This window comes from Kitasatospora sp. NPDC051984, assembly GCF_044593455.1.
In the GTDB taxonomy this organism is placed as follows: Bacteria; Actinomycetota; Actinomycetes; order Streptomycetales; family Streptomycetaceae; genus Kitasatospora.
This window is the reverse complement of record NZ_JBIUCB010000011.1, coordinates 2115-59785: the sequence shown is the minus strand read 5'-3', so window position 1 is coordinate 59785 and position 57671 is coordinate 2115. Positions and strand designations below refer to the sequence as shown.

The 57671-nt window shown below is 72.4% G+C and carries 44 protein-coding genes, 3 tRNA genes and 1 pseudogene (1 of these 48 only partly in view); 19 read left to right on the top strand and 29 right to left on the bottom strand.

Features of this window, described 5'->3' with window-relative positions; all coding sequences use genetic code 11:
• Positions 1-543: the beginning of a bifunctional acetaldehyde-CoA/alcohol dehydrogenase gene (gene adhE / locus ACIHEI_RS21980; RefSeq protein ID WP_396607778.1), read on the bottom strand. The gene continues 2157 nt to the left of window position 1, outside the view; 543 of the gene's 2700 nt are visible here — the first part of the coding sequence; the start codon lies at positions 541-543; its stop codon lies off the left edge, out of view.
• Between the two features lie 346 nt (positions 544-889).
• On the opposite strand from adhE, the gene ACIHEI_RS21975 reads away from it, so the two are divergent.
• Entirely contained in the window at positions 890-1108 is a 219-nt protein-coding gene (locus ACIHEI_RS21975; protein ID WP_392946928.1) for a hypothetical protein, read from the top strand.
• 64 nt (positions 1109-1172) lie between these two features.
• Here the strand turns inward: ACIHEI_RS21975 and ACIHEI_RS21970 are convergent, their stop codons facing one another.
• Complete coding sequence (locus ACIHEI_RS21970) at positions 1173-4496, bottom strand: S41 family peptidase (protein ID WP_396607777.1); 3324 nt, start codon at positions 4494-4496, stop codon at positions 1173-1175.
• A gap of 146 nt (positions 4497-4642) precedes the next feature.
• Between ACIHEI_RS21970 and ACIHEI_RS21965 the strand changes: the two genes are divergently transcribed.
• Positions 4643-6301, top strand: a complete 1659-nt coding sequence (locus ACIHEI_RS21965) for a chitinase (protein ID WP_396607776.1) — start codon at positions 4643-4645, stop codon at positions 6299-6301.
• Positions 6302-6860: 559 nt separating this feature from the next.
• Positions 6861-7241 (top strand): VOC family protein, encoded by a 381-nt coding sequence (locus ACIHEI_RS21960; protein WP_392946919.1) that lies wholly within the window; start codon positions 6861-6863, stop codon positions 7239-7241.
• Between the two features lie 62 nt (positions 7242-7303).
• Here the strand turns inward: ACIHEI_RS21960 and ACIHEI_RS21955 are convergent.
• Positions 7304-7377: transfer RNA gene (locus ACIHEI_RS21955), tRNA-Lys, on the bottom strand.
• A gap of 111 nt (positions 7378-7488) precedes the next feature.
• Here ACIHEI_RS21955 and ACIHEI_RS21950 point away from each other — a divergent pair.
• Complete coding sequence (locus tag ACIHEI_RS21950; protein WP_396607775.1) at positions 7489-9069, top strand: Na+/H+ antiporter; 1581 nt, start codon at positions 7489-7491, stop codon at positions 9067-9069.
• A gap of 171 nt (positions 9070-9240) precedes the next feature.
• Positions 9241-10905: a glucose-6-phosphate isomerase gene (gene pgi / locus ACIHEI_RS21945; protein WP_387647296.1), complete on the top strand. Its 1665-nt coding sequence runs from the start codon at positions 9241-9243 to the stop codon at positions 10903-10905.
• A gap of 49 nt (positions 10906-10954) precedes the next feature.
• Here pgi and ACIHEI_RS21940 read toward each other — a convergent pair whose 3' ends face one another.
• Positions 10955-11584 (bottom strand): GntR family transcriptional regulator, encoded by a 630-nt coding sequence (locus ACIHEI_RS21940; RefSeq protein ID WP_396607774.1) that lies wholly within the window; start codon positions 11582-11584, stop codon positions 10955-10957.
• Positions 11585-11642: 58 nt separating this feature from the next.
• Here ACIHEI_RS21940 and ACIHEI_RS21935 point away from each other — a divergent pair, with 58 nt between their 5' ends.
• Genes ACIHEI_RS21935 through ACIHEI_RS21925 form a run of 3 tightly spaced genes read left to right on the top strand, consistent with a single transcriptional unit; the run spans position 11643 to position 14475 of the window.
• A complete protein-coding gene (locus ACIHEI_RS21935) occupies positions 11643-12431 on the top strand; it encodes a (Fe-S)-binding protein (RefSeq protein ID WP_396607773.1) in 789 nt (262 codons plus the stop codon).
• Complete coding sequence (locus tag ACIHEI_RS21930; RefSeq protein ID WP_396607772.1) at positions 12428-13861, top strand: lactate utilization protein B; 1434 nt, start codon at positions 12428-12430, stop codon at positions 13859-13861. Before ACIHEI_RS21935 ends, ACIHEI_RS21930 begins: the two co-directional genes overlap by 4 nt.
• Complete coding sequence (locus tag ACIHEI_RS21925; protein WP_392946904.1) at positions 13858-14475, top strand: lactate utilization protein C; 618 nt, start codon at positions 13858-13860, stop codon at positions 14473-14475. The genes ACIHEI_RS21930 and ACIHEI_RS21925 overlap by 4 nt, the downstream gene beginning before the upstream one ends.
• 24 nt (positions 14476-14499) lie before the next feature.
• On the opposite strand, the gene ACIHEI_RS21920 is transcribed toward ACIHEI_RS21925, so the two are convergent.
• The 7 genes from ACIHEI_RS21920 to ACIHEI_RS21890 all read right to left on the bottom strand — a co-directional run bounded on the left by ACIHEI_RS21920 (position 14500) and on the right by ACIHEI_RS21890 (position 20445).
• Positions 14500-14751: a hypothetical protein gene (locus tag ACIHEI_RS21920; RefSeq protein ID WP_387647283.1), complete on the bottom strand. Its 252-nt coding sequence runs from the start codon at positions 14749-14751 to the stop codon at positions 14500-14502.
• Between the two features lie 111 nt (positions 14752-14862).
• Positions 14863-14936, bottom strand: a tRNA-Lys gene (locus ACIHEI_RS21915).
• Positions 14937-15023: 87 nt separating this feature from the next.
• A complete protein-coding gene (locus ACIHEI_RS21910) occupies positions 15024-15557 on the bottom strand; it encodes a bifunctional DNA primase/polymerase (RefSeq protein WP_392946901.1) in 534 nt (177 codons plus the stop codon).
• 115 nt (positions 15558-15672) lie between these two features.
• On the bottom strand, positions 15673-16080 hold the full coding sequence (locus tag ACIHEI_RS21905; RefSeq protein WP_387647278.1) for a hypothetical protein: 408 nt from the start codon (positions 16078-16080) through the stop codon (positions 15673-15675).
• 138 nt (positions 16081-16218) lie between these two features.
• On the bottom strand, positions 16219-17610 hold the full coding sequence (locus tag ACIHEI_RS21900; RefSeq protein ID WP_396607771.1) for an AAA domain-containing protein: 1392 nt from the start codon (positions 17608-17610) through the stop codon (positions 16219-16221).
• Between the two features lie 7 nt (positions 17611-17617).
• A complete protein-coding gene (locus ACIHEI_RS21895; protein ID WP_387647276.1) occupies positions 17618-19216 on the bottom strand; it encodes a hypothetical protein in 1599 nt (532 codons plus the stop codon).
• Complete coding sequence (locus tag ACIHEI_RS21890; protein ID WP_387647274.1) at positions 19213-20445, bottom strand: hypothetical protein; 1233 nt, start codon at positions 20443-20445, stop codon at positions 19213-19215. Before ACIHEI_RS21890 ends, ACIHEI_RS21895 begins: the two co-directional genes overlap by 4 nt.
• A 167-nt stretch (positions 20446-20612) precedes the next feature.
• On the opposite strand from ACIHEI_RS21890, the gene ACIHEI_RS21885 reads away from it, so the two are divergent.
• Positions 20613-21257 (top strand): histidine phosphatase family protein, encoded by a 645-nt coding sequence (locus ACIHEI_RS21885; RefSeq protein ID WP_387647272.1) that lies wholly within the window; start codon positions 20613-20615, stop codon positions 21255-21257.
• Between the two features lie 243 nt (positions 21258-21500).
• Here ACIHEI_RS21885 and ACIHEI_RS21880 read toward each other — a convergent pair whose 3' ends face one another.
• On the bottom strand, positions 21501-23000 hold the full coding sequence (locus ACIHEI_RS21880; RefSeq protein ID WP_396607770.1) for a tetratricopeptide repeat protein: 1500 nt from the start codon (positions 22998-23000) through the stop codon (positions 21501-21503).
• A gap of 334 nt (positions 23001-23334) precedes the next feature.
• On the opposite strand from ACIHEI_RS21880, the gene ACIHEI_RS21875 reads away from it, so the two are divergent.
• Together ACIHEI_RS21875 and ACIHEI_RS21870 are read left to right on the top strand one after the other, a co-directional pair.
• Entirely contained in the window at positions 23335-23799 is a 465-nt protein-coding gene (locus ACIHEI_RS21875) for a hypothetical protein (RefSeq protein WP_396607769.1), read from the top strand.
• 66 nt (positions 23800-23865) lie between these two features.
• Positions 23866-24750, top strand: a complete 885-nt coding sequence (locus ACIHEI_RS21870) for a spermidine synthase (RefSeq protein WP_396607768.1) — start codon at positions 23866-23868, stop codon at positions 24748-24750.
• 15 nt (positions 24751-24765) lie between these two features.
• Here the strand turns inward: ACIHEI_RS21870 and ACIHEI_RS21865 are convergent, their stop codons facing one another.
• The 6 genes from ACIHEI_RS21865 to ACIHEI_RS21840 form a co-directional block, all read right to left on the bottom strand.
• Complete coding sequence (locus tag ACIHEI_RS21865; RefSeq protein ID WP_396607767.1) at positions 24766-25326, bottom strand: Uma2 family endonuclease; 561 nt, start codon at positions 25324-25326, stop codon at positions 24766-24768.
• A 93-nt stretch (positions 25327-25419) separates the two neighbouring features.
• Positions 25420-26007: a hypothetical protein gene (locus tag ACIHEI_RS21860; protein ID WP_396607766.1), complete on the bottom strand. Its 588-nt coding sequence runs from the start codon at positions 26005-26007 to the stop codon at positions 25420-25422.
• A 168-nt stretch (positions 26008-26175) separates the two neighbouring features.
• Entirely contained in the window at positions 26176-27627 is a 1452-nt protein-coding gene (locus tag ACIHEI_RS21855; RefSeq protein WP_396607765.1) for a glycoside hydrolase family 1 protein, read from the bottom strand.
• A gap of 61 nt (positions 27628-27688) precedes the next feature.
• Complete coding sequence (locus tag ACIHEI_RS21850) at positions 27689-28573, bottom strand: carbohydrate ABC transporter permease (RefSeq protein ID WP_396607764.1); 885 nt, start codon at positions 28571-28573, stop codon at positions 27689-27691.
• 1 nt (position 28574) lies between these two features.
• Positions 28575-29612 carry a carbohydrate ABC transporter permease gene (locus tag ACIHEI_RS21845; protein WP_396607857.1) on the bottom strand — a complete coding sequence of 346 codons (1038 nt, stop codon included), beginning with the start codon at positions 29610-29612 and terminating at the stop codon, positions 28575-28577.
• A gap of 8 nt (positions 29613-29620) precedes the next feature.
• Positions 29621-30937, bottom strand: a complete 1317-nt coding sequence (locus tag ACIHEI_RS21840) for an ABC transporter substrate-binding protein (protein ID WP_396607763.1) — start codon at positions 30935-30937, stop codon at positions 29621-29623.
• Between the two features lie 454 nt (positions 30938-31391).
• On the opposite strand from ACIHEI_RS21840, the gene ACIHEI_RS21835 reads away from it, so the two are divergent.
• The gene (locus tag ACIHEI_RS21835; RefSeq protein WP_387867785.1) at positions 31392-32456 is read left to right on the top strand and encodes a LacI family DNA-binding transcriptional regulator; all 1065 of its coding nucleotides are present in this window, start codon (positions 31392-31394) and stop codon (positions 32454-32456) included.
• A 52-nt stretch (positions 32457-32508) separates the two neighbouring features.
• On the opposite strand, the gene ACIHEI_RS21830 is transcribed toward ACIHEI_RS21835, so the two are convergent.
• The 5 genes and pseudogenes from ACIHEI_RS21830 to ACIHEI_RS21810 form a co-directional block, all read right to left on the bottom strand.
• The gene (locus tag ACIHEI_RS21830) at positions 32509-32955 is read right to left on the bottom strand and encodes a DUF4442 domain-containing protein (protein ID WP_073815179.1); all 447 of its coding nucleotides are present in this window, start codon (positions 32953-32955) and stop codon (positions 32509-32511) included.
• Between the two features lie 215 nt (positions 32956-33170).
• A tRNA-His gene (locus tag ACIHEI_RS21825) sits at positions 33171-33246 on the bottom strand.
• A gap of 114 nt (positions 33247-33360) precedes the next feature.
• Complete coding sequence (gene orn, locus ACIHEI_RS21820; RefSeq protein ID WP_387647258.1) at positions 33361-33963, bottom strand: oligoribonuclease; 603 nt, start codon at positions 33961-33963, stop codon at positions 33361-33363.
• A 682-nt stretch (positions 33964-34645) separates the two neighbouring features.
• Positions 34646-35720 (bottom strand): annotated as a pseudogene (locus tag ACIHEI_RS21815) (helix-turn-helix domain-containing protein); the annotation flags it as partial.
• A 1119-nt stretch (positions 35721-36839) separates the two neighbouring features.
• Positions 36840-37811: an HAD family hydrolase gene (locus ACIHEI_RS21810; RefSeq protein ID WP_396607762.1), complete on the bottom strand. Its 972-nt coding sequence runs from the start codon at positions 37809-37811 to the stop codon at positions 36840-36842.
• Between the two features lie 1005 nt (positions 37812-38816).
• Here ACIHEI_RS21810 and ACIHEI_RS21805 point away from each other — a divergent pair.
• The 3 genes from ACIHEI_RS21805 (at position 38817) to ACIHEI_RS21795 (ending at position 42422) form a co-directional block, all read left to right on the top strand.
• Positions 38817-39326, top strand: coding sequence for a universal stress protein (locus tag ACIHEI_RS21805; RefSeq protein ID WP_380483760.1), 510 nt, complete (start codon positions 38817-38819; stop codon positions 39324-39326).
• A 1269-nt stretch (positions 39327-40595) separates the two neighbouring features.
• Positions 40596-40931, top strand: a complete 336-nt coding sequence (locus tag ACIHEI_RS21800) for a hypothetical protein (RefSeq protein ID WP_396607761.1) — start codon at positions 40596-40598, stop codon at positions 40929-40931.
• A 690-nt stretch (positions 40932-41621) separates the two neighbouring features.
• Entirely contained in the window at positions 41622-42422 is an 801-nt protein-coding gene (locus ACIHEI_RS21795; protein WP_396607760.1) for a hypothetical protein, read from the top strand.
• Between the two features lie 94 nt (positions 42423-42516).
• On the opposite strand, the gene ACIHEI_RS21790 is transcribed toward ACIHEI_RS21795, so the two are convergent.
• The 4 genes from ACIHEI_RS21790 to ACIHEI_RS21775 all read right to left on the bottom strand — a co-directional run bounded on the left by ACIHEI_RS21790 (position 42517) and on the right by ACIHEI_RS21775 (position 48820).
• Positions 42517-43707 carry an acyl-CoA dehydrogenase family protein gene (locus ACIHEI_RS21790; RefSeq protein WP_387647247.1) on the bottom strand — a complete coding sequence of 397 codons (1191 nt, stop codon included), beginning with the start codon at positions 43705-43707 and terminating at the stop codon, positions 42517-42519.
• A gap of 58 nt (positions 43708-43765) precedes the next feature.
• Entirely contained in the window at positions 43766-44761 is a 996-nt protein-coding gene (locus tag ACIHEI_RS21785) for a hydroxymethylglutaryl-CoA lyase (RefSeq protein ID WP_396607759.1), read from the bottom strand.
• Positions 44758-47010 (bottom strand): acetyl/propionyl/methylcrotonyl-CoA carboxylase subunit alpha, encoded by a 2253-nt coding sequence (locus ACIHEI_RS21780; protein WP_396607758.1) that lies wholly within the window; start codon positions 47008-47010, stop codon positions 44758-44760. The genes ACIHEI_RS21785 and ACIHEI_RS21780 overlap by 4 nt, the downstream gene beginning before the upstream one ends.
• A 94-nt stretch (positions 47011-47104) precedes the next feature.
• Complete coding sequence (locus ACIHEI_RS21775) at positions 47105-48820, bottom strand: carboxyl transferase domain-containing protein (RefSeq protein WP_392946846.1); 1716 nt, start codon at positions 48818-48820, stop codon at positions 47105-47107.
• A 130-nt stretch (positions 48821-48950) separates the two neighbouring features.
• Between ACIHEI_RS21775 and ACIHEI_RS21770 the strand changes: the two genes are divergently transcribed.
• Both ACIHEI_RS21770 and ACIHEI_RS21765 read left to right on the top strand, forming a co-directional pair.
• A complete protein-coding gene (locus ACIHEI_RS21770) occupies positions 48951-49613 on the top strand; it encodes a TetR/AcrR family transcriptional regulator (RefSeq protein WP_387647237.1) in 663 nt (220 codons plus the stop codon).
• A 222-nt stretch (positions 49614-49835) separates the two neighbouring features.
• Positions 49836-53546, top strand: coding sequence for an ABC transporter ATP-binding protein (locus ACIHEI_RS21765; RefSeq protein WP_396607757.1), 3711 nt, complete (start codon positions 49836-49838; stop codon positions 53544-53546).
• A 73-nt stretch (positions 53547-53619) separates the two neighbouring features.
• Here the strand turns inward: ACIHEI_RS21765 and ACIHEI_RS21760 are convergent, their stop codons facing one another.
• Positions 53620-54549: an ATP-grasp domain-containing protein gene (locus ACIHEI_RS21760; protein WP_396607756.1), complete on the bottom strand. Its 930-nt coding sequence runs from the start codon at positions 54547-54549 to the stop codon at positions 53620-53622.
• Between the two features lie 128 nt (positions 54550-54677).
• Between ACIHEI_RS21760 and ACIHEI_RS21755 the strand changes: the two genes are divergently transcribed.
• Positions 54678-55238 (top strand): NUDIX hydrolase, encoded by a 561-nt coding sequence (locus tag ACIHEI_RS21755; RefSeq protein WP_396607755.1) that lies wholly within the window; start codon positions 54678-54680, stop codon positions 55236-55238.
• Positions 55239-55349: 111 nt separating this feature from the next.
• Here ACIHEI_RS21755 and ACIHEI_RS21750 read toward each other — a convergent pair whose 3' ends face one another.
• Complete coding sequence (locus ACIHEI_RS21750; protein ID WP_396607754.1) at positions 55350-55748, bottom strand: hypothetical protein; 399 nt, start codon at positions 55746-55748, stop codon at positions 55350-55352.
• Positions 55749-56500: 752 nt separating this feature from the next.
• On the opposite strand from ACIHEI_RS21750, the gene trpS reads away from it, so the two are divergent.
• Positions 56501-57538 carry a tryptophan--tRNA ligase gene (gene trpS, locus ACIHEI_RS21745; protein ID WP_396607753.1) on the top strand — a complete coding sequence of 346 codons (1038 nt, stop codon included), beginning with the start codon at positions 56501-56503 and terminating at the stop codon, positions 57536-57538.
• Positions 57539-57671 lie beyond the last annotated feature (133 nt).

Below are 57671 nucleotides of genomic sequence, written 5' to 3'. Positions count from 1 at the left end.
CCGGGCCGCCTCCGCCGAGCAGCGCTGCGCCGACGGATGGAAGGCGAACACGATCGGGTTGCGGGTCTTCAACGCGATCAGCGCCTTGAAGATCGCGGTCGAGGTCGGGTTGGTCACCGGGGTGAGGGCGGCGACCACGCCCACCGGCTCGGCGATCTCCACGATCCCGTCGATGTCGTCCCGGGCGATCACCCCGACCGTCCGCATGCCGGCCATCGAGTGCGTGACGTGCTCGCAGGCGAAGACGTTCTTCACCGCCTTGTCCTCGAACACCCCGCGCCCGGTCTCCTCGACAGCCAGCGCCGCCAGCCGGGTGTGCGCGGCGAGCGCGGCCAGCGAGGCCTTCTTGACGATCCGGTCCACCCGCTCCTGGGTGAGACCCGCGTACTCCTGGAGTGCCTTGTGCCCATTGCGGACCAGTGTGTCGACTGCGGCCCCGGGATCGTCGGCGTCGACGGCGGGGACCTGAACGTGCTCGGCGCGGACCTGAACGTGCTCGGCGGGGATCGGGACGTGCTCGGTGGGGGACTGCTGACCGGACATGGCGCGCTCACCTCTCGGGGTGCGGCTGCGGGGCGCCCCGGCGGCACTGCCGGGACCGGTTGACCCCCTCAGGCTCGGGCGGCGGACCCTGCGGCGGCTACGGCCGTTGGGCACGAGCTGCCCGGGACTATCGACCTTCTCCCTTGCGGCGCACGGCAGTTCGGGCCCGGCCCCGGCGCGTCGGGGGTCTGCGCCGGGCGGGTGAGTCGCGGGCCGTCGGGGTGCGGCGTCGGGGGGCCGGTGCGAGGGTGGGCGGAGCCCGCACGGGTACGTGCGACCGCTCCCCGGCGGCGTACCGTGACAAGTGAGGCACCGAAGCAGGGGGGCGCCCACCCGAGGAGGAGACATGGGCATCTTCGACAGGTTCCGCCACCACCCCGCCCAGCCCACCGCCCCGCCCGAGGAGTCCGCCGAACGGGCCGCCCTCGCCCACGACGAGGCCGCCGACGCCTTCGGCTACAACGTGGAACGCGCCCGCGACGACGCCGAACGCCGCGTCCAGCAGGAACGCGAGGACCGCGAGGCCGCCGAGAACATGACCGCCGAGGGCGACCCCTGGGGCTGACACCCACCCGTGAACGCCGGTGCCGAGCGGCCGGTCCCCAGCCGGGGCCGGCCACTCGGCGTTCCTACGGCCGCGGCGGCAGCGGCGGCCGGCGGAGGTCGGGGCGGGGGACGCTAGGGGGCGGAGGTGCGGCGGCGGGGGTGGTGGTGAGGAGGTCGAGGGCGAGGGTGACGGCGGCGGCGAGGTCGGTGCGTTCGCCGCGGGCCCAGTCGCGGGGGGTGCGGATGACCTCGATGTCGGGGGCGACGCCCTGGTTCTCGACGGAGAAGCCGATGCCGCCGGAGAACCAGGAGGCGTTCTTCGGGACGGAGATCTGGGTGCCGTCGCCGAGGGCGTGCCGGCCGGTCATGCCGACCACGCCGCCCCAGGTGCGGCTGCCGACGACCGGGCCGAGCGCGAGTTCCTTGATGGCGGCGATGATGACGTCGCCGTCGGAGCTGGTGGCGTGGTCGGCGAGCGCCACCACGGGGCCGCGCGGCGCGTCCCGGGGCCAGCGGACGGGCTGGCGGCCGCGGGTGAAGTCCCAGGCGAGGACGCGGCGGCGGAGTTTCTCCAGGACCAGTTCGGAGACGTTGCCGCCGGCGTTCCCGCGGACGTCCAGCACCAGGGCGGGGTGGGCGAGTTCGGAGCGCAGGTCGCGGTTGAACTGGGCCCAGCCGGAGCCGCCGAGGTCCGGGATGTGCAGGTAGCCGCACACGCCGTTGCTGAACTCCCGTACCAGGTGGCGGCGTTTGGCCACCCAGTCCTGGTAGCGGATCGGCCGTTCGTCGGTGAGCGGGGTGACGGCGATCCGGCGCGACTGCCCGCCGTGGCGGACGGTCAGCTCCACCGTGGTGCCGCCGGTGCCGGCCAGCAGCGGCGCGGGCCCGCGCACCGGGTCGGGCGGGCGGCCGTCCACGGCGAGCAGCTCGTCGCCGTCGTGCAGGCCGTAACCGGCGAGCGGCGCGCGGGCCTTGGGGTCGGAGGACTCGCCGGGCAGGATCCGGTCGACCAGCCAGCGGCCGTCCGGGTCGCGGTGCGCGTTGGCGCCGAGCAGGCCGAGCGGCAGCTGGGCGAGCGCCGGGCCCTCGCCGCGCCGGGACGGGGTGACGTAGGCGTGCGAGGTACCGAGTTCGCCGAGCAGTTCGCGCAGCAGGTCGGCGAAGTCGTCGGGGGAGGCGATCCGTTCCACCAACGGGGCGTACTGGTCGGTGAGTTCGGCCCAGTCGAGGCCGCACATGCCGGGGTCCCAGAACTGGTCGGCGACGATCCGGGCGGCCTCGGCGTAGGACTGCCGCCACTCCGCGGCCGGGTGCACGGTGTGGGTGATCCGGCGCAGGTCCACCGGGACGGGGGCGGTCGGCGCGGCCAGCGGGTACAGCTTGAGCGAACCGGCCGAGAACACCGAGACCGCCGAGCCGTCGGCGGACACCGCGAAGCCGTCCAGCTGCTCGACCAGCGTGCTGCGGCGGCCCCGGGCCAGGTCGAAGTACTCCAGGGCGGGGCGGCCGGAGGTGTCCTCCGGGTTGGCGAAGGTCTGGCCGAGCGCGCCGGAGATCGGCCAGCGCAGCCACACCACGCCGCCGCGCACCGACGCCGTCGCCGAGTACTTGGAGGCGATCACCGGGAACGGCACCAGGCGCTTGCTCAGCCCGTCCTCGTCCACCCGCACGGTGCCGTCGCCGGTGGCCTCCTCCGGATCCAGGCCGACCGGCGGGCGCCCCTCGGCGGGGGAGGCGAACGGCGACGGGGTGTCGGCGGCCAGCGCCACCAGGTACGGGCGGCAGCCCAGCGGGAAGGACAGGTCGCCGGTGTGCACGTCGTGCACCGGGTCGAAGCCGCGCCAGGACAGGAACACCAGGAACCGGCCGTCCCGGGTGAACACCGGATGCTCGTCCTCGAACCGGCCGCCGGTGACGTCGACGACGTGCCCGGGACGGTCCACCCGGGCCAGCCGGACGGCGCGCAGCGAGCGGCCCGCGACCGGCTGGGACCAGGTCAGCCACTGCGAGTCCGGGGAGAACGACGGGCTGGAGACCGGGCCGAACCGGGACGCGGCGACCTCGGTGACCTCGCCCTCGGCGGTGTCCACCAGCAGCAGCCGGCCGTCCGAGCAGGCCACCGCGAGCAGATTGCCGTCCGGGGCGGCGGACAGCTCCTGGACCCGGCCGATCCGGCCCGCCGCGATCCGCCGGTGCGGGGCCGGATCGTCCGCCGGGCCGTCCTTGCCGGGCAGCGGCGCCAGCTCGATCGCATCCTCGCCGTCCGCGTCGGTGACCCAGGCGGCCCGGCCCGACCAGCCGAGCACCTGCGGCAGCCGGCAGCGCACCCCCGGGGTGTCGGCCAGAGCCCGGGCCGGGCCGTCCCGGTGGGTCAGCCAGTACAGCGAACCGCGCACGTTGATCACCCCGGCCCGGCCGGTGGCGTCGCAGGCCAGGTCCTTGACGTTGTTCGCGGCGCTCACCTGGTACGGGCGACGGCCGCACCGGGCGCCGCCGAGCGGCACCTCCAGGCGGTGCGGCGCGGGCGCGTCCAGGCTGTCCAGCAGCCACAGGTCGCCGGCGTGCTGGTAGACGATCCTGGTGCCGTCGGTGGCGGCCTCGCGCGCGTAGTACGTGGCGTGGTCGGTGTGCCGTCGCAGATCGGTGCCGTCCGGGCGCACCGAGTACACGTTGCCGACGCCCTCGTGGTCCGACAGGAACGCCACCCTGGTCCCGGTAGGGGTCTCCACCGGCATCGGCGCGGCCAGGTGCCCCGGCAGGTCTGGCAGCAGCAGGTCGTGGTCCACCCACAGCCGCCCCTTCGCGCCGCCCCGGTAGCGCTTCCAGAACGCCGGCTCGTGCGGCGCGGCATCGGTCAGCAGCACCGTGTGCCCCGCCCCCATCTGCGCGTCCGCGACCGGCCCCCACGGCATCCGGCGGCCCGGCGACCCGTCCGGCGGCAGCTCCCACGCCCACGTGTAGTGCGCGAACGGCTCGTGGTACGAGCTGACCGCCAGCACCTCCCCGTTCGGCAGCCACCCGCGAACCCGGGTGTCCTGGCTGCCCCAGTACGTCAGCCGGGTCGCGGGCCCACCCGCCACCGGCGCGGTGAACACCTCCGGAGTCAGCGCGAACCAGCTCGTCCACGCCACCGTCGCACCGTCCGGCGACAGCCTGGGATGACTCACCCTGGTCCGGTCGGCCGTGACCCGCCAGGCCCGACCGATCCGGCCGTCCGCCGCGAGCGGCGCGACCCAGACGTCGTCCTCGGCGGTGAAGGCGAGCAGACCGTCGCGTACATGGGGGAAACGCAGATATCCGGGCACCTCTCCATGGTTCGACCCCGCGCCTGGGGCCGCAACGCGGGCGGATCCGGGGCCGCGTGGCGTACCTGATCGACGCTCAACGAACCTGCGCCGCAGGCGCATTGACAGCGCCGGGCCGAGCCGGTTCAGTGGTCTAGTCCAACTCCCCAGGGTGCGTGCCGGTGCGGCGGCACGCACCCGGCCGGGAACCCCACAGCCCCGCGGGCGGGAGAGGGACGTCCCCCACACAGAGGCAGGAGCATCCCCACATGCGCACTCCCCGAAGGAAGCGGCTGATCGCCGCCGGAACCGCCTGGGCGGTGGCCGCCGCGGCCGCCGTCGCAGTCAGCTTCGGACTGGCCGGATCGGCCTCCGCCGGCGAATTCCTGGTCAACGGCGGCCTCGAATCCGGCACCCTCAACCCCTGGACCTGCAGCGGCACCACCGGCAGCGTCGTCACCGGCCACGCCCACACCGGCACCTACGCGCTGGCCGGCACCGCCTCCTCCACCGACACCGCCCAGTGCACCCAGACCGTCGCCGTCGCCCCCAGCACCACGTACACGCTCAGCGCCTACGTCAACGGCGCGTACGTCTACCTCGGCGTCAACGGCGGCAGTTCCACCTGGACGCCCAGCACCGGCGGCGGCTACCAGAAGCTGTCCGTCAGCTTCACCACCACCGCCACCCAGACCTCCGCCACCGTCTTCACCCACGGCTGGTACGGACAGGGCGCCTACTACGCGGACGACATCTCCCTGGACGGGCCGGGCGCGCCGACGGGGTCACCGTCCGCCACCGCTTCTTCCTCTGCGTCCGCCTCCGCCTCTCCCTCCTCCTCCGCGTCCGCCTCCGCTTCCGCCTCGGCTTCGGCCAGCCCGTCGAGCTCGGCGAGCACCCCGCCGCCGCCCCCCGGTAGCCACGCGCTGGTCGGATACCTGCACGCGAGCTTCGCCAACGGCGCCGGCTACCTGAAGATGTCGGACGTCCCCGACAGCTGGGACATCATCGACCTGGCCTTCGGCGAACCGGACTCCATCACCTCCGGCAACATCCACTTCAACCGCTGCCCCGTCGCCCAGTGCCCGGGTGCGGAGTCCGATGCCGACTTCAAGGCCGCGATCGCCGCCAAGCAGGCCAAGGGCAAGAAGGTGCTGCTGTCGATCGGCGGCCAGAACGGCGAAGTGCAGCTCACCACCACTGCCGCCCGCGACGCCTTCGTCTCCTCGGTCTCCTCGATCATCGACAAGTGGGGCCTGGACGGCCTGGACATCGACTTCGAAGGCCACTCGCTGTCGCTGAACACCGGCGACAACGACTTCAAGAACCCGACCACGCCGGTGATCACCAACCTGATCTCGGCCGTGAAGACCCTGAAGGCCAAGTACGGGGCGAACTTCCAGCTGACCATGGCGCCGGAGACCTTCTTCGTCCAGCTCGGCTACCAGTACTACGGCTCGGGCCCCTGGGGCGGCCAGGACCCCCGGGCCGGCGCCTTCCTGCCGGTCATCCACGCACTGCGGGACGACCTGACGCTGCTTCACGTCCAGGACTACAACTCGGGCTCGATCATGGGTCTCGACGGCCAGTACCACAACATGGGCGGCGCGGACTTCCACATCGCCATGACCGACATGCTGCTCGCCGGCTTCCCGGTGGCCGGCAACACCGCCAACATGTTCCCGGCCCTCAAGCCCTCCCAGGTCGCGATCGGCATGCCCGCCAACACCTACGCCGGCAACGGCTACGTCGCCCCGGCCGTGGTCAACCAGGCCCTCGACTGCCTCACCAAGGGCACCAGCTGCGGCTCCTACACCCCGCGGGCCGGCAAGCAGCCGAACCTGCGCGGGCTGATGACCTGGTCGATCAACTGGGACAACTACAACGGCAACGAGTTCTCGCGGAATTTCCACAGCTACTTCGGCTGAGCGCTCCGCAGAACGGAAAGGGGCCGGCCGCCGGGTGGTGGCCGGCCTCGGCTGCGTGTGGGGCTGTCGCCTGCGGCGGGCTTGAAGGGGGAGGGGCGTTGCCTGCGGCGGGCCCCGAAGGGGAGAGGAAGCGGTAGCCGCCGCAGGTGGGGCCGGTTGCGGGGTGGTGGCTGGCTTCGGCCGCGTGTGGGCTGGCGCCTGCGGCGGGCCCCGAAGGAGAGAGGAAGCGGTAGCCGCCGCAGGCGGGGCTGGTTGCGGGGTGGAATCTGCGGCGTCGTCCCTTCTTCCCGGCCCGCCGCAGGCGCTTCGGTCCGGGGGTCGTCGGGGTCCGGTCCGGTGGGCCGGCGAGGGACCGCGAGCTGCGCGGGACGGGCGGGGCAAGCTGCCGGGTGGCGGTCCGGCCTGGTCGTGTGCGGGTTGGTGCCTGCGGCTGGCGCGGTTTCCCGCGTCGCCTGCCGCCTTCCCCTTTCCCTGTCTCCCTTCCCCGGGCCCACCGCAGGTGGTGGGCGGTCGCCGGGGTGGGGCGGGGTGCCTAGCCTGAGGGGAGGAGGTGGTGGTGATGCTGGGCGATGCGCCGTTGTGTGCGGTGATTCCGGTGACGGACATGGGGCGGGCCAAGCAGTACTACAAGGAGACGCTAGGGCTGGAGCTGGTGAAGGAGGGGGCGGAGGACGTCACGTTCCGGTCCGGGGGTTGTGAGTTCTCGCTGTACGAGACGCCTTACGGCGGGCAGGCCGGTCATACGCTGGCCAGCTGGAAGGTCTCCGACCTGGACACCGAGATGGCCGACCTGCGCCGTCGCGGCGTGGTGTTCGAGGAGTACGACCTGCCGGGGCTGAAGACCCTGGACGGTGTCGCCGAGGCCGACGGCATGCGGGCCGCGTGGTTCAAGGACCTGGACGGCAACGTGCTGTGCGTCAATGAGCGGCGTGCGGCCTGAGACAGAAGCCCCGGAGAACGCAGAAGGCCCCTCGCGTGAACGAGGGGCCTTCGTGCTGTCTGTGCGCCGCCAGGGACTCGAACCCCGGACCCGCTGATTAAGAGTCAGCTGCTCTAACCAACTGAGCTAGCGGCGCTTGCTGACGGGGAGAACATTACCTGGTCAGGGCCGGAAACACACAATCGGTCCGGTTGAGGGGGGAACGTATGCTGAACGCGGCCGTCCGCTTCTGCCGAGAGGAACTGTCGTGGGCCAGCTGACCCTGCTCTTTCTGGTGCTGCTTGCCTCGGTGGTGACGATGCCGTTGGCGCGGAAGAGCAGGATCCCGCAACCGGTGCTGATGACGCTGGTCGGTCTGGTGTTCGCGCTGGTTCCGCAGATCCCGAACGTGGCGATCGACCCGGAGTTCATCCTGCCGCTGGTGCTGCCGCCGCTGATCTTCGCGGTGGCGCGGCGCTCCTCGGTGCGCTACTTCAAGGCCAACATCCGTTCGATCCTGCTGCTGGCCGTCGCGCTGGTGATCGTCACGACGACCGTGGTGGCGGGCGTGTTCTCCTGGCTGGTGCCGGCCGCGCCGCTCGCGGCGGCGGTCGCGCTGGGTGCGCTGGTCTCGCCGCCCGACCCGGTGGCGGCCGTCGCGGTGGCGGGTGAGGTAGGGCTGCCGCGCCGGCTGATCTCGGTGCTGGAGAGCGAGGGCCTGTTCAACGACGTCACCGCGATCGTCATCTATTCGCTGGCGGTCGAAGCGGTCGTCAACGGCGACCTGTCGGTGGGGCACGCGGTGCTGCGGTTCCTGCTGTCTGCGGTGGTCGCGGTGGCGGTCGGTGTCGGCCTGGGCTGGGCCAACGCCAAGCTGGCCGGGCTGCTGGAGGACCCCACTCAGCAGGTGGCGCTGAACCTGCTGGTGCCGTTCGCCGCGTACGTGCTGGCGGAGGAGGCGCACGGCTCGGGCGTGCTCGCCGTGGTGGTGTGCGCGCTGTACCTCGCGGACCGGGCGACCGACGCCGACGAGGTGTCGTACCGGCTGGTCGGCAACGCGTTCTGGGAGATCGTCGAGACCCTGATCACCGGTGTCGCGTTCGGCCTGATCGGCCTGGAGCTGTCGACCGTCCTGAAGGACGTCAAGGACACCTGGCACACCATGCTCGGCGACACCGCGATCGTGATCGCCGTGGTGGTCGTGGTCCGGTTGCTGTGGCTGCTGCCCGCCGCGTGGCTGTCCAAGCGGCTCAGTCACGGCGACGAGGACACCCCGATCAGCTGGCGGGAGACCGTGGTGCTGTGGTGGTCCGGGATGCGCGGTGTCGCCACCGTCGCGCTGGCCCTCGCCATTCCGCTGACCCTGCACAACGGGCTGGCCTTCCCGGCCCGCAGCGAGATCATCTTCATCGCCTTCAGCGTCGTGCTGTTCACCCTGGTCGTGCAGGGCCTGACGCTGCCCTACGTGGTGAAGCTGCTCGGCCTGGACAGCGACCACGACGCGCACGAGCAGGCCGTCCGGGACCTGTGGTGGCGCGCCGCCAAGGCCGGTCTGCACCGGCTGACCGAACTGGAGGAGAAGGACCAGCTGCCGCCGGAGATCACCGAGCGCCTGCGCGAGCGCCAGCACGACCGGCTGGCCCGGCTCTGCCCGGACCGGTACGAGGAGGAGGAGGCGATGGAGGCGAAGCGCCGCGGCAAGAAGTGGCGGCAGGCGTTCGCGGTCGAGCAGGAGATGATCGCCGCGTCCCGCCGGGAGGTGCTCGTCGCCCGCGGCGAATCCGGTGCCGACCCCGAGATCGCGGACCACGTGCTGCGGACGCTCGACCTCCAGTCGGCCAGGAAGTGACGGTCCGTCGACCGCTCGGCGTGCGAGCCGGTGGATGTCCCGGCAGGGAGACCCGCAGGGAATAGGGTTGGGGCCGGGCATGGCTGACGACGGATGAGGCAGCCGCCGGCCCCAGCCACCCTTTCCGCCGGAACTGCCGGTATCGGCACCGCATGACCCAAGGAGCAACCGATGTCGGACACCCCCGCCAGCGGCCGGACCCCGTTGGACCGCACCCCGCAGTGGGCCGCCCTGGGGAAGCACCGGGCCGAGCTCGGCGACCAGCACCTGCGCGAGCTGTTCGCCGCCGACCCCGACCGGGGCAGCCGCTACACCCTTCAGGTCGGCGACCTGTTCATCGACTACTCGAAGCACCTGGTCACCGACCGCACCCTGGACCTGCTGCGCCAGCTCGCCGCCGCCACCGGCGTCGCCGAGCTGCGTGACGCGATGTTCCGCGGCGAGAAGATCAACACCACCGAGAACCGCGCCGTCCTGCACACCGCGCTGCGCGCCCCGCGCGAGGCGGTCGTCGAGGTCGACGGGGAGAACATCGTCCCGGCCGTGCACGCCGTCCTGGACAAGATGGCCGACTTCTCCGAGCGGGTGCGCTCCGGCGCCTGGACCGGCCACACCGGCAAGCGGATCCGCAACATCGTCAACATCGGCATCGGCGGCTCCGACCTCGGCCCCGCGATGGCCTACGAGGTGCTGCGCTCCTACACCGACCGCGACCTGACGGTCCGCTTCGTCTCCAACGTGGACGGCGCCGACCTGCACGAGGCGGTCCGCGACCTGGACGCCGCCGAGACGCTGTTCATCGTCGCCTCGAAGACCTTCACCACCATCGAGACCGTCACCAACGCGGTCGCCGCCCGCAGCTGGCTGCTCGGGCAGCTCGACACCGGCGAGGCCGCCGTCGCCAAGCACTTCGTGGCGCTGTCCACCAACGCGCAGGGCGTCGCCGACTTCGGCATCGACACCGCCAACATGTTCGAGTTCTGGGACTGGGTGGGCGGCCGCTACTCGTACGACTCGGCGATCGGCCTGTCGCTGATGATCGCCATCGGCCCGGAGCGCTTCCAGGAGATGCTGGCCGGCTTCCGCCTGGTCGACGAGCACTTCCGCACCGCGCCCGCCGAGCAGAACGTCCCGCTGCTGCTGGGCCTGCTCGGGGTCTGGTACGGCGCGTTCTTCGACGCCCAGGCGCACGCGGTGCTGCCGTACTCGCACTACCTGTCGAAGTTCACCGCGTACCTCCAGCAGCTCGACATGGAGTCCAACGGCAAGTCGGTGGACCGCGACGGCCGCCCCGTCGACTGGCAGACCGGCCCCGTGGTGTGGGGCACCCCCGGCACCAACGGACAGCACGCGTACTACCAGCTGCTGCACCAGGGCACCAAGATGATCCCCGCCGACTTCCTCGGCTTCGCCCGCCCCGTCGACGACCTGCAGGCCGGCCTGGTCGCCCAGCACGACCTGCTGATGGCCAACTTCTTCGCCCAGACCCAGGCGCTGGCGTTCGGCAAGACCGCCGAGGAGGTCGCGGCCGAGGGCGTCCCCGCCGAGCTCGTCCCGCACAAGACCTTCCGCGGCAACCACCCGACCACCACCATCCTGGCCGACGAGCTCACCCCGCACGTGCTCGGCCAGCTGATCGCCCTCTACGAGCACAAGGTGTTCGTCCAGGGCGCGGTCTGGAACATCGACTCCTTCGACCAGTGGGGCGTCGAGCTCGGCAAGGTGCTGGCCAAGAAGATCGAGCCGGTGCTGCTGACCGGCCAGGGCGGCGAGGCGCTGGACGCCTCCACCGCCAACCTGGTCACCCGCTACCGGGAGCTGCGCGGCCGCAAGTAGGCACTTGACGCACGAGGGCCCCGGGGAGTGTTCCCCGGGGCCCTCGGTGTCAGTTGATGCGTGCCAGCAGGGAATCCGCGTGCGCCGAGATGAGTGCGCGGGCCAGTTCCGGGTCCGGGACGGCGAGGGCGTCGGCGAGTGCCTGGTGTTCGGCGTGGTCCTCGTCTGCGTGCGCGCGGGTCGCGGTGGCGGCCGCGGAGATGCGTATCTGACGGTCCCACAGGGTCTCGTACAGGGAGGTCAGGACGGGGTTTCCGGCCGCCCTGAGCAGCGTCAGGTGGAAGTGCCGGCCGGCCTCCACGGGGTGTGGGTCGCGGTGTTCGCAGGCAGCGCGCAGTTCGGCGGCGGCGGCCGTCAGTGCGGCCGGGCCGCGTTCGGCGAGGGCGTCGACGGCGGCGCGTTCGAACAGCACCCGGGCGGCCAGCACGTTCCGGGCCTCGCCCGGGGCGATCGGGACGACCTGGGCGCCGCGCTTGGGGTACAGGCGCAGGAAGCCCTCCGACTGGAGCCGCAGGAACGCCTCCCGGACCGGGGTGCGGGACAGGCCCAGCTCGAGCGCGACCACGCCCTCGGAGAGCAGCGTGCCGCCCGGCCAGGTGCCGTCGAGCAGTCGGGTGCGGACGTGGTGGTAGGCCCGCTCGGCGGTGGACTGTGCGTTTGCGGGATGTGGCTCGGTCACCACGCCATTCTGCCACGCATCCCGCCCTTGCATCTAAGCTTGCATCTATGATGCGGGCATGCCCCCGAACGCCCCTCACCCCCGGACCGCCCTGTTCGTGACCTGTCTGGGCGACACCCTGTTCCCCGCCACCGGCCGCGCCACCGTCACCCTGCTGCGCCGCCTCGGCGTGGAGGTGGACTTCCCGCCCGGCCAGAGCTGCTGCGGGCAGATGCACTTCAACACCGGGTACCGCAAGGAGACCGCCAAGCTGGCCCGGCACTTCGTGGACACCTTCGGCGACTACGAGGAGATCGTGGTGCCCTCGGCGTCCTGCGCGGGCATGCCCGCCGAGGCCTACCCGCCGGCCGCCGCCGGCGACCCCGGCCTGGCCCGGGCCGTCGCCGAACTCGCGCCCAGGGTCGTCGAGTTGACGCAGTACCTGACCGACCGGCTGGGCGTCACCGAGGTCGGCGCGTACTTCCCGCACCGGGTCACCTACCACCCGACCTGCCACAGCCTGCGGGCCACCAGGCTGGGGGACCGGCCCGAACGGCTGCTGCGCGCCGTCAAGGGCATCGACTTCGTCGAACTGCCCGCGCAGGAGGAGTGCTGCGGCTTCGGCGGCACCTTCTCGGTGAAGAACCCGGCGGTCTCCGGCGCGATGAACGGCGACAAGGCCCGGCACGTGCGGGAGACCGGGGCGTCCGTACTGGCCGCCGTCGACAACTCCTGCCTGATGAACATCGGCGGCCGGCTCGACCGGGACGGCCACCCGGTGCGCACCCTGCACCTGGTGGAGATCCTGGCCCGGACCGAACAGGACGGGCCGCTGCCCGGCGTCCCCGTGGTGGAGAGTGCGCGATGACGAGGTCGTTCCTGGGCTGGCCCGCGTTCCCCGAGGCCGCCGAACGCGAGGTCGGCAACCGGCAGTTGCGGGAGAACGTGCGCCGCGCCACGCACACCATCCGGGGCAAGCGGGCGGTACTGGCCGCCGAACGCCCCGACTGGGAGGCGCTGCGCGACTCCGCCGCCGCGATCAAGGACCAGGTGCTGGCCAACCTGGAGGAGTACCTGCTCCAGGTGGAGGAGAAGGTCACCGCCGCCGGCGGTACCGTGCACTGGGCGCGGGACGCCGCCGAGGCCAACCGGATCGTCACCGACCTGGTCCGGGCCGCCGGCGAACGCGAGATCGTCAAGGTCAAGTCGATGCTCACCGAGGAGATCGGCCTCGACGCCGCCCTCGAAGCCGCCGGGATCAACGCCCGGGAGACCGACCTCGCCGCCACCATCGTCCAGCTCGGCGACGACCTGCCCTCGCACGTGGTGGTGCCCGCGCTGCACCGCAACCGCAGCGAGATCCGCGACATCTTCGTCCGCGAAATGGGCCGGCACGGCCGTCCCGCACCCGACGGGCTCACCGACGAGCCCGCCGAACTCGCCGAAGCGGCCCGGCTGCACCTGCGGGAGAAGTTCCTCGGCGCGAAGGTCGCCGTCTCCGGCGCCAACTTCCTGGTCGCCGAGACCGGCACCCTGGTGGTCGTCGAATCCGAGGGCAACGGCCGGATGTGCCTCACCCTCGCCGACACCCTGATCTCCGTCGTCGGCATCGAGAAGACCGTCCCCCGCTGGCAGGACCTCGAAGTCTTCCTGCAACTGCTCGCCCGCAACGCCACCGGCGAACGGATGGCCCCCTACACCAGCACCTGGACCGGCACCATCGACGGCGACGGCCCCGGGACCTTCCACCTCGTGCTGGTCGACAACGGCCGCACCCGCGCCCTCGCCGACCCGACCGGCCGCCAGGCACTGCGCTGCATCCGCTGCGGCGCCTGCATGAACACCTGCCCCGTCTACGAGCGCACCGGCGGCCACGCCTACGGCTCCGTCTACCCCGGGCCGATCGGCGCCATCCTCAACCCGCTGCTCAAGGGCCTCGACGACCCGCAGACCGCCTCCCTGCCGTACGCCTCCACCCTGTGCGGCGCCTGCAACGAGGTCTGCCCCGTGCGGATCCGCTTCACCGACGTGCTGCTCGACCTGCGCGCCCAGGTCGCCGACGGCGGACAGCACCCCCTGGAACGCGCCGCGCTCGGCGCCGTCGGCGGCGTGATGGAACACCAGGCCGCCTGGAAGGCCGCCGTGAAGAGCATCGGACTGGTCGGCCCACTGCTGCTGCCCCGGCGGATCAGCCTGCCAGGACCGCTCGGCGGCTGGACCGACAGCCGCACCCTCCCCGCCATCCCCCGGGAGTCCTTCCGCAGCTGGTGGAAGCGGACCGAAGGAGACACCAAGTGACCGACGCCCGCACCGAGATCCTCCGCCGGATCCGCGCCGCCGCCGTCCCGCCCGTCCCCGAAAAGCCCCGCCACTACCTGCGGCACGCCCCCGGCCTCGACGAGGCCGACCGCCCCGCCGTGCTCGCCCTGTTCACCGAACGGCTCACCGAGTACGGGGCAACCGTGCTGCGCGCGGACCGGATCGGCACCGCGGTGGCGCAGGCGCTCGAAGGCGCCCGGAGCGCGGTGGTGCCCGCCGGGCTGCCGGACGAGTGGACGGCCGACTGGGACGGCGAGGTGCGTGCCGACCGGCCGCCGCTGAGCAACGCCCAACTCGACGCCACCGACGCCGTCCTGACGACCTGCACCGCCGCCGTCGCCGAATCCGGCACCCTGGTCCTCGACGGCGGACCCGGCCAGGGCCGGCGCGCCGCCACCCTGCTGCCCGACCTGCACGTCTGCGTGGTCCGCGCCGCCCAGGTGCACTCCGCACTGCCCGGCGCGCTCGCCGCAGTCGACCCGACCCGCCCGCTCACCTTCGTCAGCGGGCCGTCCGCCACCGCCGACATCGAAATGATCCGGGTCAAGGGCGTCCACGGTCCACGCCGCCTGGCGGTGATCCTGCTGCCCTGACCCTGCGGGGTCGGCGCCGCGTGGTCAGCCCTGGGGGGTCGGCGCCACCGAGGCCGTCGGCCCCGCCGGACGCGGCTCAGGGCCGTGCTGCGCCGTGTACACCAGCCCGAACCCCAGGCCGGCCACCAACGTCACCGCCCCCGTCCACGTGAAAACCCGCCGCAGCCGCCGCTGGAGCTCTTCGTGCCGATGGGCACGCAACGCGGCCGCCTCGGCCTCGGCGAGCTCGGCGTCGAGCCAGGCGGCCCAGTCGGAATGCAGGTCGTCGGACGCCATGACCGGGACATTAGCAGCCCTTTACGCCCGCCCGACCGGGCGGCGGCCCCGCCCTCCCGGCCCGGGAACGCCGAAGGCCCCCCGCTTCCGCGAGGGGCCTTCGACCGTCTGTGCGCCGCCAGGGACTCGAACCCCGGACCCGCTGATTAAGAGTCAGCTGCTCTAACCAACTGAGCTAGCGGCGCTTGCTGACGTGGAAGACTTTAGCAGCGGCCGGCGCCGGAGCCCAAATCCGTTTCCGCCAGGAGTGCCGTCCGCCGGGCACCCGGGGTTCAGCGGGCGTTCGGCAGCGGGTCGCCCGCGTGGGCACGGGCGGCGCGGACGCAGGCCCACAGCACCACGGACGCGCCGGGCAGCCAGGGCTCGCGGGTGTCCGGGGCGACGATCCAGCGGCCGCCGGCCGTGTCGGTGGAGTCCACCGCCCGCTGGACCGGGGGCACCGTCACCGCGTCGCCGATGCCGTGGCAGAGCAGCGGCGGGACGTCCCGGGCCCACTCCTCCCAGGCCAGCAGGGTGCGCAGCCGGGCCGCCGTGCCCGGCTGCGCGAACAGCAGGACGCGGCCGCGGAAGCCGGCCACCGGGCCGCAGCCCGGGCCGGACGCCCACAGTTCGTCGAGCACCCGGCGGCCGAACACCGCCGGCATGCTGATCACGTCGAAGGCCCGGCCGCACGGCAGGACGGCGGGCGCCCACGGACGGGCCTCCCACAGCGCGCGCATGCTGCTCGGGTACTCGCTGGCGGAGGCCAGCCACGCCTCCCCGGCGACGCTGACGTACTCGACGGATTGATAGGTCCAGATGTCCACCCGCCCAGCGTGGACCGGCCACGCCCGGGGCCGCGGCGAAAACCGCGTTCACCGCACATCGGCGGCGGCGAGGGCGTACCATCGCCCGCCGCATATGCCAGCGGCCTGGAGGCGGCTACTCCTCGAGACCGCGGCGCTGCAGGGTGCGGCCGTACTCGACCATCTTCAGCGCGTAGTCGGGCGTCCACTCGGCGCGCTCGGCGATCTGCTCGGCGGAGAGCGCGTCGAACCGGCGCGGGTCGGCGAGCTGGGCCGCGGCGATCGCCTGGAAGTCGGTGGCGCGCTCCGCCGCGGCGCGGAACGCCAGCGTCAACTCGGTCGAGCGGGACAGCAGTTCGGCCGGATCGGCGATCGACTCCAGGTCGAAGAAGCGCTCCGGCTCGGGCTCCTTGCCCTCCGGCTCGAAGATCAACTGGGCCGGGCGGATCCGGCGCCCCCGATCGCCAGGCCCCGGCACGGCCGGTACGGCAGCCGGCACCGGCGTACCGCTCTGGTCGGACGCCTGCGGGTGCGAGTCGGGCATGGCGGGGCACCTCCGGGGTGGTGAAGGGAAGACGGCCGTCGTCCATTGTCGCGCGCGGACCGCAGGTAGCGGAACGGTGCGCCCCCGGTTGCTATTCCCCCGCACCGGCGCGCGCCACCCTCCGCGCGCCGGTACGCGTCACGTCAGGCGCACGCGGTGCCCGGACAGGCGCGCCAGCACCGCGTGGTTCGCCTCCCAGCCGTCCGGGAACTTCACCGCCACCCCCAGCTGCACCGGCTCCGTCGACGGATGCTCGTCCAACAGCTCCGCGATGCCCGCCCGCGCCACCACGATGCACGCGTGCCGATGCCGGGACGCCAGCACGCACAGCCGCCCCGTCTCCAGGTGGAAGGCCGTCGCGTCCGGCCGCCCCGACAGCGGATGCAGCACCACCGTGACGTCGTACTCCCGGCCCTGCAGCCGGTTCGCGGTGTCCACCGTCACCGCCTCGCCCAGCGCCGGATCCACCGGCACCCCCAGCCGGGCCAGCTCCGCCCGCACCGCCGCCGCCTGGTCCCGGTGCGCCGTGCCCACCGCCACCCGGCCCGCCGTCAACGGCGCCGAACCCTGCTCCGAGACCGCCGTCAACTCCCGCTCCAGCAGCCGCCGCACCGTCTGCGCCACCGCCGCCACCGCCTGCGCGTCGGTCCGCACCGTGTGCCGGGCCGGCAGCTCCAGCAGCGCCCAGCCGCTGTCCGCCGCCTCGTCGATCGCCGCGTCCACCGCCGAACCGTCCGCCCGCACCCCCGGACGCAGCGTCCGCTCACCCGGGCCGGTGCCCGAACGGAACGGCGTGTACGGGTAGAACGCCGATGAGATCAACGGCGCCGCCGAGGCCGGCAGCCGCCACGACACCGGCAGCCGGTGCGGCCGGATCGCCGGATTGTGCGCCAGCAGCGTCACCACCGCCGAGCTCGACGGGTCGTACGACAGGCCCGCCCACTGGTCGGTGCCCACCACCGTGAACGGGTCCAACTGGCCCGGATCACCCACGAACAGCGCCCGCTCGAACAGCCGGGCCACCGCCAGCAACGCGTCCGAGCGCATCTGGTACGCCTCGTCCACGATCGCCTGCCGCCACGGCTGCTCGGTCTTCACCCACTGCCACTTCGCCGCCGTGGAGATCACCACGTCCTGCTCCAGCAGGTCCGCGACCTTGTCCCTGGCCGTGACGTTCTGGTGCCGCAGCGCCTCTGGGGCAGGCTTCGAATCGCTCGCGTGCAACCGGCCGATCGACATGCCGGGGGCCTTCGACGCCAACCGGTCCACCAGGTCGTCCACCTGGCTGTTGGTCTGCGCGACGATCATCAGCCGCTCGCCCGCACCCACCAGCTCCCGGGCCGCCCGCACCACCAGCGTCGACTTGCCCGCGCCCGGCGGCGAATCCACCACCACCCCGCGCGGGGCACCCGGCCGCGGCCGCACCACCGCGTCCAGGATCCCCGCGACGGCACGGTCCGCGGCCTCGCCCGGCGACAACGCGCCCGGGGCGTCCAGGGGGTTGGTCACCGGCTCTCCAGAGAAACTCATCCGTACGTCATTCCCACTCGTCCGAACCGGCCGGTGAATCCTCGCCGACCACCGGCGGACCGCCGTGCGTCCACGGAGTGTCCGCCGGCTCCGGCAACGGCGCCGACTGGCGCGGCGTCAGCTCGAACAGCGTGAACACCACCTGGTCGCCCACCGCCGGCACACTGCCCGGCTCCGGATCCTTCCGCCGGCCCATCCCCGACAGCAGCCGCACCACCACCTCGCCCGGCGCCGACGACACGATCTCCGCCCGCTGCGCCGGCTCCGCGTGCGCCCGGTACACCTCACGGCCCGGATCCGCATGCGGACGGTCGCCCGTGCTCACCACCAGCAGCGGACGGGGCTTCGGCGAGCGGCCCTCGGACCACTCCGGCACCACGTCCACCACCTCGCCGGCGAACGCCTCGCCCGCCAGCCGGCGCTCCGCCATCGCCAGCGGATCGTCCAGCGCCTCCTGGATCTCCAGCTTCGCCTGCTCCCGCTCGCGCTGCGCCAGCTTGCGGGCCGCCGTCACCGCGTCGTCCCGGCGCGGCTGCGGCGGCTCACCCGCCGCCACCCGGTCCCGGTGCATGGTGAACGACCAGCGGTCGCCCTCCCAGCGGTCCGGCAGATGACCGGCCGGCGGCAGCTCCCGCAGCAGATCCAGGCCGCGCCACACGTCGTGCCAGGTCGGCAGCGTCGCCGCCAGCAGTACCCGGGACAGCTCCGCCCGGGCCTGCTCGATCAGCCCCGCCGCGCGCCGCTCCTCCTTCGCGTCCCGCGCGGCCCCGGCCCGCTCCCACACCGCCACCGCGGCGTCGTGCCGCAGGATCGCCGGGGCCAGCACCTGCTCGTCGAACCGCGGATCCGTCGCCGGACCGGCCGGCGGATGCACCAGCAGACCGTCCGCGTCGCGCGCCGACTCCACCCACTCCGCGGCCGCCGCACCCGTCGCCGCCGGCTCCAGACCCGCCGGCGGCAGGTGCCAGGCCAGCCGGGCCGCCAGGTGCTGGTCCTCCAGGTTCGACTGACCCGTCGCCCAGTGCCGCGCCAACAGGCCCGTCATCGCCAGCAGCATCGACGAACCCGGCACCTGCGCCCGGTCCGTCAGATGCGTCAACCACCGCCCCAGCAGCGGAACCCGGGTCGGCGCCGGATACTCGCCCGGCTCCGGGTCCTCCGCCGTACGACGGAACCGGGTCGAACGCCCCAGCAGCGCCAGATGCGCCACCCCCGCCGCGTTCGGCACGATCAGCTGCGGCGCGTCCACGCACAACTCCCGCACCACCGGCAGCTTCTCGCCGCTCACCGGGTCCTTCTCCGAACCCTCCAGCAGCTCCACCTGCTCGCCGAACGACTCCAGGTACGGCACCACGTCCGCCGCCATCGCCGCCAGGAACTCCGAACGCTGCGAACGGTTCAGCGGCTGCGGCACCAGATGCAGCCGCGGCGCGTCCCGGTCCGTGCCGAGCAGCACCGCCAGCGGCGCACCCGCCTCACCCGCCGCCGCCAACGGCACCAGCACCATCGGACGCTCCGACAGCCGGCGGTGCAGCACCGTCGCCACCGGCTCCGCCCGCTGACCGCGCACCGCCTCCAGCCGCGCCAGCGTCGACAGCAGACTCACCGCACGCCTCCGAGCCGCACGCCCCCGGCCGCCAAGGCCTCCGCCCGCAGCCGCGCCGCGTACGCCAGCCGCTCGGACGCCTCGTCCAGCCCCAACTCCGCCAGCATCGAAGGCTCCAGGCCCTCCCCGGCGCCCCGCTCCGCCGCCGCCAGCGCCGCCTCCACGGTGCGCAGCGAACCCAGCTCCCCGCGCACCCCGCGGCCCAACTGCTCCACCGCACCCGCGCAGCGGGCCTGCGCCCGGCAGTGGAAACCCAGCTCGCAGGTCGAGATGCACTCCGGACCGTACGCGGCCGGCACCGACGCCACCGCCTCGGTCAACTCCTCGACCGGACGGGTCGGCGCACCCGAATCGTCCCGCGCCAGATCGAACGTCACCCCCTCGGGCAACGCCTCCAGCAGCTGCTCCACCCTGGTCATCCGGGACAACTGACGCCGGGTGGTGGACAGTTCGCGCCGCACATCGACCGGCACCGCGACCGGCCGGTTGGAGAAGTCCTTCGGGCAGACCAGCAGCGCCGTCAACTCCGGCGCGCCCGGCAGCTCCTGCGTCGCGTAAGGATCGGCGGAGGCCTCGGCGCCGGCCAGCCGGGCCGCCGCCTCCTGCAGCGCCAGCACGTACACCGCGGCCTGCCGGGCCGCCGCACCGACCTTCGCCGGATCGGCCGAACCGTCCAGCACCGGGAAGGACTTGATCTCCACCACGGTGCACCGGCCGCCGTGCACCACCACCGCGTCCGGCTCCAGGTACGCCGGGCTGCCCGCCACCTCCAGCCGCAGCATCGGATGGTCCAGCAGCGTCCAGGACGCCGGATCGGCGGACGCCTCGGCCAGCGCCGCCAACGTCCGCTCCGCGCGCACCGCGGGTGACTGCGAAGGCAGCAGATCCGGCACCGCCAGCGAGGCCACCTCCTCCTCCGGCACCCCCAGCAGGCGGCGCAGCGGCTGCAACAGCACCGCGTAGCCGTCCCGCTTCAGCCGGGACTCGAACTGGAGGCCGCGGCGGATCGCGAACGGCGACTGGCCGAACGGCGCGGGCCGGCCCAGCCGGTCGGCCAGCGCGGTCTTGTCCACCCCCGCGGCATCCAGCAGCGCGCGGCGGCGGCATCCGGGATTGGCGGCGAGTGCGGCGAGGGCCCGGGCATCGAGACTGCGCTGCGGCGCGGGGCCGCGCAGCTCGGAGAGCCGCCGGAGCGACGGGGAAGCCTGCCCCAAGTGCGAGACGTTCATGGTGCGGCCCAGTCTCGCATCCGGTGCCGACAAAGCGGAGCCGGTCGCTCGATCCGACCGGTCCGGTGGGGGATCATGGGACCGGTGGTCCGCAACGGCGCGGCCGCGCACCGCAGTCCTCGAAGCTCCCGCGCTCCCTTCGCGCCCACGTCGAATGAGGTAGCCCCATGCCCGCCCGCATCGTGCTGGTCCGCCACGGCGAGACCGCCTGGTCGGCCACCGGTCAGCACACCGGCCGCACCGACATCCCGCTCACCGACGCAGGCCGCGACATGGCCCGCGCCCTCGGCGAGCGCCTCGGCCGCGCCCCGTGGCACGGCCTGCCCACCGCCGCCGTCTACACCAGCCCGCTCTCCCGCGCCCGCGAGACCGCCGAACTCGCCGGCTTCGGCGACCGCGCCGTGGACCGCCCCGAACTGCTGGAGTGGGACTACGGCCAGTACGAGGGCCGCACCGGCGCCGACATCCGCGCCACCGACCACCCCGGCTGGCTGATCTGGCGCGACGGCGTGCCCGGCGGCGAGAAGCTCTCCGAGGTGGCCGCCCGGGTCGACTCCTTCCTCGCCGAACTCAACGGGCGGCACGGCGTCCCCGACGCCGACACCACGACGATGCACTGCGCCGACTGCGAGGTCGTGCTGTTCGCCCACGGCCACCTGCTGCGCATCCTCACCGCCCGCTGGCTCGGCCTTCCCCCCGAGTACGCGCAGCGCTTCAAGCTCGGCACCGCCTCGCTCTCCGTGCTGTCCTGGGAGTACGGGTTGCCCGCCGTCGAGATCTGGAACGACCACAGCCACCTCGAGAAGGCCTGACGGTCTCCGCGAGGTGGCCGGGCGGTTGGGGTCTGTCCGGCCGATCTTGCCGGGCGCCCGACGCCGGATCATCCCGCCTGGAAGCACCGGCAAACCGCCCAAGTACACCCAGTACGAGGACGGTTCGCCGGCACTCCCAGCCGGGCGCGAAATGGGGGCACCTCCCAGCCCGCAAGGGCTGGGGGAGCCGCGCGCTGATCCGACAAGATCGACCGGACAGACCCCTAGCGGCCCGACGGTGAGTCAGGCCGCCACGGTGCCGTCGTAGGTCTCCAGGAACTCCCGCACCTCCGCGACGGAGGAGTGCCCGCGCAGGCGGTCCGCGGTGTGCGCCAGCATGCCGCGGATCCGCGCCGAGCGGACCTGGCCGAGCATCCCCACCGCCTCCGTCCCCTGCACGGCGGCGCCCGCCAGATCGCCCCGGCCCAGCCGGTCGTGCGCCAACTCGGCGATGTACAGCGCCCGGTTGCGGACGAAGTGCGGGTGCTGCAGCCCGACCGCCTGCTCGGCCCGGGTGCTCGCCCGCCCGAACTCGCCGAGCGCCGACCAGCACTGCGCCTCCTGGCCGGCCAGTTCCGCCTCCCCGAAGAAGGACATCCACTCCGGGTCGGCGTCCCGCGGCCCGCGGTCGAACAGGGCGTACGCCCGGGACAGCGCCTGGTGGCAGGCCCCCCGGTCGCCGAGCAGCGCCCAGGCGCTCGCCTCGCGCAGCGTCAGCAACGACAGCAGCCGCTCCGAGCCCAGCCCGGCGGCCGCGGCCTGCCCGGCCTGCGCCGTCCGCAGCGCCTCCCGGGGGAGGCCGGAGTCCCGGGCCAGGAAGGAGCTGTTGCTGAAGACGTGTGCTTCCAGGGCGGTGTCCTGGGACATCCGGGCGGTCGCCAGCGCCTCCGAGTAGAACGGCCTGGCGTCCATCAGCCGGTTCGAGTCGTGCGCCAACCACCCCACCGAGATGGCGAGTTCGCCCGCGCCGCGCTGGAGACGGCGTTCGGTCTCGGCGTTGTACTCGCCGTCGTTGAGCAGCACGTAGGCGCTGCGCAGCGACTGGCCGGCCAGTTCGAACAGGGCGTCCGCGCCTTGCACGTCGTCCAGCAGCCGGATGTCGCGGACGGCCTGCTCGACGCCGTTCACCTCGGCCGCGCCGACCCGGCGGCGCTCGGACAGCGGTGGGGCGGGCAGGGTCGGGGCCGGGGCCTGGGGCGGCGCGGCCGCCGAGGCCGGTGACTGGTCCGTGCCGAGCGCGGCCGCCACCGCGACGGGGCAGCCGTTCAGGAATGTACGGCGAAGCATGTCGTCGTCCTCCTCGTCGGGCCGATGCGTCAGGTCCGGCGGGCCCGCCGGGGTGGCAGGTCCGGCGGCCGGATCGCTGGATGGTTGCGTGCTGGGTCCGCCGGCCGGGTGGCCGGCCGGTCCGGCCGTCGATTCGACGGCCGGACCGGTGTTCGGACCGGTGTTCGGCGGGCGGCGGCGGACCGTCTTGCGCGGGGCGAACCCGAGGTCCGCCAGCGACTTGCCCGGCCACATGTGCCGGAACACCCGCTGGTAGGCGTAGTTGGGGCAGCGGATCTCGCCGGCCTCGACCCGCCCGACGTAGCGCGCGTCGCAGGACACGTGCTCGCCGATCTCCCGGGCGGCCCGGCGGACCAGCGTGGCGAACTCCCTCGGTGAGAGATCGCCCCGTAGTTCCCGCATCGCCTGGTTGGGGACGGTCGCAGGCCGGGGCCCGCCGGTCCGCGTGGCTGCCATGCTGCACTCCGAGGTCGTACCGGCGCGGTCGCGCCGGTCTCGGGGTGAGGGCCGTCGCGTCGCCACGACAGTACCCGTAGTTACTCGGCGTACACGGCGAGTTGCCGGGCCAGGTCGGGTCAATTGTGGACAATACGGACGCAGTTGCCGCGTTCCGCCATGAAATGCCATGGCTTGCCGTAAAGGAAGCCGTGGCCTGGACGGGTGGTCGCGCGTTGTCCTGATACATGGACGCCGGCGGTACGGGCCCCCTCCCGTGCCGGCCCCCGCCGCCCGACCAGGTGGCGGAGCACCACCCGGCGTCCACGCGACCCCAGGTGACAGGAGGTCCCCCATGGCCACCGGAGTTCCCCAGTACCGCCGCCCGGCTGCCCCCGCCGCGCTGCCCGTCTCCTCCGTGCTGCCCGTCCCGTCGGCCGTCTCGGCCTGTACCGGCGCCGGGCCCGGCGGGGGAGTCACCGGGAGGGTCGCGCAGTACGACACGGTGACGGTGCAGGTCCGGCACGGGCTCGAAGCGGTCGACATCCTCCGGCTGCGGCGGGCGTGCGGGGCCGTTCAACAGAGCTCCGGCGGTTCGGCGATCGCCTTTCTGGTCCCGGCCGGTACCGCGTTGCGCTGGCACCTGCCCGGTTCGACCTGTACCCCCGGGGCCGACCTGCTGCCGCCCACCGACCCGCGCTGGATCATCCCGCCCGCCGGCGCCCAGCCCTGCGCCCGCCCCACCGACGCGTGGGTGCTCCGCTCGGCGCTCTGCGAAGCGGCCACCACGCTCACGGCGGGTGGCCTGGGCCCGCTCTGAGCCGGTTCCGGTGCGGCCCCTCGTTCTCCGCGGTCATGGTTCGGGTGATCATCGGATAATGGGCCTATGGGCCGCTCACGTACCAACCCCGCCCCCGCCGTCCCCGGCCGCGCACACACCGACGGCCCGCTGACCGCCGCCGTCGCCTCCGGCACCGCCGAACTGCGCCCCGACCGCGACCGGCCGCACGCCTGGCAGCTCGTCCTCGACGGTGCCCCGCAGTCACTCGTCGACCTCGCCGACCCCACCCACCTCGGCTTCGAGTACCAGCGGCGGATCGGCCACCTGATAGACCTCGCCGCCCCCGCCCGGCAGCCGATATCCGTGCTCCACCTCGGCGGCGGCGCGCTCACCCTGGCCCGCTACACGGCCGCCACCCGGCCACGCTCCCGGCAGCAGGTCGCCGAGATCGACACTGCGCTCACCGAACTCGTCCGCACCGAACTGCCGCTCGACCGCACCTGGCAGATCCGGGTCCGCGGCGGCGACGCCCGCGCCGTCCTGGACCGCACCCCCGAGGGCTCCACCGACCTGGTGATCGCCGACGTCTTCGCCGGAGCCCGGGTCCCCGCCCACTGCGCCACCGTCGAATTCGCCCAGCTCGCCGCCCGCGCCCTCACCGGCACCGGCCGCTACACCGCCAACATCACCGACGGCGGCCAACTCGCCTTCGCCCGCGCCCAGGCCGCGACCCTGCTGGCCGTCTTCCCCGAGGTCTGCCTGATCGCCGACCCCGCCGTCCTGCGCGGCAAACGCTTCGGCAACCTCGTCCTGGCCGCCGCCCACACCCCCCTCCCCCTCACCGACCTCACCCGCCGCCTCGCCGCCGACCCCGCTCAGGCCCGCCTCCTCCACGCCCGCGACCTCACCGACTTCCTCGCCGGCGCCACCCCCGTTCCCGACACCGAAGCAGTCCGCTCCCCGGCCCCACCCCCGAGGGCCTTCGGCTGACCCGTTGACGGGCAGTCAGCGCACCAGCGCGGCCAGATCCAGATCGAGCCGGAACGGCTCGGTGAGCGTGATGCTCTCGCCGGGCTGGACGGTGCGGTCGAGGTAGTCGCCGTGGTCCAGCCGCCCGAGGTGCAGGCGCGGCGCGGGGGCGAGGTCGAGACGCCAGTGGTGGGGAATGCCCGCTGCCGCGCAGAGGCTGGGCTTCGTCCTGCGGTCGATGACCAGGGTGGACGGGGACGCAATCTCGATGGCCACCACGACATCGTCCGCGTGCAGGGTGGCACCGGCGTCGGCGGCTGCGGCGGCATCGACGACGACCAGGTCGGGGATCAGCAGGCCGTCCGGGACGAGGACGTTGACGGCAGTCAGTGCCTCGAACGGCGCGCCGGCAGCCGCGATGGCTGCGTCCAGGAGCGCCCGCAGTCGCGAACTGGCGCGCTGGTGAGGGACGTCGGGGTTCGGGCTCATCAGCAGCGCACCCCCGACAAGCTCGATGCGATGGCGGGTGTCCTCGGGCAGTGCCAGGACGTCCTCGACCGTCCACGGCCCGTAGTGATCGGAAGTGGCACCGCTCATGATCCTTCCTACCTCCCTTCATCGCCGACGAATGCAGTGCCTCCATCGTCTCTGTCGGCGCTGGTCGGCGACACCGGTTGAGTGGGGAAACGGTCAGTGTCCTCGCGGGAGGCCGCGGTGTTTGTAGGTGGCGGCGGCGGTGAGGAGGAGGCCGGCGGCGATGGGGAGGAGGACGGCGGCGGTGGAGTCGTTGTCGTCGGGGTCGGCGGGGGAGGCGGTGAGGCTGAGGGCGGCGTCGTGCTCGGGGGTGGGGTCGGGGGGTGGGGGGAGTCGGTCGCGGGTGGTGGTGAGGTTGTCGACGTGCCGGCGGGTGGGGAGCGGGGTGGCCTCGGCGGCGGGGTCGTCGGGGGTGCGCGGGGCCGGGGCCTTGGCGGCGGGTTCGACGGGTCGTTCGCGGGAGGCGCGGTCGTCCTCGGGGCGGGCCTGCGCGGGGACGGTGGAGAGCAGGCGGGCGGCGATGGCGAAGGCGTCGGGGCCGTTGGCCTGGCCGGGGAGCGGGAGTTCGCGCTGCAGGACGGCGTCGAGTTCGCCGACCGCACCGTCCAGTGTGGGGGCCAGCCCGCGTTCGGCGGCGGCGGGGACGGCCGGGCCGGGGTTGAGGGTGCGGGTGGCGGGGCCGGTCCCGGTGGCGCGGGCGTCGGTGGCGTTGAGGGCCAGGCCCAGTATCTGGGCGGCGAGCATCCCGCCCGCCGCCAGTGCCCGGGGCCGGCCCCACCGTTGCCGGGGGGTGTCCGAACGTCGCGGTCGTTTCACGTGATTGGTTCGCACACCAGGTGAGAACGAGCGGGACCCCCGCCGGTCACGCCCGTCGCTCACACGCCGTCACATCGAGTGGAGGTCGATGAGGGTTCAGCCGAGCCCCCCGCGCCGGATCACCTCCGCGTACCAGCGGGCGCTGGACTTGGGGGTGCGCCGCTGGGTCTCGTAGTCGACGTGCACGATGCCGAAGCGCTTGCTGTAGCCGTACGCCCACTCGAAGTTGTCCAGCAGCGACCAGAGGTAGTAGCCGCGGACGTCCGCGCCGGCGGCGATCGCGTCGGCCACCGCGGCGAGGTGCAGCTGGAGGTAGCGGATCCGTTCCGGGTCGTCGATCGTGCCGTCCGGGCCGACCACGTCCTCGTACGCGGCGCCGTTCTCGGTGACCATCAGCGGCAGGCCGAAGTCCCGGTGCATGCCGATCAGCGACTCGGACAGGCCGGTGGCGTCGATCGGCCAGCCCATCGCGGTGACGTCGTCGTTGGCGAGGTGAAAGCGCACGTCCTCGGCGCCGGGCCAGGGGCTGTGCGCGCTGTCGCCGTGGCCGCCGTTGTGCGTGGGTTCCGCGGACTCGGTGTCCTTGTGGAGGGCCGAAACGACGGTCGGGGTGTAGTAGTTGAGGCCGAGCAGGTCGATCGGCCGGCCGATCTCCGCGAGGTCGCCGGGCCGGACCAGTTCGTCCCAGTCGACGATGGCGGCGGTGTCGGCGAGCAGGTCGTCGGGGTAGCCGCCGTTGAACAGCGGGCCGGTCCAGATCCGGTTGCCGACCGCGTCGATCCGGCGGGCCGCCTCCCGGTCCTCGGCGCTGTCGGTGAGCGGGCGGACCAGGTGCAGGTTGTGCGAGACGGCGATCTGCGCGGTGGCGGGCAGCAGTTCGCGCAGCGTGCCGACGGCCAGGCCGTGGGCGAGGTTGAGGTGGTGGGCGGCCTTGAGCGCGTCGGCGGGGTTGGTGCGACCGGGGGCGTGGACGCCGGAGCCGTAGCCGAGGAAGGCGCTGCACCAGGGCTCGTTGAAGGTGCTCCAGAGCGGCACCCGGTCGCCGAGCGCGCGGGCGGCGAGTGCCGCGTATTCGGCGAAGCGGTGGGCGGTCTCGCGGACCGGCCAGCCGCCGGCGTCCTCCAGGTCCTGCGGGAGGTCCCAGTGGTAGAGGGTGGCGACGGGGGCGATGCCGTGTTCGAGCAGGGTGTCGACCAGGGCCCGGTAGAAGTCGAGCCCGCGTTCGACGGCGGGGCCGCGGCCGGTGGGCTGGATCCGCGGCCAGGACAGCGAGAACCGGTACGAGGTGAGGCCGAGGTCGGCCATCAGCGGGACGTCCTCGCGGAAGCGGTGGTAATGGTCCACCGCGACGTCCCCGGTGTCGCCGTTCAGGACCTTCCCGGGGGTGTGGCTGAAGACGTCCCAGATGGAGGGGGTGCGGCCGTCCTCGGCCGCGGCGCCCTCGATCTGGTAGGCCGCGGTGGCCGCGCCCCAGGCGAAGCCGGGCGGGAAGGAGACCGCCGGGGCCCCGGCGGTGTGGGCGGCGGCGGACGGATCGGTCATGGTCATTCGGGAGCGCTCCCATGGCTGAGGAGGGGACGAGGCGGGTGTGCCGGGGTCTTCCGGAGCGTCAGCTCTTGACGGCGCCGGACGTGATCCCGCCGACAATGTGCTTCCCCAGAACGGCGAAGATCAGTAGCAGCGGCAGGGTGCCGACCAGTGCGCCGGTCATGATCACGGCCTGGTTGATGTCGTGGCCGGAGCCGCCGCCGATCGCCGACAGCGCGACCTGCACGGTCGGGTTCTGCTGGGTGAGGACCACGAAGGGCCAGAAGAAGTCGTTCCAGGACTGGACGAACACCAGCATGCCGAGCACCGCCATCGCGGGCCGGGCCACCGGGAACACCACGTGCCAGATGATCCGCAGGCTGTGCGCGCCGTCCACCCGGGCCGCCTCGATCAGCTCGAACGGCAGTGCCTCGGACAGGAACTGACGCATGAAGAACACCCCGAACGCGGCCACCAGCGAGGGCAGGATCACCGACTGCAGGTGGTTGCCCCAGTCCAGCTTCGTGATGATCCGGTACAGCGGGATCACGCTGAGCTGCGGCGGGATCGTCATGGTGGCGACCACCAGGGTGAGCAGCGCGTTCCGGCCGCGGAAGCGCAGCTTGGCGAAGGCGAAACCGGCCAGTGTGGAGAACAGCACCGTGGACAGCGCGACGCAGCCCGCCACCACGGTGGAGTTCAGCAGCGCGGTGCCCATGTCGGCCTGCTCCCAGGCGGTGGTGATGTTTGCCCACAGCCGGCCGCCGGGCACCATCGGCGGCGGCGACTGGGCCACCCGCTCGCCGGTGTGCGAGGCCGCGACGAACGTCCAGTACAGCGGGAACAGCGAGACCACCGCGGCAACGGCCAGCAGCAGGTAGGCCACCGGGCCGGCCTTGTCGTGGTCGCCGGCCGCGCGGCGGAACAGGCTTCTGCGCGGGGAGGGTGAGGACAGAGTGGCGGCCATCTCAGGCTCCCGATTCGTGGCGCTTGGGGTAACGGGCGATCAGGAACTGCACCAGGCCGATCAGCAGCAGGATCAGCAGCATCGTCCAGGCCACCGCCGAGGCCCGCCCCAACTGGCGGGACGGCCAGCCCAGTTCGTACATGTACAGGCTCAGCGTCTGGAACTGGTGCGCGGAGCCGCCGGAGACGCCCACCCCGCCGCCGAACAGCAGCGGCTCGCCGAACAGCTGGGTGGCGCCGATGGTGGAGACGATGACGGTGAACAGGATGGTCGGCCGGATCGACGGGACGGTGATCCGGGTGAACTGCTGCCAGCGGTTCGCCCCGTCCAGGCTCGCCGCCTCGTACAGGTCCTTCGGTACCGCCTGCATGGCGGCCAGGTAGATCAGCGCGTTGTAGCCGGTCCAGCGCCAGGCGACGATGGTGGAGATGGCGATCTGCGAGGGCCAGGTGTCGGCGTACCAGTTGGTGTGGTGGATGCCGACCGCGTCCAGCACCCAGTTGATGAACCCGTAGTCCGGGTTGAACAGTTGGACGAACACCAGGGTCGCGGCGGCGATCGAGGTGGCGTACGGCGCGAGGATCGCGACCCGGAAGAAACCGCGGGCCCGCATCCGGTAGTTCAGCAGGTGGGCGAGCCCCAGCGCCATCAGCAGCTGCGGGACGGTGGAGATCACCCCGATCGTGAAGGTGTTGCGCAGCGCCGTCCAGAACTGGTCGTTGGACCACAGCCGGGTGTAGTTGTCGAGGCCCTTCCACTCCAGCACGTCCGGCTTCAGCAGGTCGACGTAGTGCAGCGACAGCCAACCCGTCCAGATCAGCGGGAACAGGCCGAACGCGGCGAAGCAGAGGAAGAACGGGGCGATGAAGGCGTACGGCGAGGCCTTCAGGTCGAGCCGGTACAGGCGGGAGCGCCAGGCGGGGCGCGCCGGGGTGGCGGTGGTGGCCACGGGGGTTTTCCTTCCCGGGGTGGCGGGCGGCGGCGGAACAGCGCCCGGCCGGGTGGGCGGACCCGGCCGGGCAGTCGGTGACCGGGACAGCGACCGGGTCAGTGGCCGACCTTGTCGTCGACCAGCTTGGTGACGTTGCTCCACGCCTTGGCCGGGTCGGTGCCGTGCTCCTCGATGTCGAGGACGCCGTTGTCGGTGATGATCGTCTTCGCGTTGCCGTCCTGCTCACCGATCGGCGCCGGCGTGACGGTCTGCGCGGTGGTGGCGAAGATCTGGCCGGTCGGGGCGTTGTTGAAGTACTCGGCCTTGGCGCCCTGGACGGCGGGCTGCTGCAGGCCGCCCACGGTGGACGGCAGGTTGCCGACCTTGGTGAACACCTTCGCCTGCTGCTCCGGCGCGGTCAGCCAGGCGGCCAGCGCGGCGGCCTCCTTGGTGTGCTTGCCGGCCTTCGGGACGGTCAGGAACGCGCCGCCCCAGTTCGAGGCGAGCGGCGGGGCCGCGACGTCCCACTTGCCCTTGCCCGAGTCGCCCGAGTACTTGCTGATGATGCCGGTCATCCAGGACGGGCAGACCACGGTGGCGAACTTGGCGTTCGCGAACGCGGCGTTCCACGGGTCCTGGAACTGCCGCAGACCGGCGCTGATCTTCGCCTGCGAGGCGGAGACCGCCAGGTCCCAGGCCTTCTTGACGCCCGGGCTGGTCTTGTAGACCAACTTGCCGTCGGCGTCCGAGTACTGCTGGGGCTCGGCCGACAGCGCGGCGTTGAACAGGCCGGACGCGGAGTCGGTGAAGAACGTGCCCGCCGGGGCGTTCGACTGGTAGCTCCTGCCCGCCTCGACGAACTTCGACCAGTCACCGGCCCACAGCTTGCCCACCTCGGCGCGGTCGGTGGGCAGGCCGGCCTGCTGGAACAGGTCGGTGCGGTAGCAGATCGCCATCGGGCCGATGTCGGTGCCCAGACCGATCAGTGCGCCCTTCGCGGTGGTGGCCTGCTTCGCCTTCCAGCCCAGCCAGTTGGCCGGGTCGACGCCGTCGGCCTTGCCGAGGTCCACGAACTTGTCGCCCAGCGTGTTGGCGGCCTGCGCGATGTACCCGACCTCGACCGCCTGGATGTCGGCCAGGCCGCTGCCGGACGCCAGGTGCGTGGTCAGCGCGTCCCAGTACTTCTGGCCGTCCTGGACGGTGTCGTACTTGATCGTGACGTTCGGGTGCGCGGCCATGTACTCGTCGTACAGGCCGGCCTCCTTGTAGCCGAAGGTGCCGAAGTCGCCGACGGTCAGGGTGACCTTCGCGTTGGCGTCGCTACTGCCGGCCTGGTCCGTGCCGGACGAGCAGGCCGTGAGGAGCAGGGCGGAGGCGGCCAGCACGGCGGTGGCGAGGACGGCGGCTCTGTGGGGGCGGGAGGTGGTGCGCATGGGGGTGAACTCCTCTGTCCGGGTGGTGGGTCCGGGATGTTCTTCGTGCGCTGATTCCGGCTACAGTGTGGGAGCGCTCCCACACTTGGCATGCCGGAAGGTTGCTGGGTCGCGGGGGCGGGTGTCAAGACATGGCGGCGCAAACATTGCCGGAGCTTTCGGGGGGTCACGGCCGGTTGAGGGTAGGGCGCGGGGCGGGGCTTCGGGCTGCCCCGGACCTGGGGCCGCGTCAGGAACCTTCGCCCCGTCGCGACGCCCGGCACGAGGGCCTGTCCGGCCGATCTTGCCGGGCGCGATCGGCCGGACAGGCCCTGATCGCGGTGCGCCCCGGATGGTCGTGAACGGCGGGGGACCGGCCACAATGAACAGTCCGTGGGGCGCCGGGCGGGCCCCGCCGGAACTGTGCTGCCCGCCCCGCCCGTCCCATCCGTCACAGAGACCGAGAGGTGCAGCGATGAGCCCGACCGCACAGCGCCCCGAAGCGCTCCACCCGGGCGCCGGCGGCAGAGCCACCGCGCGCCCCACCCTGGAAGAGGTGGCCGCGCTGGCCGGCGTCGGCCGCGGCACCGTCTCCCGGGTCGTCAACGGCTCGCCCCGGGTCAGCGCCAAGGCCCGCGAGGCCGTCCAGAACGCCATCGCGGAACTCGGCTACGTCCCCAACCGGGCCGCGCGCACCCTGGTCACCTCGCGCACCGACTCCATCGCGCTGGTCGTCCCCGAGGCCGAGACCCGGCTGTTCTCCGAGCCGTACTTCTCCGACATCATCAGCGGCGTCTCGGCCGAACTCGCCGAGACCGACATGCAGTTGCTGCTGATCCTGGTCCGCAACGAGCGCGAGCGCGAACGCCTCTCGGCCTACCTGACCGCCCAGCGGGTGGACGGCGTCCTGGTCGTCTCGGTGCACCGCGACGACCCGCTGCCCGCCCTGCTGGAGAGCCTGGAGATCCCGTCCGTGCTGGCCGGCCGGCGCGGCGACCTCGAACCGCTCAGCTACGTCCACGCCGACAACGCCGGCGGCGCCCGGATGGCCGTCCGGCACCTGCTGCGGCGCGGCTGCCGCCAGGTCGCCACCCTCACCGGCCCGCTGGACATGGAGGTCGCCCAGGCCCGACTCGGCGGCTACCGCCGGGCCCTGGAGGAGTCCGGACACCCCTACGACGAGGAACTGGTCGGCCTGGCCGACTTCACCGAGGAGGGCGGCCGGGTCGCGATGCGCGAACTCCTGGCACGGCGGCCCGAGCTGGACGGCGTGTTCTGCGCGTCCGACGTGATGGCGGCCGGCGCGATGCAGGTGCTGCGCGCCGCCGGCCGGCGGATCCCCGACGACGTCGCGGTGATCGGCTTCGACGACTCGATCGTGGCCCGGCACACCGACCCGCCGATGACCAGCGTGCGCCAGCCGATCGAGGAGATGGGCCGCACCATGGCCCGGCTGCTGCTGGACGAGATCGCCGAACGCGGCCGGGCCCGGCGGCAGGTGGTGCTGGCGACCGAGTTGGTCGTCCGCGACTCCGCCTGACCGCCGGGGCGGGTGGGCCCTGCCGGTGGGTGGACGCTGGGCCCCGAGTCGGTCAGGAGTTGGGGCGCAGCGTCCAGACGATCTCCAGCACGCCGGTGACGGCGCCGTCCTCGCGGGTGATCTCCACGGTGATCGGGAACTCGGGGCGCTTGCCCTCGTCCAGCTCGGCGAGCACGTCCGCGACCGGGCGGCCCAGCGTGGCCGTGGCCGTCACCACACCGCGGGCGAGCTTCTTGAAGGAGATCTCGCCGACGGTGGGCAGCGGCACCGCGCGGCCCAGCTGGTCGCCGAACGCGGCCAGCACGATCGCGCCGCTCGCCGACTCGGCCAGCGTGAACATCGCGCCCGCGTGCGGGCCGCCCACGTGGTTGCGGTACTCCGGCAGGTCGGGCAGCCGCAGCACGGCCCGCTCCGGGGTGGTCTCCAGGTACTCCAGCTGCAGGGTCTTCACCATCGGGACGGTGTCGGTGAGCAGCTGGCCGATCGCAGTAGTGGTCATGGCGCCGATGTTACTGACAGGTAGCTTCGGCGTCCACGGTGGAGAGGACCGGTGCACGGGCCGAGGACCCGCTGATGTGCTGTCAGGTGTGCGGTCGTTCGAGGTGGGGGCCGGTATTGAATTCACGCCCGACAGGCAGGGCGGCCGTTCCGGCAGTGCAACCGGGAATGCAAGAAGGGCCCTGGCCAATTCCCTTGGCCAGGGCCCTTCTTCGATGGGGTGAGCGACGGGACTCGAACCCGCGGCCACCTGGACCACAACCAGGTGCTCTACCAACTGAGCTACGCCCACCATCTGTCCGGCGCTTTCCCGCTTTCGCGTTCCCGCTCCGACAGGAAGAACTCTACAGGATGCTGAGGGGTGCTTGCGCCAGGGTTTCCCGGAGCGCCCGGACCCGAGCCCTGGTCAGGTGGTGGGCACCTGGTGGCGGGCAGCGATCTCCCGGGCGGTGTCGCCGTCCGGACCGGGCTGCGGAACGAACACCGCCTCGCGGTAGTACCGGAGTTCGGCGATCGACTCGCGGATGTCTGCCAGCGCGCGGTGGCTGCCGCCCTTCTGCGGGCTGTTGTAGTAGGCGCGGGGGTACCAGCGGCGGGCCAGTTCCTTGATCGAGGAGACGTCCACTATCCGGTAGTGCAGGTGGCCTTCCAGCTCCGGCATGTCCCGGGACAGGAAGCCGCGGTCGGTGGCCACCGAGTTGCCGCACAGCGGTGTCTTGCCGGCCTCCGGCACGTGCTCGCGGATGTACGCCAGCACCCGTTCCTCGGCCTCGGCCATGGTCAGGCCGTCCGCGAGCTCGTCGAGCAGGCCCGAGGCGGTGTGCATCTCACGCACCACCTCGGGCATGTTCGCCAGGGCCTCGGCGGGCGGGCGGATGATCACATCCACGCCCTCGCCGAGCACGTTCAGCTCGGAGTCGGTCACCAGGGCGGCGACCTCGATCAGGGCGTCCCGATCGAGGTCGAGGCCGGTCATCTCACAGTCGATCCATACCAAGCGGTCATTCACGCCCCTCAGCCTACGGCGCGGTCGCGCGCCCCCGACACTGCACGCGCGCCGTCCGGACCGAAGTCCGCCGTCCCGCGCGCCCCTCGCTCCGACTCGGTCTCCGGGCGGTGTGCCACCCGCTGACCCCGGGCGCTCGGCTGCTGGCCGTCCGGGTCCTCCGCGATCGCGTGCTCCACCGGCCGGTCCTTCCGCTCGGCGCGCTCCGCACCGTCGAGCAGGTGGGAACGGTCGGGCCGGTCGGCCGGCGACGAGCCGCGACCGCCCGGGTACGCCGCACTCGGCCGCACCGGCTGGCCCGGCGACGGCTGCGCGTGCGCATGCGCGGGCGGAGGACCTTGATGGGCGCTCGGGTACGGGACGCCCGACTGCCCGCCCGGGCCGCCACCCGGCTGTGCCGCATTCGCGCCCGCGCCCGTGCCACCGGCCGGGCGGGCGACGTACCGCGGGTCGCCCGGACGTTCCGGCAGCCGCGCACCGAACGCCCCCGCCGGCGGACCGGCCTGCGACGGCACCAGCGGACGCTGCCGAGGCCGTCCCGCCGCACCGGCCGGGCCACCCACGCCCGGACCGCCGAGGCCGGAACCGCCCGTGCCCGGACCGTTCACGCCCGCTGCACCCTGACCATGCGTCACCCCGGTGTTCCCGGCCGGGCCCTGGCCCTGCTGGCCGTGCCCGCCCGGACCCGCCCCCGGACCGCCCAGCGCGCCCGCCGCCCGCTCGGCCGGGCCGCCTGCCGAGGGCATCGCCGAGTTGCCGGCCGCCGGACGCCGGGCCCGGAAGGTGGTCCGGTACGCGGCCGGGGAAACTCCGAGCTGGCGGCGGAAGTGACCGCGCAACGCCACCGGGGAGCGGAAGCCGCAGCGACGCGCGACGTCATCCACCGACAGGTCGGAGGTCTCCAGCAGCCGCTGCGCCTGCAGCACCCGCTGGGTGATCAGCCACTGCAGCGGGGCGCTGCCGGTGAGCGTGCGGAACCGGCGGTCGAACGTGCGCCGCGACATGTAGGCGCGGGCCGCCAGGACCTCGACGTCGAACTGCTGGTTGAGGTTCTCCAACGCCCAGGTGACCACCTCGGCCAGCGGGTCGTTGCCGATCTCTTCAGGTAAAGACTGATCGATGTACTGGGCCTGACCTCCGCCACCGCGCCGGTTGGGCACCACCAGCCTGCGGGCGAGCGCGTTGGCGGCCTCGGCACCGTGGTCGCTGCGGACCACGTGCAGACAGAGGTCGATGCCGGCCGCGGTACCGGCGGAGGTCAGCACGTCGCCGTCGTCCACGAACAGCTCGCGCGGATCGACGTGCACCCGCGGGTAGCGCTTGGCCAGCGTAGGCGCGTACATCCAGTGCGTGGTCGCCGGACGGCCGTCGAGCAGCCCCGCCGCGGCCAGGACGAAGGCGCCGGTGCAGAGGCCGATGATCCGGGCCCCCTCGTGGTGCGCCTTGCGCAGGGCGGCGATGGCCTCGACCGGCGGCGGCTGCGAGATCGAACGCCAGGCGGGCACCACGATGGTGCCGGCCCGGGACAGCGCCTCCAGCCCGTACGGTGCGGTGAGGGTCAGCCCGCCGGTGGTGGTCAGCGGCCCCTCCTCGCCAGCGCACACCAGCAGGCGGTAGCGGGGGACTCCGGCGTCCTGGCGGTCCACGCCGAACACCGACAGCGGGATCGAGCTCTCGAAGATCGGTGCCCCACTGAACAGCAGCACCGCGACCGTCTCGCGCCGCCGCCGCCCCGCAAGCTTCCGCGGCGCACCCAGCACACCCGGTCCGGTGGCGGCGAGCGCGTCGGATCCGCCCGAATTGCCGCCAGGGATCGAGGAGTTGGACGGTCCGGCGGCGAGACCGCCATGACCGGCGGTGGTGGACTGGGGCTGCTGGGTCGAGGTCGCACCGTACTGACTCTGAGTCAAGGTGGCGCTGCTGCTGTAGGGCTGATGTCCATTCGAGCCGATGCCGAGTGAACCGGGAGCCGCACCAACGAACTTGCCGAGTCTCGCTCCACCACCGGAAAGGCCCGACGGCTGGCGGCCGCCTTCAGGACCCGCGTCGCTCCTGCTCACCCTGCTCAAGGCGCTCCAGCCCCCTCGGTGGTGTGGTGGTCCCGGCTGCCGCTCTGCGAGCCAAGATCGAATCTACTTGGTGGACCGTTGCTGTTGTGACAAGTTCACCATCCGACGCTATGTCGACATGGCAATTTGGCGTGAAGCATTCGATCACGAAGCGTGGCACCCGTCGACCCCGCTGTGAAGGGGGCGCGGACAACCGTGGCTGGTTGTCGCACGACCTGTTCATGATTCACCCGCCGGCGGCGCACCCGCCGGCCACTGTGTGCTGCGGCTTTGCCCGAACGGCGGGTCGGGCCCGCAAGTTGGCCGAAAACATACGGTTCAAATCGGGGGCGCGAACCTACCTCCCATGCGCCACAGCGCACACCTGAGCCAAGATCCCCGCGCCCCGTCAGCCCCCCGGCGCAACCCGAATCGGCCACCTTCGACCGCCTCCCACCTCACACTCCGTCACTTCGTACCCCCCATTTCCCTCCCACCACTCCAGCCCCACAGGCCCTACCCGCCCCACGACCGCCATCGGTCGGCCAACCCCTCCGGCGACCCACCCCGTTGGGGCCCGTGCCGCACATTCGTCCGAATCCAACCCCCCTTGCGGAGGGGCCGCTCGCACCCTCCGGGGCGCGCTGCCGGGCCGCCGGGCGACCGGGTGCCGCGTGGGCCCAACTCGGGCGGTTTGGAGGCGTGTTGGGCGGCCCTGGGGCGTGGCGTCGGCCGTATGGGCCGTCGGTCTCCTGTGCGGCCGGTTCCGTGGCGACTGCGGCTGGTGGTAACTCGACCTCACCGGGCGGGAGTTCGGGCGCCTCTCCCGCCTCAGCCGGCGGCGGCCGAGGTATCGCTCCAGTGGCCCTGAACCGAGGGCCGGGCCTGCCCCTGGTCGGCGGACGGTCGGACGGGCGGCGCGGCGGGCTCGAGAGGCATCAGCGGCACTGTCCCGGTGAACGATGCGGGCTGGGCGAGGGGCGCCTTCGGCCCGTCCGGGGCGGGGGAGGGGGCCGGGGCCAACCTGGAGGCCGGGATGGCGAGGCGGGTGCGCGGCGGGCGCTTGCGGCCGGCTGCCCCGGTGGCGAAGTGCCGGGCGGCGAAGTGCCGGGCGGCGGTGGGGTGTTCGGCGGTGGGGTGTTCGGCGGTGCCGAGGATCACGCGCACCGCCTCCGGAAGGTCCGGCGCGCTGACGGTCGGGCGGTAGCCGCGTTCGGCCCAGGGGCGGCCGTGGTGCAGCCAGACACTGCGGAGCCCGGTGGCCTCCGCGCCCGCGATGTCGGACGGACCGTAGTCGCCGACCATCCAGGTCAGCGCAGTCCAGTCCCCCACCGGGTGGAACCCGCAGCGCCGCGCCGCGATTTCGAAGATCAGCGGATCCGGTTTGACGCAGCGGGCCTCCTCCGAGATGACCCAGCCGTCCACCAGGGCGGCGAGCCCGGTGAGCCGGATCTTCTCCAACTGCGGCAGCGTCCCGCCGTTGCTGACGATGCCCAGCGTCCACCCGGCCTCGCGGGCCGCACGTAGCGCGCTCGAATGCGAATCGGGGCAGCTGATATGGGAGTTGATGCCGTGGCGGTAGTGGCCGAGCATCGACTCGACCGACCGGTCGAGGCCGTAGCGACGCTTTGCCGCGCCCAGTACGGTGCTGCGCGGTACGTAACCGCTGCCGTCGAGCATGACCAACCAGTCGAGGTCACCGGCGGGCAGACCGTTCTCGGCGAGGAAGTCCTCCGCCCAGGCCCGGAACGCGGCATCCCTGGGCAGCAAGGTGTTGTCGAGGTCGAACAGGAGCAGCGGCATGTCTCGCATGGTGCCAGCGGGCGCCCCATATGCAGGTGGCAATTGCCAAAGGCGAATCGAATTCCCACGAATTGGCCGAATCGGGCTGGTACGCCCCCAACTCGGGCCGTGATCACTCGAATTCCCCTTCCGCGCCCCGCCAACTGCCTTGCCCGGCCCGGGTTGACCATTCACCCGCACCGTCCAGGGCAGGGACGATCTCTGGCGATGACAGTCGGATCACGTTGTGTGCCTGCCCAGTTGCGCGTACGGCGCTCGTCGGTCAAGCTCCATGGAACCCGCTGCAGAAGGGGCGCACACGCCGGCGTGTGATTCCCCCACAAGCGGGAACCTGGTCGTACCGAGGGCTTCGCCGCTGGGTGCGGCCCATTCCGCGCCGTACTCTGAAAGGCACAGGTCGCCAACGGTGGTAGTCGTTTCCGAACGGTCCGCCACCGCGGTCGTGCCTTCCCCCGGGCCAGGGCGGTCCGCCGCCGTGTCCCCCTGTGCAGGCCCATCCAGGTTGAAGAGTTTTGAGCCATGGCTGGTCGAGAGCCTTCCGGTTCTGCCCACGGCAGTTCGCGGGACGACAGGTCCACCGCCGAGCTCCTCGGCACCCCGCCGGGAGCCGACCCGGCACGCCGCCCAGACGTCGCCGGACACGGTGGCACCGACGGACGCGGGCGCGGTGACGCGGCCGGTCGCAGTGATGTGGGCGGACGCGGTGATGTGGCCGGTCGCGGTGATGTGGGCGGACGCGGTGACGCGGTTGGACGAGCCGCCGAGGACGTGCCCGAGCGTTCCGACGGGACGGGCGCCGCTGGCCCCTCCGGCCGTTCTAGCTCGACGAGTTGGGCAGTCCCGCGTGGGCGCAGGGGCGGGCGCGCGGGCGTGTTCGGACGCCCGGCCCGCCGGCGCCGTCCGGACCGACCGGGGCCCGACGGCCCGGGACACCCCACTCCTGCCACCCCCGGCCCGGCGGCTGATCCCGCCGCCGCCCCACGATCCGGCACTGCGGAGGACGCGATGACCGACAGTTCCCGTCCGACCGTCGGCCGCCGCGACGGTGAAGGGGAACCGCAGCTCCAGGAGCACGGCTCCCGCGCCTGCGACCCGCAGTTCCAGCACGGCGTGGTGGTCGGCTTCGACGGCTCGCTCTCCAGCGAACGTGCCTTGGCCTACGCCGTAGGCATGGCCCGCCGCTCCCAGTGCGGACTGGTGATCGTCCACGTCGCCAACCGCCTCCCCGCCACGGTCTGGGCCGGCTGCGAGCCGCCCGTCTTCGTGGACCTCCCCGACCAGCGCACCGAGATCCTCGGCCTCGAACTCGCCTGCGCCGACTTCCTCTCCGGCGTCCCGTGGATCCTGGTCGAACGGGGTGGGGACATCTGCCACGAGATCGAAGAGGTCGGCCGGGAGTACGCCGCGGACGCCATCGTGGTCGGCAGCACCCACGGGCTGCTCGGGAAGATCTTCGGCTCGGTCTCCGGCCGCCTCGCCCGCCGCGCGAACCGTCCGGTCATCGTCATCCCCTGACCGACCCGGCCGCGCCCCGTTTCCGCCTCGCCTTGTCCCGCGCCGCATCCTCCGGGCCGTCCGCCCACACCTGCTGTCGCGACTGTCGGATCATGGCCGGATGAGGGCGGGAGGAACCGGCCACCCGCGGCGCCGGACGGCTCGCAAGGGCTCGCAACGGCTCGCGGCACAGGGATTTCCGGCAGCTGGTTACGGCCGAATGAGTCGTTCCGGCGTCGCGGTGTGCGTCACGTCAGCCGCCGAACCGGGACGTGGTGAAGCATTCGTAGGTGACCAATCGTCATATCGGCTTACTAGCTCAGAAATGGCGGGCCGTGGCGACGGTGCCTGCTGGCCGCTCCCGGTCTCCCTTGGTCGGAGCCGTCCTACTGGTGCCGACCGTCCTTGGGGCCTGGACTTCGGAACCTGGCACCACCCGAGGCGGGGAGGTGCGCGACGTCCTGACGCTCAGCGTCAGCACCAACACCAGTACCGACCTCGGCGTGCGACTCCGCGCCGATGAGGTGGCCACCCGGACCTACCACCTCACCAACCATGCCGAGTACCAGCTCGCCGACCTCCTGCTGAACGATCCTCAACTGCCGGGCGGCCAAACCCAATGCGATGCCGGCCGAAGCATCCCGCCGGGCGGCAGCCTCGACTGCACCGCCTCGTTCACGGCCACGGGTGGGTTCCAAATCGTCCAGGTCACCGCCACTGCCGAGGCCGTCACCGAGCCCCCCGGCCGGCTGCCGCAGGCCCACGCCGATGCAACCGCCGGCTACCTGGGCATCACCGCCGGTCTTGCCCTCACCCGCGTGGGAGCGCCCACCGGCACCGGTGTCGCCCATCGGTCCGTGCGGGAGGTGGCGCCGTCCGTGAGTACCCGCCGCGCTGTGTCGAGAGCCCTGGCCGAGGTCGGCGGGACCGTTGAACTCCAGTACCGCCTGGAGGCGTTCGGCGATGTCCCGATCACCGACATCTCCGTGGTCGAGGGGCTGCCCGATGTTGGGCCAGTGAGCTGCTCGGGCCCCGACGGCGGCCACACCCTCACCCCCGGGCAGAGCGTCGACTGCCAGGCAGCCGGTACTGCCCTCCCGGGCCACCAGACCGGCACGGCGCACGCCCAGGGCCTGGCGGACGACGCGACCGTCGACCCGAACGGCAACCGCCAAGCACCGCGCCAGGTCTTCGCCGACGCCCCCGGATCCTACGACGGGCTCAGCCCCACCCCGACGACCACAGCGCCGACCGCGTCCACCCCGGCCGGCGGAGGCGCAGCCCCGGGCGGTGGCACGATCCCGGGTGCGGGTGCGGGTGCGGGTGCGGGTGCGGGTGCGGGTGCGGGTGCGGGTGCGGGTACTGGTGCGGGTACTGGTGCTGGCGTTGGCGGAGGCGTGGGTGCGGGCGCCGGAGCAGGAGCAGGGGCAGGGGCAGGAGCCGGCGCGGGTTCGGTCGGGGCTCCCGGCGCCGCCATTCCTGGCGCCGGAGGCGTCGGCGCAGCTGCTGGAGCGGTGGCGGCCCCGGCAGGGCTGCTTCCTGTGCCCGTCCCGGCCGGAGGGGCTGCTGCGGCCGTGCCCGGGCAGCAGGCCGCCGCTGCCCCGGGGCAGCCTGCAGCAGCAGTAGCAGCCGCCGCAGGCCAGCTGCTGGCGCCGTTCCTGCCGGGAGCAGCACCGGTGCTGCTCCCCGGGGGGACAGCCTTCGCGCTGCCGGCCTCGCCCTTTGCGGCGCCGGGTACGGTCGGCGCTTCAACTGGGCCTGGCGGAATCCCGGTTGGGGTCGGCGCGACGAACCCCGGCGAGAGCCTGGTGAGTGGTGGGGTGGCAGCACTCGGCCCGACCTCGGCTGCGACTGCAGGGCGGAGCGAGGGAGTACCCGCAGGGCAGAACCAGGGCACGCTCGCGGGTGCGAGCCCCGGATCGAGGGCGTCGGGCAGCGGGCAATCGCCGGGCGGGCAGGTACAGGCCGCCGGGGACGAGGACCGGACGCCCCGGGAGGGTGAGGACAACCCCTGGGGCATCACCCAGGTGATGATGCTGCTGTTGGTGATTTTCCTTCCTGTGCTGTGCGTGCTGGCGGCAGCGTTCTCCGTTCGGGGCCGGTGGCGGCGGTGATCGCCTGCGGAGAGATGATCCGACCGGCCGGGGGCGGGTCGGTAGCCGACCGGTCGATGCGCGGGGTTGTCGATGGCGCAACTGTTGTCGAGTCAAGGAGCGGTGCTCAGCAGGCGGGCGCGTTCGCCGTCCGGCCGTTGGCGACCGTCCACGGCAGGCGGCCCGGTGCGGTGCGGGGTGCCCTGGGCAGTGGGAACGGGCGGTGGCGATGCTGATCGTCGCGATCGCCGTCGTGTCGGGCGCGGCGCTCGCGCTGGTGATCGGTCTGCTGCTGGGGCAGACCAAGCGGGCGCGGGAGGGGTCCACGACACCGCAGGCGCTGTCCTTTGCCGGGGCGGCGATCCTCGGCTTCTTCGCGCTGTTCCTCGGCTTCAGCATCGCCGGCACTTGGCAGCAGCTGAACTCGGCCCGCCAGCACACCTACGAGGAGTCACGGGCTCTCGCGGAGGCCTACTGGAACGCCGGTGGGCTGCCGGCCGCCGACCGGTCGCTGGTGCGGGACCGGCTACGGAACTACACCAGGGTAGTGATCGACGACGAGTGGAAGGCGATGCAGCACGACGTCGGTAGCCAGGCCGCCTGGCAGGCGGTCGACGAGGTGCGGGCCGCAGTCGATCACGCGACGGTGCAGACCGCAGCGGCGACGAGCGCGCGGACCGATGTGCTGCGTAGCCTGTCCGACGTCAACTCCATGCGGAACGCGCGACTGGGTGATATTCGTGCGTCCGTGCCGGTGGTGGCGATCGGTGGCCTACTGGTGGGCGCGGTGTTCGTCCTGGCCACGCCGTCGGTGATCGGCCTGATGGCCAACACACGCAATCTGATGCTGATGTGCTTCGTGGGAGCCTCCGTGGCGTTCGGAGTGAGCATGGTGGCGGTGATGAGCGGGCCGTTCTCCGGCGCGGTGCGGATCCAGCCGACCGCGTTCCAACTGGCGTTGGAGCGCTACGACCAGATCGACACCGACACCAGGACGTCGGCTCTGCCGCTGTTTCAACCTTGACCGGCGGACCGACCTGCCGGTGGATCCGGGATACGACAGGTCCGGACGCTCCCGCAGGTACTGAGCCGTCAGCAGGGTTGTGTCAGTGTGAGGTTCAGGAGTTCACGCCGAGCTCGCGCGCGATCAGCATGCGCTGGACCTCGGAAGTGCCCTCGCCGATCTCGAGGATCTTGCAGTCGCGCCAGAACCGGGCGACCGGGTACTCGTTCATGAAGCCGTAGCCGCCGTGGATCTGGGTCGCCTCGCGAGCGTTGTCGACCGCAGCCTCGGAGGCGAACAGCTTGGCAATGGCTGCCTCCTTCTTGAAGGGCTCGGAGTGCAGCAGCCGGGAGGCGGCGTCCCGCCAGGCCAGGCGGGAGGTGTGTGCGCGCATCTCCATGTCGGCGAGCTTGAACTGGATGACCTGGTTGGCGCCGATCGGCCGGCCGAAGGCGCGGCGGGTGCCGGCGTAGGACAGTGACTGGTCGACGCATCCCTGGGCCAGGCCGGTGGCCAGGGCCGCGATGGCGATGCGGCCCTCGTCGAGGATGCGAAGGAACTGGGCGTAGCCGCGGCCCTGGCGACCGAGAAGGTTGGCCGCAGGAACTCGGCAGTCGGTGAAGGACAGTTCGCGGGTGTCGGAGGCGTTCCACCCGACCTTCGAGTACTTCTTCGACACCTGGAACCCGGGGGTTCCAGTGGGAACGATAATGGAGGAGATTTCCCTCGTGGGCGAGCTATTTACGCCCTCGTCACTCGAATGTGCGATCGGTTCGGTCAGTGCGGTGACGGTCACCAGCCCGGTAATATCGGTTCCGGAATTGGTGATGAAGCACTTGCTGCCGTTGATCACCCACTCGTCGGTGGCCGCGTCGTAGCGCGCGGTGGTGCGCGTCCCACCCGCGTCGGTGCCACCCTCGGGCTCGGTCAGGCCGAACGCGCCGAGCATCTGGCCGGACGTCAACTTCGGCAGCCACTCGCGCTTCTGCTCCTCGGTGCCGAAGAGGTAGATCGGCATGGCGCCGAGCGAGACCGCCGCCTCCAGGGTGATTGCCACCGAGGAATCGACCCGGGCCAATTCCTCCAGGGCCAGGCAGAGCGCGAAGTAGTCGCCGCCCATGCCGCCGTACTCCTCGGGGAAGGGCAGTCCGAACAGGCCCATCCGTCCCATTTCCCGAATAATTTCGTACGGGAATTCATTCTGCTCGTAGTATTCGCCGATCTTCGGCGCAACCACGTCGTTGGCGAACTCCGCGACAGTGCGGCGGAGTTCCTCGTAGTCACTGCTCAGCCGGTGGTCGAGCACGGGTGATCCTCCCGGGATCGAGGCCTGGTGGGCCGGGTGGGGGTTGTTGAGTCGGACCTCAGGCCGTGGGCCCGAGCAGGGCGCGGACGGTCCGCGAGGGACTGGGGCGACCGAGGTGGCGCGCCATCCAGCCGCTGGTGTCGGCGAGCGCCGCCAGGTCGACGCCGGTCTCGATGCCCAGGCCGTGCAGCATCCAGACCAGGTCCTCGGTCGCCAGATTGCCGGTCGCGCTCTTGGCGTACGGGCAGCCGCCGAGGCCGCCGGCGGAGGCGTCCACCACCGTCACCCCAGAGCGGAGCGCGGCCAGCGTGTTGGCCAGCGCCTGCCCGTAGGTGTCGTGGAAGTGCACCGCGACCTGGTCGATCGGTACGCCGGAACGAGTGAATTCGTCGATCAGTGCCTTGACTTGACCGGGGGTCGCGACGCCGATGGTGTCGCCGAGGCTCAGCTCGGTGCAACCCATCTCCAGCAGCGTCAGGCCGTGCCGGACCACCTGGGGGATCGGGACGGGCCCCTCCCACGGGTCGCCGAAGCACATCGACAGGTAGCCGCGCACCGGGACGCCCGCGGCCGTGGCGCGTTCGACCACGGGCCGGAACATGGCCATCGCCTCGTCCGCCGAGCGGTTGAGGTTGCGCCGGGCGAATGTCTCGGTGGCGCTGGCGAACACGGCGACCTCGCCGGCGTGGTGGGCCAGCGCCCGATCCAGCCCGCGCTCGTTGGGCACCAGGACCGGCAGACGCAGGCCCGGGTACCGAGCGGGGAGTTCGGCCAGCCGCGGCATCAGCTCCTCGGCATCGGCCAGCTGCGGTACCCACTTGGGGTGGACGAAGCTGGTGGCCTCGACGGTGCGCAGCCCGGCGGCGGCGAGCCGGGCGATGAATTCGGCCTTGACCTCCACCGGGACGAGACCGCCCTCGTTCTGCAGCCCGTCGCGTGCGCCGACCTCGTGGATTCGTACTCGGGCGGGCAGCTCGGGGTCGCGCACAGGATTCGGCAGGCCGAGTTCCAGCACGGTCGGCTCAGGGGCGGCCCGGTCGGGAGTGGTGGTCATCCTGCAGCCTCCGTCAGCTTCGCGGTGGGGTCGGCTTCCGCCCCGGCGGTGGTGTGGGCTCCCGCTCCGGCGCTGAGTTCGGCCTCCGTCTTGATGGTGGTGGTGGCTTCCTCGTCGTCGGGGGCAACCGCCACCAGGGGCTCGTCCATCGCGACGGTCGCGCCGGCGGTGACCCGGAGATCCTCGACGGTGCCGTCGTGCGGCGCGGAGATGACGTGCTCCATCTTCATGGCCTCAAGGACCAGTAGCGCCTGCCCGCGGCTGACGCGTTCGCCGGCCTCGACCTTCACCACGGTGACGGTGCCGGGCATCGGAGCGGTGAGGGTGCCGTGGTGGGCGGAGCCGGCGGCGGCGCGCTCGGCGATTGCATCGAACGGGTGAACGGGCCAAGCGTCTCCGTCGACGCCGAGCCAGTGCGTGATGCCCCCGGCGGTGCGCTCCTCGGCGACCGTGAAAGTGGCCTGCAGGCAGTCAACCGCAAGGCGGAGCAGGTTTCCGTCCCGAGTCGCGCGGGCCTTCCGGGCCGGGCCCTCGTCGAGCCGGACCTCCCACTCGGGGGCGGTTGCGGCGGAAAAACCGATAGCGCTCTCGAATTCACTGCTGGTAGTCATTCGGCAACGCACGGCAACCGGGTCGTGGCCGGCAAGCCGGAGCCGGTGCGTGGTCCATGCGGCCTCGCCGCCAAGTCGCCATCCCGAAGGGAGGGAGAAGGGATCGGTCCAGCCGTCGGAGGCGCCGGCGTGGCCGAGTTCGAGCTGTCGCACCAGTGCGGCGGCGAAGTAGAGCAGGTCGATCGTTTCGGGTCGGGTGTACGGAGAGCTCAGCTGGGAGGGGTCCTGCTGGGCGCTGCGTTCCACCAGGCCGGTGTCGAGCCGACCTGCCGTCACCTCGGGCTGAGCCAGCAGCCGGCGCAGGTAGCCGGTGTTGGTGGTGACGCCCAGGATGCGGGTCTCGGCAAGCGCGGCCCGCAGTCGACGGATCGCAGTGGGACGGTCGGGCCCATACGCGATCACCTTGGCGAGCATCGGGTCGTACAAGCTGCCGATCCGGTCGCCGGGTGCGATTCCGGAGTCCACCCGGATGCCCTCACCCGAGGGTTCGTCCAGTAGCAGTACCTCGCCGCCGGTTGGCAGGAAGTCCCGTTCCGGGTCCTCGGCGCAGATGCGGGCCTCGATCGCGTGGCCCAGGAAGGAGATGTCGGACTGTGTGAAGGACAGGTCTTCGCCCGCGGCGACGCGCAGCTGCCACTCGACCAGGTCGAGCCGCTGCGGGCCATCGGGGCCGTTGACGGAGACGGCCAGTTCCGTGACGGGGTGTTCCACCTGGAGGCGGGTGTTCATCTCCATGAAGAAGAAGTCGAGAACGTCGTCCGCGCCGGGTCCCGCGGGGTTCCCGCCGGGAACGATGAACTCGACCGTGCCGGCGCCGGTGTAACCACAGGCTTCGGCGGCACGTACCGCGGCCGCGCCCATCGCGGCCCGGGTCGGGGCGTTCAACAGGACGGAAGGAGCCTCTTCGATGAGTTTCTGATGGCGGCGCTGGAGACTGCATTCGCGCTCGCCGAGGTGGACGGTTCGGCCGTGGGTGTCGGCCAGGACCTGCACCTCGATGTGGCGCGGCTGGTCCACCCAGCGCTCCAGCAACAGGGTGTCGTCGCCGAACGCGGTGCGGGCCACCCGGCGGGCGGCGGCGAGCTCGGCGGGCAGCTCGGCCGGGTCGCGGACCAGGCGCATGCCCTTGCCGCCACCGCCGGCCGAGGGCTTGAGCAGCACCGGGTAGCCGATCCGGGTCGCCGCCTCGATCAGCTGCTCGTCGCTGGGCGCGCCGTCCTCACTGCCGGGGACGACGGGCACTCCGGCGGCCCGAACGGCCTCCTTGGCGTTGATCTTGTCGCCCATCAGCTCCACCGCAGCCGGCGGCGGGCCGATGAAGACCAGCCCGGCCTGCGTGCAGGCCTCGGCGAACGCGGGGTTCTCGGCGAGGAACCCGTAGCCGGGGTGGACGGCCTGCGCGCCGGTTCGGCGGGCGGCGTCGAGGATCAGGTCGGTGCGCAGGTACGTCTCGGCGGCCGAGCTGTCGCTCCGGTCGGCGGGCCCGAGTCGAACGGCCAGATCGGCGGCCCGGACGTGCGGGGCGTCCGCGTCCGCGTCGCTGTGCACGGCGACCGAGCGCACGCCCAGCCGCCGCAGGGTGCGGATCACCCGCAGCGCGATCTCGCCGCGGTTGGCGACGAGCACGGTGTCGAACATGGAGGTGTGCCTCCGTTGCGAGAAGAACGGGTGAGCGAATTGACGATGCATCAGGAGCGGTGACCGGTTCGTGGCTCGGCCCTCCAGTGGGGCGTCACATTCGGAAGACCCCGTACGGGCGGGGTTCGGCGAGCGGGGCGTTGGCGCAGGCGGTGAGCGCCAGGCCGAGCACGGTACGGGTCTGCATGGGGTCGATCACGCCGTCGTCCCACAGTCGCGCGGTGGCGTAGTAGGCGTTGCCCTGCCGCTCGTACTGCTCGCGGACCGGGCGCTTGAACTCGTCCTCGGCCTCGGCCGGCCAGTCCTCTCCCCGGGCTTCGAACTGGTCGCGTCGGACCGTGGCCAGCACGGAGGCCGCCTGCTCCCCGCCCATCACGGAGATCTTCGCGTTCGGCCACATCCACAGGAAGCGAGGCGAGTAGGCCCGTCCGCACATCGAGTAGTTGCCCGCGCCGTACGAACCGCCGATCACCACGGTCAGCTTCGGCACCCGGGTGCAGGCCACCGCGGTGACCATCTTGGCGCCGTGCTTGGCGATGCCGCCGGCCTCGTACTGGCGACCCACCATGAAGCCGGTGATGTTCTGCAGGAAGAGGAGGGGGATGCCCCGCTGGTCGCACAATTCGATGAAGTGCGCGCCCTTGAGCGCGGACTCGGCGAACAGCACGCCGTTGTTGGCGACGATGCCGACCGGATGTCCGTGGATGCGGGCGAACCCGGTCACCAGGGTGGTGCCGTACTCGGCCTTGAACTCGGCGAAGCGGCTGCCGTCGACCAGCCGGGCGATCACCTCGCGCACGTCATAAGGGGTGCGCGGGTCCACCGGCACGGCGCCGTACAGGCCGGCCGGATCGACCGCGGGCGGCTCGACCGGGGCGAGCGGCCAGGGCTTTGCCGTGCGCGGGCCGAGCCCGGCCACGATGGTGCGGACGATGGAGAGCGCGTGCGCATCGTCCTCCGCCAGGTGGTCCGTCACGCCGGAGGTCCGTGAGTGCAGGTCGCCGCCGCCGAGCTCTTCGGCGGTCACCACCTCTCCGGTGGCGGCCTTCACCAGCGGCGGGCCGCCGAGGAAGATGGTGCCCTGGTTGCGGACGATCACGGCCTGGTCGCTCATCGCCGGAACGTAGGCCCCGCCCGCGGTGCACGAGCCGAGCACCGCCGCGATCTGCGGGATCCCGGCGGCGGACAGGCGCGCCTGGTTGTAGAAGATCCGGCCGAAGTGGTCGCGGTCGGGGAACACCTCGTCCTGCATCGGCAGGAAGGCGCCGCCCGAGTCCACCAGGTAGATGCAGGGCAGCCTGTTCTCCAAGGCCACCTCCTGCGCGCGCAGGTGCTTCTTCACCGTCATCGGGTAGTAGGTGCCGCCCTTGACGGTGGCGTCGTTCGCCACCACCAGGACTTCGCGCCCGGCGACCCGTCCGATGCCGGCCACCACGCCGGCGGCGGGGGCGGCCCCGTCGTACAGGCCGTCGGCCGCCAGCGGGGCCAGCTCCAGGAAGGGCGAACCGGGGTCGAGCAGGGTGTCCACCCGGTCCCGGGGCAGGAGCTTGCCGCGGGCCGTGTGCTTGGCGCGCGCCTTCTCGCCGCCGCCGAGCGCCGCCGCGGCGAGCTTGTCGCGCAGCTCGGCGACCAGCTCCCGGTGGGCCTGCGCGTTGGCGAGTCCGGCAGGTGATGCCGGATCGACCGCGCTCTCCAGTCGGGGCGCCGGTGCGGCGGCCGCGCCGAACAGCGGTACCAGCGGTGTGGATGCGGCAGCGCTTCGCGGCGAAGCCGGAGACCACGATGAGGTCGGTGCCGAAGAGGGGACCATCCCAAGAGCTCCCTTGCCCTCGGATTCGGATCCGGGCAGGCCGAAGGGCGAGCCGGCCAGCCCGTGTTAATGAGCGTTAACTCTGCCGCCAGGTTAACCACCGATAACCCGACTGTCTACGATGGGCAGCATGCCCAACCGCCCCGCCGCCCCCGTGCTCCCACGCCGTGACCAGATCCGGAAGGAGGCCGCCAGGCTGTTCGCCGCCCGCGGCTTCCTCGGCGTCGGTGTGGACGAGATCGGCAAGGCGGTCGGCATCAGCGGACCGGGCCTGTACCGGCACTTCGCGGGCAAGGACGCGATGCTCGCCGATCTCCTGGTCGGCATCAGCGAGCGCCTGCTGGACGAGGGCCGCCGCCGGGTCGGCGCGGCCGCCGGGCCGCAGGCCGCGCTGGACTCCCTGATCGACGGTCACATCGACTTCGCGCTGGACGACCGCGACCTGATCATCCTGCACGACCGTGAACTGCTCCACCTCAAGGAAGAGGACCGCCGCCGGGTCCGCCGACTGCAGCGCGGCTACGTCGAGCTGTGGGTCACGGTGGTGCGCGAGGCCTTCGCCGCGTTGGCCGTCGCCGAGGCGGAGCCGACCGCCCGCGCGGCCGTCCACGCGGTCTTCGGTCTGCTGAACTCCACCCCGCACAGCGCTGCGCCGCAGGCCGCCCCGGCGGACCTCACCGCCGAGCGGACCGGCCTGTCCCGGGAGGCGATGGCGGCACTGCTGCGCGCGCTGGCCCAGGGGGCGTTCGTAGCAGCCTCCGCAGCGGTCGTGGAACCGCGTTCAGTCGTCTGACCTGTGGGTTTACGGGCAGGTCGAGGCCCGGGCTGAAGCTGGCTGCACCCCCGCCTAGGACGATCGGACGATCCAGAAGTAGCCGATCGTTGGAGGCGCACCACCGCGTGCTGCGGGCAGTCTGTAGACGGGAAGGAAGCGCGGCCCCGGGTCGTTCAGCCTCCTATGCGCCCTTCGAATCCGATGGACGCCCAATCGGCCGAATGGTTAGCATCACTAAATATGCCCGAGACTCATGGTTTCCCAGAGCAAGGCTGGCTCCGCCGGCTCGGTGGCTACTGCTGGCGCTACCGCCGCAACTTGTTGCTGTCCTTCGGGGCGTCACTCGTCGGCATGGCGATCACCGCGATCGTCCCGCTCATCACCAAGCTGATCATCGATGACGTGATCACCACGCACCGCCGCCCGCTCATGCCCTGGGCGGTGCTGCTGCTGGTCGCGGCCGCCGCGGTGTTCCTGTGCACGCAGGTCCGGCGCTACTACGGCGGGCAGCTCGCGCTTGACGTCCAGCACGACATGCGCGTTGACCTGTTCCGGTCGCTGACCAGGCTCGACGGGCACCGCCAGGACCGGCTGGACACCGGCCAGGTGGTCGGCCGCGCCACCTCCGACCTGCAACTGGTCACCGGGCTGCTCTCGATGATTCCGATGATGACGGGCTACGCCCTGATGTTCGGCATGTCGGTGGTGGTCATGCTCTGGCTGTCGCTGCCGCTCACCCTGATCGCGCTGGTGATGACCCCGGCCCTGTGGTGGCTTTCCACGCTCAGCCGCAAGCGTCTTTTCCCTGCCACCTGGGCCGCCCAGCAGCAGGCCGCCGAGGTCGCCGGTGTGGTGGATGCCGCGGTCGGCGGCGTTCGGGTCGTCAAGGGCTTCGGCCAGGAGGCCCAGGAGCGCGGCAAGCTGGAGCGGGTTTCGCGGGAGCTGTTCGCCGCCAGGCTGCGCTCGATCCGGTTGAACGCCCGCTACACCCCGGCCATGCAGGCGGTCCCCGCACTCGGGCAGGTCGCGGTGCTCGCCGTCGGTGGCTGGCTGGCCGTCCGGGGCGATGTCACCCTCGGCACCTTCGTCGCCTTCTCCACCTACCTGGCACAGATGACCGCCCCGGTCCGGATGCTCGCCATGGTGATCACCGTCGCCCAGCAGACCCGTGCCGGTGTCGAACGAGTCGTGCAGCTGATCGACCAGCGCCCGCTGGTCGCCGAGACGCCGGACGCGCGGCCCCTCGCCCCGGACGCGGCCCCGGTCGGCACCCCGGCGCTGGAGCTCGACCGGGTCGGCTTCCACTACCGGGCCGAGGAGCACCCCGAGCCGGGCAGTGTCCCCGACGGCGTCCCGGTGCTGGACGGCCTCAGCCTGAAGATCGCGCCGGGGGAGACCTTGGCCCTGGTCGGCGCATCCGGCTCCGGCAAGTCGACCGTCGCCCAGCTGGTGCCCCGGTTCTACGACCCCACTTCCGGCACTGTCCGACTGTTCGGGCAGGATCTGCGGGAAGCCACCCTCGACTCGGTGCGCGCCGCCATCGGCATCGTGCCCGAGGAGAGCTTCCTGTTCTCCGAGACGGTCCGCACCAACATCGCCTACGGCCACCCCGAGGCCACCGAAGAGCAGATCCTCTCCGCTGCCCGGATCGCCCAGGCCGACGGGTTCATCCAGGGGCTCCCCGACGGCTACGACACCAAGGTCGGCGAGCAGGGCCTCACACTCTCCGGCGGCCAGCGCCAGCGCATCGCCCTGGCCCGTGCCGTCCTCACCGACCCGCGCATCCTGCTGCTCGACGACGCCACCTCCGCGGTCGACCCGCAGATCGAGGCGGAGATCCACGACGCGCTGGACAGCGTGATGGCCGGCCGCACCACCCTGCTGATCGCGCACCGCCGTTCGACCCTGCAACTCGCCGACCGCATCGCCGTGCTGGAAGCCGGCCGGCTGATCGACATCGGCACCCACGAGGAACTCACCGCCCGCTGTCCGCGTTACCGGTCGCTGATCACTGACCCGGACGCCCTGGCCGCGCCCGCCGCCGAGTCCGTACAGGACACGGAACCCGCACGGAACGCGGACACCTCCGCGGTCGCCGAGAAGCCCGCCGCCGACGCCGGAATGCTCGCCAAGGTCGCCGCCCTGCCACCCGCGACCGACACCCCCGATGTCCCGGTCGAGCAGGCCGAGACCGCCGACCCCAGGTTCAACCTGGCCCGGCTGCTCGCCCCGTTCCGCCGCCCCCTGCTGCTCGCGCTGCTGCTGGTCGCGCTGGACACCGCCGCCGGCCTGACTCTGCCGGTGCTGATCCGGCACGGCATCGACGACGGCGTGAGCAAGGCTGCCATCGGCGGCGTCGCGGTCGCCGCCCTGTTGGCCCTCGCCGTCGTCCTGCTCGACTGGTTGGTGCAGGCCACCGAGAGCACGGTCTCCGGGCGCACCGGCGAGCGTGTCCTCTACACCCTGCGGCTGAAGATCTTCGCCCACCTCAACCGGCTCGGTCTCGACTATTACGAGCGCGAGCTGACCGGCCGGATCATGACCCGCATGACGACGGACGTGGACTCCATATCCTCGTTCCTGCAGACCGGTGTGGTCACCGCCGTGGTCAGCGTGTTCACCTTCTTCGGCATCTTCGTGGCCCTCGTCGTGATCGACCCCGGCCTCGCCCTGGTGGTCCTCACGGTGTTGCCGCTGCTGATCATCGCCACCCTGGTGTTCCGCAAGAAGTCCGCCCAGCAGTACCAGGTCTCCCGCGATCTGATCAGCACCGTCAACGCCGACCTGCAGGAGAACGTCGCCGGCATGCGGATCGTCCAGGCGTTCCGCCGCCAGGGCGCCAATACCGACCGGTTCGTCGAACGCGGCCTCGCCTACCGGCACGCCCGGGCCAAGGCCCAGCTGTACATCTCGTTGTACTTCCCGTTCGTCCAGTTCCTGTCGAGCGTCGCTTCCGCCCTGGTCCTGATCGCGGGCGCCACCCGGGTCGACCACGGCACTCTGACCATCGGCGCCCTGGTCGCGTACCTGCTGTACATCGACCTGTTCTTCGCCCCGGTCAACCAGCTCTCGCAGATCTTCGACGGCTACCAGCAGGCCGCCGTCGGCCTCGGCCGGATCCGCGAACTGCTGCGTACGCCCACCAGCACGCCCCAGGCCGAACAGCCTGTTGCGGTCGGGGCGCTGCGCGGCGAGATCGACTTCGAAAACGTCAGCTTCGCCTACAACGGTGGAGGCGAGGGCAACCCCGAGGTGCTCGCCGGAATCGACCTGCACATACCCGCCGGTCAGACCGTCGCGCTGGTCGGCGAGACCGGCGCGGGCAAGTCCACCCTGGTCAAACTGGTCGCCCGGTTCTACGACGCCACCGGCGGCACCGTCCGGGTCGACGGTACCGACCTGACCGCCTACGACCTGGAGGGCTACCGGCACCGGCTCGGTGTCGTCCCGCAGGAGGCCTACCTGTTCGCCGGGACGGTCCGCGATGCCATCGCCTACGGACGCCCCGGAGCGAGCGACGCCGAAGTCGAAGACGCGGCCAAGGCGGTCGGAGCACATGACATGATCACCCGGCTGACCGGCGGCTACCAGCACACCGTCGCCCCCCGAGGCCGAAACCTTTCAGCAGGCCAGCGCCAGCTCATCGCCCTCGCCCGGGCCGAGCTGGTCAACCCCGACATCCTGCTCCTCGACGAGGCCACCGCCGCTCTCGACCTCGCCACCGAAGCCGCCGTCAACAACGCCGCCGACCGGCTCAGCGGCGGACGCACCACCCTGGTCATCGCCCACCGGCTCACCACCGCCGAACGCGCCGACCGGATCGTCGTCCTCGACCACGGACGAATAGTGGAGGACGGTACCCACACCGAACTGCTCGACCGCGACGGCACCTACGCCAAGCTGTGGAAGGCCTTCATCGCCGAGGGGCACCCCGCCCCGGTACTCGGCTGATCACTTCGGAATCGGCCCCCGGGCCCGGCACACCGCCGGGCCCGGGGGCCGCCCGGAATCGGGGCCGGTCCCCTCAGAACCGCGCAGCCTGCACGGCACCCAACAGCGCCTGGAACAGCGCCGCGGCATCCACCCCGGACGGCAGCTCGCTGACCTGACCGTCCCCGACCTCCACCACCCGCCATCCGCCTTCGGCGCCGCCCGCCCCGCCAGCACCGCTACTGCTCACGGCCCGTCGCGCCAGGTCGGTGGTGACAAAGCGGCACCCCAACTCCCGCACCAGCGGGCGGACGGCGGACAGGTCGGGCTCGACCCGGCTTGCCGGGCAGTCGGGGTGCGGCCCGACCAGCACGGGTTCGCCGTCCAGCCACCAGACCCGCGCCTCCTCCGACCGGCCGTCCGTCGTGCGCGCGAAGGACTCGAAGCGGCGAAGCACCAGCCCGCCCGCGAGGAACTCGCCCTGCAACTCGGCGAACCGTGCCGCCACGCGTGCCAGCGCGTCGACATCGGCCAACTCGGGCACGTAACAGGCCTCGTGCCATTCGTGCTTGCGGGACTTGACGTAGTCCTTCACGATCGCGGGGCCGCGCCCGCCGAGAGCGGAAGCGGCCGCAGCCAGGGTGGGACGGTCCCAGGAGGTGCCGGGCAGCCAGGCGCTGGCGGGGGTCACGGGCTCGAAAGTCCGGTACCAGCCGGGCAGTTCATGGGCGGTGGCGTACTCGTTCGGTCCGGTCAGCAGCGCGCAGCCACGGTCGGCGAGAGCCTCGGCCAGCTCGGCGTACCGGGCGACGGGAATCATCCAGCCCCGGTACCAGAGCGGTCCCGACCTGACGGGGACGCGCCGGACGGCGGCCTCGGCATCCCCGGCCAGCAGGGCGTCGTGGTCGAGCAGCGCCGTGCTGCCGCCGGCGGCCCGGACCAGCCCGGCCTCCCAGGCGAAGTGCGGGTCCGTCCGACGCGGCAGGAGCGGGTCCGAGGGAAGGATGACGATGGGGTCGACCATGGGGCTCAGATTAGGTCCACCGATCGGTGGAGGCGCTCTCCTTGGCCTGGCGTTGACCAGGCATTCTGCTCCACACGCCCGCACCGCGCCCGTCGCTGTGGCCGAAAATTCGATCGACAGTCCGGCGGTTGCGCTGCCAGGCTTTCCGTGTGCGATGGATCACAGGACGTCACAGGCCCAAGGGCGAACGGATGCCCCGTCGAGCGGCGCGAACGGTGGTGGTTTCACCGGAGGGCGAGGTGTTCCTGTTCCGATCGGACAACTCCGAGATCGGGGTGCACTGGAACGCTCCGGGCGGTGGCCTGGAGGCAGGCGAAACGCCCGCCGAGGGAGCGCTCCGCGAGCTGCACGAGGAAACCGGCTGGACCGACCTCCGGCCCGGTGAACTCCTCTGCACCTGGGAGCACGACTTCACCTGGCACGGCACGCCCGTCCGCCAGCACGAGCACATATTCCTGACTCACGGCCCGCGACGTGAGCCCGGAGATGTAGCGGCAGTCCACCGTGTCGACGGCATCCTCGGGTGGCGTTGGTGGACGCCAACCGAGCTGGCAGCACCGGACACCGATCCACTCTGGCCACCGAACCTGCCGGCCCTGCTCGCCGCACTCCGCGCCGCGGTACCCGGTCCGATCGTTCCGGTTCACCTCGGTTACGTGCCCAACAACACCACAACCCGCAGCAGCTGACGGAGGGGCCTGCGGCCGCACCCAACCCCAGCCGCACCGAACCCCGCCAGCCCGTAGAGAGGAGCCGCCCCCGACCACCCGCACCCGCACGCTGATGCCGATCGAGCCCGATCAGCGGACCTGGCGCCGACCCCTCCGGCGTCCGCGAGCCGCCGGGACCTCGGCCTGCCAGTCGCGCAGCCCCAGTTCACGGTCGTGCACCGCCTCCGGGTTGATCACCACCGACAGCAGGGCGGAACGCAGCTCCTCCGGAGTCATCCCGGTCGAGCGCTGCAACTGCTCGGTGGAAACCGACACCGCGATGGCAGACCGCCACTCGGGCAGTACCACCTGGCAGGTCCCGGCGCCGAACCGCAGCAACTTGGCGGACACCCGGCGCTCCACGACCCGGGCCACGCCGGGGGCGGCACTGTCGAGCAGCCCGGGTGACCCACCGATCAGCACACCCATCGGCACACCCACCGGGGCCACCGGCGCGGTCTCCACCGAGATGGCGACCGGCCCGTCCACCGCCGCGCCACCGAGCGGTGCCGACGCAGGCGGAACGGCCCGTACCTGGCTCAGCCGCCGCGAAGGCGTCGGCCGCCGTGGTGGCCGCACCCGCCCCGCCACCAGGCCCCCGCCCCAGACCCCCGACGACCAACCGAGCGACCCAGGAGAGCCCGTAGCCCCACCCGTCACCAGGCCCTCGGCATCTGCCGCCCCGAGACCACTGCTTTCGCGGGCCGGCCCGGGCACCATCGGCAGCCCTACGTGGATCCCGTCGCGGCTGTCCGGCGCTCTGTGACCGTCCGCGTCGGCGTCCGAGTACCCGCCCGGGTCCGACCCGGACGGTGCCGAGCCATGGCCCGAGCCGTGTTCCGAACCGGGGCCCGCCGAATTCGCGCTTGCCGCGGCGCGGTTGGTGTCCGCGTTCGGCCGGTTCGGCGCGTTCTGGTCGAGCGAGGTCATGGCTGCAACCCTCCGGATTCTCGGCTCGCCCGATCCTGCACCACCAGTGCGTGCCGGGCCAAGGGACGTGTCTGGACAGCCTGGCGGTTCCGTCCCGTCCTGCCGGAAATCTGTCTCGCCGACCGGGCCGCCGCGTTAGGGTGGGCGCATGTCTCTCACGTCATGCCTGCGTTGGTGGCCGTCCTAGGACGGCCGATCCCCAAGCATGACTCCAGGGCCGTCCGTACGGGCGGCCCCGGCGCGATCATCTCCGACGGACTTGGGCCCACCCCGGCGGGCGGTCACCATCGCGACCGAGGAGAACTCCCGCCATGACCGCCACCACGGCCACCGCACCCCGCACCGCCAACCCGCTGATCGCCCCCAGCGCCGAAGGCCACCACCGCATCCTGACCGGCGACCGCCCGACCGGACCGCTGCACCTCGGCCACTACTTCGGCACACTCCGGAGCCGGGTCCAACTCCAGTCCCAAGGACTCGAGTTGATGATCGTGATCGCCGACTACCAGGTGATCACCGACCGCGACCGGGCCGACCGGATCGCCGAGCACGCGGAGAACCTGGTCCTCGACTACCTGGCCGCCGGAGTCGACCCCGACCACACCACGATCTTCACCCACAGCGCCGTCCCCGCCCTCAACCAGCTGATGCTGCCCTTCCTCAGCCTGATCAGCGTCGCCGAACTCTCCCGCAACCCCACCGTCAAGGACGAGATCGCCCACTCCCGGCAGTCCGCGGTCAGCGGGCTGATGTTCACCTACCCCGTCCACCAGGCCGCCGACCTGCTGTTCTGCAAGGCGGACCTGGTTCCGGTAGGCCAGGACCAACTGCCGCACCTGGAAACCACCCGCACCATCGCCCGCCGCTTCAACGACCGCTACACCCCGCTGTTCGCCGAACCGCAGGCCCTGCTGTCCGAGGCCCCGCTGCTCCTTGGTACCGACGCCGGCAAGATGAGCAAGAGCCGGGGCAACGCCGTCGCCCTCGGCGCCGACGAGGACGAGACCGCCCGACTGCTGCGCGGCGCCGTCACCGACAACGACCGGCACATCAGCTACGACCCCGAAACCCGCCCCGGCGTCTCCAACCTGGTGCTGCTGATCGCCCTCTGCCAGGACCGCGACCCGCACGCCGTCGCCGAGGAGATCGGTTCCGGTGGAGCCGCCCGGCTCAAGCGCACCGCCACCGAGGCCGTCAACGAATACCTCCGCCCCCTGCGCACCCGTCGCGCCGAGCTGGCGGCCGACCGTGCCCAGCTGCGCGAAGTCCTGCACACCGGCAACGCCCGCGCCAACGCCATCGCCGACCGCACCCTCACCGAAGTCCGCACCGCGATGGGCACCTTCTGACCTGCCCCGCGGCCGGGGGGGGGGGGGGGCCCCCCCCCCCCCCCCCCCCCCCCCCCCCCCCCCGGGGGGGGGGGGGGGGGGGGGGGGGGGGGGGGGGGGGGGGGGGGGGGCCCCCCCGGGGGGGGGGGGCCGC

Bases quoted from the DNA above. Each gene is read 5' to 3' on its own strand.
- ACIHEI_RS21975 (WP_392946928.1), top strand. From the start codon at position 890: ATGGGCATCTTCGACAGGTTCCGCCACCACCCCGCCCAGCCCACCGCC.
- ACIHEI_RS21970 (WP_396607777.1), bottom strand. From the start codon at position 4,496: ATGCGCCTGCGGCGCAGGTTCGTTGAGCGTCGATCAGGTACGCCACGC.
- ACIHEI_RS21965 (WP_396607776.1), top strand. From the start codon at position 4,643: ATGCGCACTCCCCGAAGGAAGCGGCTGATCGCCGCCGGAACCGCCTGG.
- ACIHEI_RS21960 (WP_392946919.1), top strand. From the start codon at position 6,861: ATGCTGGGCGATGCGCCGTTGTGTGCGGTGATTCCGGTGACGGACATG.
- pgi (WP_387647296.1), top strand. From the start codon at position 9,241: ATGTCGGACACCCCCGCCAGCGGCCGGACCCCGTTGGACCGCACCCCG.
- ACIHEI_RS21935 (WP_396607773.1), top strand. From the start codon at position 11,643: ATGCCCCCGAACGCCCCTCACCCCCGGACCGCCCTGTTCGTGACCTGT.
- ACIHEI_RS21930 (WP_396607772.1), top strand. From the start codon at position 12,428: ATGACGAGGTCGTTCCTGGGCTGGCCCGCGTTCCCCGAGGCCGCCGAA.
- ACIHEI_RS21920 (WP_387647283.1), bottom strand. From the start codon at position 14,751: ATGGCGTCCGACGACCTGCATTCCGACTGGGCCGCCTGGCTCGACGCC.
- ACIHEI_RS21905 (WP_387647278.1), bottom strand. From the start codon at position 16,080: ATGCCCGACTCGCACCCGCAGGCGTCCGACCAGAGCGGTACGCCGGTG.
- ACIHEI_RS21900 (WP_396607771.1), bottom strand. From the start codon at position 17,610: ATGAGTTTCTCTGGAGAGCCGGTGACCAACCCCCTGGACGCCCCGGGC.
- ACIHEI_RS21890 (WP_387647274.1), bottom strand. From the start codon at position 20,445: ATGAACGTCTCGCACTTGGGGCAGGCTTCCCCGTCGCTCCGGCGGCTC.
- ACIHEI_RS21885 (WP_387647272.1), top strand. From the start codon at position 20,613: ATGCCCGCCCGCATCGTGCTGGTCCGCCACGGCGAGACCGCCTGGTCG.
- ACIHEI_RS21880 (WP_396607770.1), bottom strand. From the start codon at position 23,000: ATGGCAGCCACGCGGACCGGCGGGCCCCGGCCTGCGACCGTCCCCAAC.
- ACIHEI_RS21875 (WP_396607769.1), top strand. From the start codon at position 23,335: ATGGCCACCGGAGTTCCCCAGTACCGCCGCCCGGCTGCCCCCGCCGCG.
- ACIHEI_RS21870 (WP_396607768.1), top strand. From the start codon at position 23,866: ATGGGCCGCTCACGTACCAACCCCGCCCCCGCCGTCCCCGGCCGCGCA.
- ACIHEI_RS21865 (WP_396607767.1), bottom strand. From the start codon at position 25,326: ATGAGCGGTGCCACTTCCGATCACTACGGGCCGTGGACGGTCGAGGAC.
- ACIHEI_RS21860 (WP_396607766.1), bottom strand. From the start codon at position 26,007: ATGCTCGCCGCCCAGATACTGGGCCTGGCCCTCAACGCCACCGACGCC.
- ACIHEI_RS21855 (WP_396607765.1), bottom strand. From the start codon at position 27,627: ATGACCATGACCGATCCGTCCGCCGCCGCCCACACCGCCGGGGCCCCG.
- ACIHEI_RS21850 (WP_396607764.1), bottom strand. From the start codon at position 28,573: ATGGCCGCCACTCTGTCCTCACCCTCCCCGCGCAGAAGCCTGTTCCGC.
- ACIHEI_RS21840 (WP_396607763.1), bottom strand. From the start codon at position 30,937: ATGCGCACCACCTCCCGCCCCCACAGAGCCGCCGTCCTCGCCACCGCC.
- ACIHEI_RS21835 (WP_387867785.1), top strand. From the start codon at position 31,392: ATGAGCCCGACCGCACAGCGCCCCGAAGCGCTCCACCCGGGCGCCGGC.
- ACIHEI_RS21830 (WP_073815179.1), bottom strand. From the start codon at position 32,955: ATGACCACTACTGCGATCGGCCAGCTGCTCACCGACACCGTCCCGATG.
- ACIHEI_RS21810 (WP_396607762.1), bottom strand. From the start codon at position 37,811: ATGCCGCTGCTCCTGTTCGACCTCGACAACACCTTGCTGCCCAGGGAT.
- ACIHEI_RS21805 (WP_380483760.1), top strand. From the start codon at position 38,817: ATGACCGACAGTTCCCGTCCGACCGTCGGCCGCCGCGACGGTGAAGGG.
- ACIHEI_RS21785 (WP_396607759.1), bottom strand. From the start codon at position 44,761: ATGACCACCACTCCCGACCGGGCCGCCCCTGAGCCGACCGTGCTGGAA.
- ACIHEI_RS21780 (WP_396607758.1), bottom strand. From the start codon at position 47,010: ATGTTCGACACCGTGCTCGTCGCCAACCGCGGCGAGATCGCGCTGCGG.
- ACIHEI_RS21775 (WP_392946846.1), bottom strand. From the start codon at position 48,820: ATGGTCCCCTCTTCGGCACCGACCTCATCGTGGTCTCCGGCTTCGCCG.
- ACIHEI_RS21770 (WP_387647237.1), top strand. From the start codon at position 48,951: ATGCCCAACCGCCCCGCCGCCCCCGTGCTCCCACGCCGTGACCAGATC.
- ACIHEI_RS21765 (WP_396607757.1), top strand. From the start codon at position 49,836: ATGCCCGAGACTCATGGTTTCCCAGAGCAAGGCTGGCTCCGCCGGCTC.
- ACIHEI_RS21760 (WP_396607756.1), bottom strand. From the start codon at position 54,549: ATGGTCGACCCCATCGTCATCCTTCCCTCGGACCCGCTCCTGCCGCGT.
- trpS (WP_396607753.1), top strand. From the start codon at position 56,501: ATGACCGCCACCACGGCCACCGCACCCCGCACCGCCAACCCGCTGATC.